Source organism: Methanoculleus sp. (assembly GCF_020696975.1).
Taxonomy (GTDB): domain Archaea; phylum Halobacteriota; class Methanomicrobia; order Methanomicrobiales; family Methanoculleaceae; genus Methanoculleus.
Map to the genome: position 1 here is coordinate 1 of NZ_JAJGBK010000027.1, position 56,909 is coordinate 56,909.

The following is a 56,909-nucleotide window of genomic DNA, read 5'->3' on the forward strand; positions in this document are numbered from 1 at the left end:
GGCTCCGATAACCTCTACCCCTGGCAGCGGAGCCTCATCACCGAGGCATTCGGGTGCCGGGTCTTCTCCTGGTACGGCAACTCCGAACAGACCGTCCTCGCCGGGGAATGCGAGGAGAGCACCCATTACCACATCTTCCCCGAGTACGGCATCGTCGAACTGATCGGGAGAGACGGCCGGCCTGTCCGGGGACCGGGGGCAATGGGCGAGGTGATCGCAACAAGCCTCACGAACTACATCTGCCCTCTCATCCGGTACCGGACGATGGACCTTGCAACGGAGGCCGAGGGCCCCTGCACCTGCGGCCGCCCCTACCCGCTGCTCAAGCGCGTGGAGGGGAGGGTCCAGGACTTCATCGTGACCAGCAGGGGCGAGCTCCTATCGGGGGTTACAATGAACATCGACACCGATGCGTTCGATAATGTTAAACAGTTCCAGTTCTACCAGGAGAAGGTCGGGGAAGTCGTCCTGAACATCGTGAGGAGATCAGGGTTCAGCAGCCAGGACGCGGAGTATCTCTACCGGGAGGTGAGCCGGAGCTGCGGTGACGACATCACCATCACCATAAGGTATGTCGAGAGCATCCCGCCCACCGCCCGGGGCAAACACCGCTACTTCGTCCAGAACCTCCCGGTACGGTTCGGTGAACAGGAGATGGTAAAGGTTGAGCACGCATCCACCAATCTGCCCGTCTGAAGTCGGAGGTGTCCAGATGAAGGCTGGGTTCATAGCAACCAGATCACGAGCAAACCCGCTCACCATGAAAGCCCTCAGCCTGGTGCCTTCCTATCGTGCATACCGCGAGATCTATACGCTCCTTCAGCGGTCCCAGTGGTGGAGCAAGGAGGAACTCGCGGCCTACCAGACGCAGGCGCTCTCCCGCCTGCTTGAGCACGCCTATGAACACGTTCCCTACTACCGTCGAGTCTTTCGCGAGCGGGGGCTTGTCCCCGCCGATATCGCAACCCCGGCAGACCTGGTCCATCTCCCGTTCCTGACCAAGGAGATCGTCCAGGCCAACCTCCCCGACCTGAAGGCCAGGAACTACCCGGAGTCGGCCTTCGAGTATGTCCGCACATCCGGTTCGACCGGCACCCCTATGGGATTCTACTACGAGAAAGGGGTCTCGCGGGCCCGGGAGTGGGCGTTCATGAAGACCCAGTGGGACCGCGTCGGCTACCGGTTCACCGACCGGTGCGTCGTCCTCCGGGGCCATGTGGTCGACGCGGCGTCGAGCGGCACCTACTGGAAGAAGGCGCTCTTCGGCCGGTGGCTGATCATGTCCTCCCACCAGATGACCGAGGAGGCGCTGCCGGCCTACATCGACCGGATCCGGAGGTTCAAACCCCGGTTCATCCACGCCTACCCCTCCACGGCCGTGATCCTCGCCCGCTACATGAGAGAGCATGATATCGAACCGTTCCCGACCGTGAAAGCCGTCCTCTGCGGCTCCGAGAACCTCTACCCCTGGCAGCGGAGCCTGCTCACCGAGGTCTTCGGGTGCCGGGTCTTCTCCTGGTACGGGAACTCCGAGCAGACGGTCCTTGCCGGGGAGTGCGAGGAGAGCACCCATTACCACATCTTTCCCGAGTACGGGATCGTCGAACTGATCGGGAAAGACTGCCGGCCCGTCCGGGGACCGGGCGCGATGGGCGAGGTGGTCGCAACGAATCTCACGAACTACGTCTGCCCTCTCATCCGCTACCGGACGATGGACGTTGCCGTTGCGACCGAGAAGCAATGCTCGTGCGGAAGGGGGTATCCGCTGCTTGAGAAGGTGGAAGGGAGGCTCCAGGAGTTCATCGTGACCCGGGGCGGGCACCTGATCTCCGTCACCCCCATCAACTACGAGTCAGGAGCCTTTGAGAACATCAGGCAGTTCCAGATGTACCAGGAAGAGATCGGCGAACTGATCATGAAGGTCGTCAGGAAACCGGCCTACACCGAGAAGGACACCCGGCAGCTGACCCGGGAACTCCGGTGGCAACTCGGCGACGAAGTGAACGTCCATGTCCGGTTCGTCGATGAGATCCCCCGCACCGAAGGCGGGAAGTTCCGCTACCTCATTCAGAAACTCCCGATAACCCTCGGGGATCTCTAGAGGCCCGGTATCGGCCGCTACAGCCTATCGGTTGCCATCATCAGTCTCTTGACGAAGGAGAGGTATGCCCACTCGGAGAATGCGCCGAGGGTATCCTTCTTCTCGATCTCAAAGTACATGGTGAGGTCCGGATTGAACCTCGATTTGAAGAAGGCCAGGTCCGGGTTGTTCGCACCCATGTTCTCGAAGGTCCGGTAGCCTTCGGCCTGCGCACGCTGGATCAGGAGCCACTGGAGGTACTCGTTTCCGGCGTGAGAAGTCTCGATCTTCGGCGTCCCTATCCAGAGCAAGAACCGCCTGTACTCCTGGGCCGCCACCACGGCCGTGACCTCGTCCTCTGCGTCATAGAGGCAGTATATCCCGATCCTGTCCGGATAGGCACGGACGAGGTCTTCGAGGTAGTCCCGCTTTATGGGCGGGATGTCGACCGAGGGGTTTTTGTAACGATCGGATATGAGCCGATAAAGCGTCGAGACGTCACCGTTCCTCTCCAGCCGGAGACCGGCCCCGGCCTCTTTCTTCAGTTTATTCCGGAGTTTGTAGTGGAGGTTGTTCCAGAGATCCTCAAGCGATCGCTCGAGGTTGATGGTGTAGGTATACCGGACCTTTGCGTCGCACCGATCCCAGAGATAATGGCGCACGTCGTTGAACTCCGGGACGAAGGTTATCGAGAGGTAGTTCGGGGAGAGGTTGCGGAGCTCTTCCTGGATCTCTCCTGCAACCATCCCGAGGAGGGACTCCTTCTTGCTCTGTCTGAGCCCCGCAAACTGCCTGTTCATCACGCAGCCGAGGTGGGGTATCACCGTGAGCGGGGGCGGGGAGAAGATTGCGTTAACGCCGTGTATCCGTTTGCAGAAGAGCGGGAATACCGAGACCAGTTCATCCCCCTTATAGACCCCGTAAGGAAGGAGCGTGCTCTCCGTATGCTTCGCCGTCAGGTGGAGATAGTCCCACCTGTGAAAGAGGAGCCCGGAGGGACTATCGTCAATGAAGGCGTCCCAGGTATCTTTATCCTCAACTCTCTCAACTGTCATTCCGTCACCACCTTCCTGTTCGACGTTCGGCGACCTCTAATCACCTCCGCCGTCTATATACCTTTCTCCAGGCCCGCCGGATCCGGCAGGGAATCGTCAGGCGGGTGGCAAACATTATATACAGCAACATGTGAGGTAGGGGTATGGTCGCACTCCGGCTTCTTGCCCTGGACGACGTCTCGTTCCGGTCGTGGGAGGGCAACAGTTCCAGTGCTTGCAACGATGTCTGGGTAGTTTTTTCCGAAAAAGGCCTTTTTCCGGAATTCCTTAAACACTTTTCCCGTGCATCGGGCCGGGATATGATAACCATCCCGTATTCTAAGGACTTCTTCTGAAACAGGCTCAATTATGCTCCAGAAACGTCGGTTTTCTCTACAGAGATGCTGATGTTACCATCTGTACATGAGCAAAACGTTTAATGCCGAGTATCGACATGAGCAGTGTCGATGGGTGTGCGAATGAACTATCGGGGTTTGAAGGATCTCCTGCCCGAGAGTTCTGTGACGATGAGGGCACTTCATATCCTCCCGGCATACTCAGCGTACAGAACGACGTATACTCTTCTCCGGCGGTCCCGGCGGTGGAGCCGGGAAGAGCTCGCGGCCTATCAGGCGCAGGCACTCTCCCGCCTGCTCGAGCATGCCTACGAACACGTCCCCTACTACCGCCGGGTCTTTCGCGAACGGGGGCTTGTCCCCGCCGATATCGCGACCCCGGCAGACCTGGCCCTCCTTCCGTTCCTGACAAAGGAGATCATCCAGGCCAACCTCCCCGATCTGAAGGCCAGGAACTACCCGGAGTCGGCGTTCGAGTACGTCACGACCGGAGGTTCGACCGGCATCCCGGTCGGGTTCTACTACGAGAAAGGGGTCTCGCGGGCCCGGGAATGGGCGTTCATGAAGACCCAGTGGGACCGCGTCGGCTACCGGTTTACCGACCGGTGCGTCGTCCTCCGCGGCTACGTCGTCGGTTCGGCAAAGGAGAACGTCTACTGGAAGAAGACCCTTCTCGGACGATGGCTGCTGATGTCCTCCCACCACATGACCGACGAGACCCTCCCGGCCTACATCGACCGGATCCGGAAGTTCAGGCCCCGGTTCATCCAGGCCTATCCCTCGATGGCCGTGATCCTCGCCCGCTACATGGTGGAGCACGATATCAAGCCGTTCCCGACGGTGAAAGCCGTCCTCTGCGGCTCCGAGAACCTCTACCCCTGGCAGCGGAGCCTCATCACCGAGGCATTCGGGTGCCGGGTCTTCTCCTGGTACGGCAACTCCGAACAGACCGTCCTCGCCGGGGAATGCGAGGAGAGCACCCACTACCACATCTTCCCCGAGTACGGGATCGTCGAACTGATCGGGAGAGACGGCCGGCCGGTGACGACGCCGGGAGAGACAGGGGAGGTGGTCACAACGGGCCTCATCAACCCCATCTTTCCCTTCATCCGCTACCGGACGATGGATGCCGCGATCCTCGGAGACGGACCGTGTTCCTGCGGCCGTCCCTACCCGCTCCTCGATACGGTGGAGGGGAGGCTCCAGGAGTACATCGTGACGAAGGATAACCGGTTCATATCGATGACGGCGGTCAACATGCACTCCGGGGTCTTTGACAACGTTGCACAGTTCCAGTTCTACCAGCAGCAGGAAGGGGAGGTCCTGATGCGGATCGTGAAGAGGCCGGGGTATACCGAAGAGGACACGGAGCAGATCCTCCGGGAACTCGGAAAAAAATTCGAAGGCGGCGTAGATGTGACCATCCGCTTCGTCGGAGAGATTCCCCGCACCCGGCGCGGCAAGTATCAGTTCCTGATACAGGACCTGCCGCTGGACCGCTGGGGTTTGTCAGAGTGTGAAGAAGAATGCAGAACAGAGTCAGGTTAATAGCAGCCGGGGACATCTGGTTGCGGACAGAAGGCGGCCGGCACCCGTTCAGGGAGGTCCAGCACGTTCTCGATGAGAAGGATATCCTCTTTGGGAATCTGGAGACGACCCTCTCGGATACGGGAGATCCGGCGGAGAAGCACCATGTGATCTCCGAATCCCCGGAGGCGGCCCGGCACCTGGTGGATGCGGGGTTCGATGTTCTCAGCGTTGCAAACAACCACTCCGGCGACCTCGGCATCGAGGGCTTCAGGAACACCCTGAACGCGCTCGAGAGCCGGGGCATCCTCCCGATCGGGGGATCGGCGACGGAGAACCGGCAGGAACCGGTCATCATCGAGCGAAACGGTCTCTTGATCGGGTTTGCCGGCTACACGATCGGGAAACTCGCCCTGTCAAACGAAGTCTCGGTCAACCGGCTGGTTGAAGAGGATATCTTCAAGGACATCGCCTCGCTTAAGGGCAGGTGCGACCATATCGCCCTGTCGCTGCACTGGGGCGCCGAGATGGCTTACTACCCCTCGCCGGCGCAGATCGATCTTGCCCACCGGCTCATCGATGCAGGCGCCACCCTGATCCTCGGCCACCACCCTCACACCATGCAGGCGATCGAGCGCTACCACGGGGGGCTGATCGCCTACTCGCTCGGCATGCTCCAGTTTGAACCCCGCTGGCCCCACAACCTCTCGCGGGAGGCAGTCGTCCTCTCGGTCGACCTGGAGAAGGACGGGGTCGTGGGGGAGTACGGGGTGACCCCGCTCCTCGTCGACGACAATTTCGTGCCCCATGTGGCGGAGGGGGCTGAAGGGGAGAATATCCGGACGTTCCTTGCCGGGATCTCGCGAGAGGTCGCTGAAGGCGAGATCACCGAAGCCCGATGGTTTGAGGAGATCGCGCCGGTCTACATGCGGATGAACTTTGAGAGTTACCGGTACCGGATACGCAACAACGGTCCCCTTCCCGTTCTCGAGATGATGATCTGGTTCGTCACCCCCTTCTGCCTGAAATGCTACGCCGGCCTGCTTCGTCGGGCGCTTCGCCCGGCGCCGTGGCGGGAGAGGCGCATGCCCGGAAGCGGGGCCAGGAACTGAACAGGATACGGGGCGCCGGAGGACCCCGGCCGGGCTCCGGCCCCGGCACGTTTTTGCCATACACCCGATTCGGGCACGTTTTAACCCCCCATTCCCGCGGAAGCCCGCCGGATGCTCAGACTCAGAACCGCAAAACTCTCATTACAATTGATGACAGATATAGATGAGAGGAGTGTAACCAATTTGTCAGTGATTCCAAAGGAGGAGTATCTCTATAAATGCACGTCTGCCTGTGCGGGGTGCAGCTCTTCCCTGTGTCTGCGCTACGTGCTCAAAGCGGCCGGTCCGGACTCCGTCCTGGTCGTGCCCGCCTGCTGCACCAGCGTCCTCCAGGGGATCTACCCCGGCACGGCGATGAGCGTGCCGGTATACAATATAGCATTTGCCGCAGCCGCTGCCTGTGCCTCCGGCCTGAGCAACGCGCTCGCGGCCCAGGGGAAAGAGACCAACGTCATCGTCTATGCGGGCGACGGAGGGACTGTCGATATCGGTATCCAGGCGCTCTCCGGGGCATTTGAACGGGGGACCAACTTCCTCTACATCTGCTACGACAACGAGGCATACGGCAACACCGGGATGCAGCGGTCGGGCGCAACCCCGCTCGGGGCGCGCACCACGACGACCCCCGGCGGCAAGCCCACGGCGAAGAAGGACCTCGACCGGATCGTCGAGGCGCATAACCCGCCCTACATGGCGACCGCCTGCAGCGCCTACCCTCTTGACCTCTATAAGAAGGTGAAGAAGGCGCTCTCGATTGAGGGGCCGAAGTTCATCCATATCCTCGCACCCTGCCCGCCGGGGTGGCGCTACCCGACGGAGAAGACGGTCGAGATGGGCAAGATGGCCGTGAAGACCGGGACGTGGATCCTGTATGAGCGCGAGTTCGGGAAACTCTCGATCAGCGGCCCGTCGAAGGCAGCGATGAGGAAGCCCGCGCCGCTCGAGGACTACATCAAGGGCCAGGGCCGGTTCAAGAACGTGAGCCCGGAGATCTTCGACCTGATGCGCCAGCAGGTGCAACAGAACATCGATCGTCTTTCCCGCGAGGAGGCCGGCGCATGCTGACGATCGCAACCGGCAACAAGGCGGTGGCGGCCGCGGTGAAGGCCGCGAATCCGGGCGTCATCGCCGCGTACCCGATCACCCCCCAGACGGAGATCGTGGAGCAGATCGCCGATTACGTCACCGCCGGCGACCTTGCGAGCAAGTACATACCGGTGGAGAGCGAGCACTCGGCGATGGCCGCCTGCATCGGGGCGAGCGCCGGGGGGGTGCGGACGTTCACGGCGACGAGTTCCCACGGCCTCCTCTACATGCACGAGATGGTCCACTGGGCGGCGGGCGCGCGCCTCCCCATCGTCATGGCGAACGTCAACCGCGCCCTCGGACCCGGCTGGAACACCTGGGCGGAGCACACCGACGCCTTCTCCCAGCGCGACACGGGCTGGCTGCAGGTCTTCGTGGGCACGGTCCAGGAGGCCTACGACGCCACATTGATGGCTTTCCGGATCGCCGAGGACGAGCGGGTCCTCCTTCCGGTGATGGTCAACCTGGACGGGTTCGCGCTGAGCCACATCACGCAGGCGCTCGAGACCGTCGATCCCGGCGACTTCATCCCGCCCTACCACCTCCCGCACGCCATCGATACAAAGAACCCCTGCGTCTACGGCCCCATGACCGGACCGAACGACTACTACAAGTTCCGCTGGGACATCGAGCGGTCGATGCGCGATGCCCGGGGCGTGATCGCCGAGGTCGAGCGCGAGTTTGCCGAGCAGTTCGGCCGGTCCTACGGCCCCACCGAGGACTACCGGTGCGATGACGCCGACGTCGTCGTCATCGCGATGGGGACGCTCGGGAAAGAGGCCGAGGTGGCGGTCGACCGCCTCCGCGACGAGGGGATAAAGGCCGGGTCGATGCGCCTGCGCTGGTTCCGGCCCTTCCCGGACCTCGATCTGGCCGGCCGGGAGGTCGTGGTGATCGACCGCGACTACTCGTTCGGCTTCGGGGGCGTGGTGGCGCACTCCGTCCGGTCGAAGACCGGTGTTACGCCCTACAGCGTCATCGCCGGGCTCGGCGGCCAGGAGGTCACCTACAACGATATCGCGGACTTCGTCAGGAACCGGCATCCCGGTGAGGAGATGTGGTTTGGGGTGAGCGAGCATGTATGAGATACGGATCCACTCCCGGGGCGGGCAGGGCGGCGTCACGGCCGCAAAGCTCCTCGCCCTTGCGGCGTTCAGGGACGGCAAATACGCAACGGCCTGCCCGTTCTACGGGGCGGAACGGCGCGGTGCCCCGGTCGTCTCGTTCGTCCGGATCGACGATGAGCCGATCAAGATCTACAGCCAGATCCACGAGCCCGACCTCGTGATCGTCCTTGATACGAGCATCATGGACGTGGTGGACGTCCTGGAGGGGTTGAAGCCCGGCGGGACGGTCCTCCTGAACAGCGCCCACCCCATCGCCGGGTGCAACGGGACCTGCCGTTACGTCGACCTGACCGGGATCGCGCTCGCGAAGAACCTGGTGGTCGCGGGAAGCCCCATCCTGAACACCCCGGTCCTCGGGGCGCTCGCGAAGATGGGTATCGTCACGCTCCCATCGGCACGGACGGCGATCCAGGAGATGTTTGCCGACGAGCGGAACGTGAAGGCTGCTGAGGCGGCGTATGAGGAGTTGAAGGCATGAGAGAGAGACTTGCACTCAGCAGGCCGACGGAGGCCTCTTCAGGGAAGACAGGGTCCTGGCGGACGTTCCGGCCCGTGGTGGATAAGGAGACGTGCAACGCCTGCGGGCTCTGCGCCCAGTACTGCCCGGACGGGGTCATCGACGAAGAACTCAACATCGACCTCGTCTACTGCAAGGGATGCGGCATCTGCTCAAACGAGTGCCCGAAAAGGGCCATCGCTATGGTCCGCGAGGAACGCTGACGTCGTCGATGGGGCAGGTTGCCATATACTCAAGATTGAACCGGTAAAAATGCGTATAGCCGCAGTTGCGGCACCGGGTCGTGAAGTGGCTGCACTCGATCGCGAGGTCGTGCGAGCCCGCGACCCCACACTTTTTGCACCGGCCGTCGGCCTCAATTGTCCAGACGTCGTAGCACCCGATCGGGGTGCAGGCTCCGGGTATCCGGCTGTTCTCAAACCGCGGGAGAAAGATCCGGGCGGCCCCGCAGGCGGATCAGACCACCTGCGCCTGCGCCGATACCGCTTTTATGACCTGATCGACCTCCTCACCGCAGTGATAGCAGCGGGTCCGGTGCACGAAGGTTCGGTAGAACCTGAGTGTGAGCACCGCAAGGTGCGATTCCGGGTGAAGATGAACCGCTCGCTCATGTATGGGACCTCAACCCCACCAGATAAAACCTCTGCGGAGAGGGCTGGCCGTAATCAGCCAGGTGCCGAGCCCGGGGGTAAACGTTATATAGCACACCCGCACTCCTGTTGCCGTCACGGAGGTAATGAGATGGCAGCATTGAGAGTCGCACCCTATGTCTGTGCTTACTCAGACGAGAACGAGGAGAACCTTCACATCGAGATCGAACTCCCGGGCGTCGATAAGAAGGATATCACATTCAAGATGCAGGAAACGAGTTTCTCGGTCGACGCGTCCCGCGGCGACGTCCGCTACGTCGGGACCTACGCGATCGGCTGCCCCGTCGATCCCAACGCAGCGAAGGCGACGTTCAGAAACGGTCTTTTAGCCGTGGACGTCCCCTATGTCCAGCCGGTCGCAGAGGAGACAAAGGAGATCCCCATCGCGGAGTGAGGAGGCCTGCGGCCGAGATCTCCTCTTTTTGTCCGGCAGGACGCACGCAGTTCCAGAACCCGGGGGAACGGGGTCGCGTGGGCCCCCGCCCCCCGGCACGCACTTCCCCGGCGATGAGGGCGGGCGATCCCGTGCAAAGCGCCATTTCCACCGGGATGGGTCATCTTTATTAGCCTGCATCCGCACGTCAGGGTATGAACCCGGCACGCGGACATGACCCGGAGACGCCAGAGGCACCGGTGCGGGAGGAAACACCGCCGAACCGGTTGATCCACGAAAAGAGTCCATACCTGCTCCAGCACGCCCATAACCCCGTCGACTGGTATCCCTGGGGTGAAGAGGCCTTCTCGCGGGCTCGGGAGGAGGGAAGACCGATCTTCCTCTCGATCGGCTACTCGGCCTGCCACTGGTGCCATGTCATGGAAGAGGAGTCGTTTGCAGACCCGCAGGTCGCGAAACTCTTAAACGACGTCTTCGTCTGCATCAAGGTGGACCGCGAGGAACGGCCGGATATCGACCAGATCTACATGGCAGCCGCCCACGTGCTGACCGGGGCAGGGGGGTGGCCGCTCACCATCTTCATGACCCCCGACAAAAAGCCGTTCTTTGCGGCGAGTTATATACCGAAAGAGAGCCGGTACGGGATGACCGGCCTTCTCGACCTCATCCCGCGGATCAGCAAGGTCTGGCAGAGCCAGCGCCGGGACCTCGATGCCGCCGGCGACCAGGTGCTGAATGCGCTGCGAAACGCGGCCCAGACCCCTGCGGCGGAGAGCGACCTCACCGAGGCAACCCTTGATGAGGCCTACGAGACCTTCTTTCGGGCCTTCGACGGTGAGAACGGCGGGTTCGGGGACGCCCCAAAGTTCCCGACCCCGCACAACCTGGTATTCCTCCTCCGCTACGGTTACCGGACCGGGAAGCCGCCGGCATACCGGATGGTCGAGAAGACGCTGCATTCGATGCGGCGGGGCGGGATCTTCGACCATATCGGCTACGGGTTCCACCGCTACTCGACGGACGCGGAGTGGTTCGTCCCGCACTTTGAGAAGATGCTCTACGACCAGGCGCTCCTTGTTATGGCGTATTCGGAGGCCTATCTTGCGACCGGGAGGGAGGAGTTTGCCCGGACCGCCCGGGAGACGATCGCCTATGTCCTGCGGGAGATGACCGATCCCGCCGGCGGCTTCTACTCGGCGGAGGACGCGGACAGCGAGGGGGAGGAGGGGAAGTTCTACCTCTGGACGAAGGACGAGATCCTCAAGGTCCTCGGGGAGGGGGACGGGGAGCGGTTCTCGCGGATCTTCGGCGTCACCGAGCCGGGCAACTACCGCGAACAGCCCGGTGGGATGAAGACCGGCAAGAACATCCTCCGTCTGCGCCGCCCGCTGGTCTCCTGGGCCCACGAGTTCTCGACGACCGAAGAGGACCTCGCGTGGTTCGTGGAGGGCGCCCGGCAGAGGCTCTTTGCGGCCCGGGAGAGGCGGGTCCGCCCGGCAAAGGACGACAAGATCCTGACCGACTGGAACGCCCTCATGATCGCCGCCCTCGCGAAGGCGGCCCGGGCCTTCGATGACCCGGGTTACCTGGCGGCGGCAGAGAAGGCGACCGCGTTCGTCCTCAAAAACCTCCGCGGCCCCGACGGGCGGCTCCTCCACCGCTACCGGAACGGGGAGGCCGGGCTCGCCGCGACCCTGGACGACTACGCGTTCATGCTCTGGGCGCTCATCGAGGTCTACCAGGCGTCCTTCTCCCCCGGCCACCTTGCGACCGCCACCGAACTCTCCCGCGATCTTATCGCCCACTACCAGGACCACGAGCGGGGAGGGTTCTACTTCACCCCGGACGACGCCGACGCTCCTGTCCGGCAGAAACCCATCTACGACGGGGCGATCCCCTCCGGCAACAGCGTGGCGATGCAGAGCCTCTTTGCCCTCGGCCGGGTGACGGCGAACCTCGAGTTCGAGGAGATAGCCGACCGGATGAAGTTCACCTTCGCCGACACCGTCCGCAAGGCCCCGACGGCCCACGCCCAGTTCCTCGCCGGCTTTGAGTTCATGCTGGGGCCGAACTTCGAGGTGATCGTCACCGGACCCACGGACGGAGAGGATACGACCGCGATGGTCCGCGCCATCCGGTCGCACTACAACCCCGATGTCCTCGTCATCTTCCGCCCCTCCGAGGAGGAGAGCCCGGAGATCACGGAGATCTCCAGGTTTACCCGGGATATCGTGATGATCGAGGAGAAGGCGACGGCATACGTCTGCACCAACTACGCCTGCGACATCCCGACGACCGATATCGATGAGATGCTGCGGCTCATGGGGTCGAGGGAGCGGTCGCCGGAACCGATCGTCTGAGGGCGGGGGGGACCCACGCATGATGAAGAACGGTGTCGATATGGAGAGGGTGAACGCCCTCGTCAGGGGGATGCGGGAGGAGCCGGCGGTGGGCGAAAGAACCCTCTCCGCTCTCACGAGCTGGAACGGGGGTGCGCACACCACGACGATCGTCCGGAACTTCGCCGTCCCGGCGGATGAGCCGGCCGCCCTCGGCGGGACCGACCGGGGTCCGAGCCCGACGGAACTGATGCTGACGGGGCTTTCGGCCTGCATCGCGGTCGGTATCGCCTACAGCGCCGCCGAGGACGGGATCGAGGTCAACCTGATCGAGATCGATGTTGCGGGCGACCTCGATCTCGGCGGGTTCTTTGAAACCGGCGACACCCGGCCGGGCCTCGACGAGATCCGCCTGACCGTCCGGGTGGATGCCGACGCACCGCGGGAGAAGATCGAGGAACTCGTGGACCACGGTTACCGGCGCTCGCCGGTCGCGGCCTCGCTTGCAGAGAGGATCCCGATCCGGATCTGTATCGGGTGGGAGGAGGCGGGGGGAGCCCGGGACACGCCGTGAGATGGTGAAGCGGCATCGGCGAATTCGCCCGGGGCGACCGGTCGCCGGCAGGAGTTTCACTTTCACTGCATCCCATGTTATCGATGACACGATGGAGGCGGGTCCGGTTCGGCTGCAGGAACCGGAAATGTAACCAGCGTGTGGAGGTATCTGACGTTTGATAATCCGGGCGATCTCTGTCCTGCTTTCATCCCCACATTCAGAAAGGGTTATCTTTGAGTACCTGTAACATGGACGCATAAAGACTTGTTTTCCGGTATAGCGGTAGTTTCAGGGTCGAGGTGAGGAGATGCGCAAGCAGAAGTTGATCAATGCGTTGCTGTATGCGGTAGAGCACGGCGACCGCATTGGCCGGACGAAACTCCTGAAGTTCATCTTCTTTGTGGATCTCATCTACTACAACCAGCGGGGAACGACACTCTGCGGGACGACCTACATTCGCATGCCGAAGGGGCCTGCCGAGGCTGCGGCGTTCCAGTTGACGTCCGAATCGAACGCATACTTCGACGTGAAGGCGCCGACAGCAGATGCGCGTACGGGCAGGAGAGCGCCGGGCGGTTCGTTCCGAAGGAGCACCTACGAGTCGTACGAATACAGGCCCAGGAGCAAGGCAGACCTCACGATCTTTACGCCCTACGAGCGAGTCCTCCTCTGGTCGGTGCTCCAGTGGATGAAGTTCAAGAAAGTGGATCAGATCAGTGACATCTCCCACTACTTCCGCCTCTGGAAGGAGTTTTCAGATGGAGAAGATATCCCTCTCGAATACTTCCGGTTGAACCGCCGCGAGAGAATGTATCTGGAACAGTCCGGCCTGCATGCTGACGGCTTCGAGCGCGCGTTCTGCACGGAAATCCTCCCTCTCTCCACGGAGGTTGCCGGTGCGCTCCATCCTCTGAATCCAGAGCGGATTGCCGCCGTCGAGGAGGTTCTGGATAGGTTCATTGCGGCATACCCGTTGCCCGACCTTGAGATCTTCTACGACGCATACCTGGCGTGGGACGACGCCTACCGCTCGATGCTCCGCCACAACCCATCACGCGCCCCCGGACTTGCAGCCGAAGGCTGCGATGCCCTCTGTCTCGTCTCGCATGTCGTCGCGACGCATATGGTCCCGGCCGTGTACCGAGAGGAGCAACTGCAGGAGTTCTGCGACACTGCGGAGCGGCGCTTCAACGCCGAGCGGGACGCGATCACCCGCGATAGCCCCCCACCGGATTGCGACGGCGAGGTCCTGGCTCTTGTCGATATGGCAATGCGTATCTCTCGTGATCTCGCGTGCAGCGAGTCTCCGGCAGGGAGGAGGTAACCTGCCCTATTTCCTCGACAGTAACGTCCTTATCGGGTATTATTTTCATGTTGCCGATACCTGGGGCACCGAGGCCGCAGACGTCTTCGACGACCCGGAGCCGAACCATTCCAGCACAGGGGTCTGGGCCGAGTGTTTCGGGGACGGGACGGGAGGACGGTGCCACACCGTCCAGCAGAATCTCGTCCGCGAGTTCCGGCGGGCGGTTGCACACCTGAAGCGAGACGGGTCGGCGGAGAGCCTCCTCGCCGAGGCCGGAGCCCGGGAATGGAAGATCATCCCGCTTCTCCTGGATGTTGCCGGACTCTGCCGCGAGCAGCCGGGAGCGGCTCTCAAGACACTTATTTCGGTGAAAGAGCAATACGAAGAACTCTGCCGCCGGCGGCGTTCCGTCCTCGAGGACCGGAAGATGCTGGCACTCCACGCACGAACGGAACCCTACCGCGAGATCTGGGAGCGGTTCAGCGCGGCCATCGATGACTACGCCGACTGCGAGGTGCTCCTCGACGCCCACCATGTCGCCATAGCGATCGACGGCATGGTGCTCTACACCGGGGACTACCGCCACATTGTCGCCAACCGGGATCTCATTCTTTCGGAGACCAGCCTCCACGATGTCCGGTACCTGGGTGACCGGACGGGCGGGGGGTCGGCGGTGTGAATGAGCCTCTCGATCCGATTGCAGGCCTATCATCACTATTTTACGAAAGCCTGTAATGCCCCGGAGTGACTCGCATGCACATCGACCGGTTCGGCCGTATTTGCATACGCTTATGGGTCCGTCACCGCCATAGTCACCTATGGCGCACTGGACGGTAACCCTGAAACGTGAGGGGGCCGCGATCATCGTCCGGGGCGAGGGCGACGACCCCCACGCTCCCGACAGGATCGACTACGAGGTTCGCGGCAGCCCCGGCGGGGTCTACCGGGCGTTGCTGGACCGGGTCGCGCTCGGGCCGTGGTCGTTTCTAGCCGACCGGATGAAGGATGAGTGCGACCTCTACTGGATCGCCGACTGTGCCTATACGGAGGCATTGCTGCACCCCGGCTGGTCGGTGGAGACCGATCTTCCCCCGCTGCCGGAGCCGGAGGAACTCCCGGAGGATGCGGTCCCGTGAGGGAATGAGATCGGGGCAGCCGACCCCCGGCTGACAGCAGAATCCACATCCCGCTCCGGTGGAATAGAGGAATAAATGAAAAGACTTTTCGCGGGCTTCTTTCCATATTCCATTGATCGTCATGCCCGCACCACCCGAAATCATCGATCTGGTCAAGCGGTTCGACCAGTACTATACGAAATACACGTCTCCGTCCTACAACGAGTTCCAGGTCCGAAAGGAGTTCATCGACCCCTTCTTCGACGCCCTCGGCTGGGACGTGAACAACCGCTCAGGGCTTGATGAACGCTACAAGGACGTCATCCACGAGGATACCGTCAGGGTGGAGGCGTCCACCAAAGCGCCGGACTACTCGTTTCGGATCGGCGGCATGCGCAAGTTCTTCGTCGAGGCGAAGAAGCCCGCCGTGAACCTCAAGGAGAACCCGGAGCCTGCCTACCAGGTGCGGCGGTATGCCTGGAGTGCAAAACTGCCGGTCAGCCTGCTCACGGACTTCGAGGAGTTCATCATCTACGACTGCACGGCGAAACCATCGCCGACGGAGAAGGCGTCGGCAAAAAGGATCGGCTACTACCGGTACACCGATTACATCGAGAAATGGGACGAGATCGCGGCGATCTTCTCCAAGCATGGCATCCTGACCGGCGGGTATGACGACTACGTCGAGAGCCTGAAACTGAAGAAGGGCGGGAAGGGCACCGCCAGCATCGACGATGCGTTCCTCGCGGAGATCGAAGGGTGGCGGGACCTCCTCGCAAAGAACATCGCGCTCCGGAACAGGGACCTCTCGGTCCGGGAACTGAACGCGGCGGTCCAGAAGACGATCGACCGGATCATCTTCCTGCGGATCTGCGAGGACCGCGGGATCGAGGAGTACGGGCAACTGAAGCGGATCGCCGCTGGGAAGGATATCTACGAGCAGTTGAAGGGACTTTTCCGGTATGCCGACGATCGGTACAACTCCGGGCTGTTCCATTTCTCCGCGGAGACCGGCCGGGAAGACCCGGACAACCTGACGCTTTCGCTTTCCATCGACGACAAGGTGCTCAAGCAGATCATCGGCCACCTCTACTACCCGGACTCGCCGTATGAGTTCTCGGTCTTCCCGGCGGATATTCTCGGGCAGGTCTACGAGCAGTTCCTGGGGAAGGTCATCCGCCTGACGGCCGGGCACCAGGCGAAGGTCGAGGAGAAGCCGGAGGTGAAGAAGGCTGGCGGAGTCTTCTACACGCCGACCTACATCGTGGAGTACATCGTGAAGCAGACGGTCGGGAACCTGGTCGAGGGGAAGGACCCGAAGGCGGTCGCCGGCCTCCGCGTCCTCGACCCGGCCTGCGGTTCGGGGTCGTTCCTCCTCGGCGCCTACCAGTACCTCCTCGACTGGCATCTTGCGTGGTACATGGACAACCTGGTGCCGCTGCTTGCGGGCGGGAAGAAGATGACCGACCCGGCGGTGCTGGCACTCCTCCCGGTAAAGCCTGCGCCGGCAAAGAGCGGCCGGGGGAAGAAGAGGCGGGGGGACGAGTACATCCTCCCGGTCTACCAGGTGACCGATACCGACTGGCGGCTGACGACGGAGGAGAAGAAGCGGATCCTCTTAAACAACATCTACGGCGTGGACATCGACCCGCAGGCGGTGGAGGTGACGAAACTCTCGCTGCTCCTCAAGGTGCTCGAGGGCGAGAAGTCCGAGCGGATCGGAAAGCAGCTCACGATCACTGGCGAGCGGGTGCTCCCCTCGCTCCACGAGAACATCAAGTGCGGGAACTCGCTCGTCGGCCCCGACATCTACAACGACGTGCAGGTGACCCTCGACGACGACGAGGAGACGATCTTCCGGATCAACGCCTTCGACTGGGACCGGGCGTTCCCGGCCATCATGCAGGCGGGCGGGTTCGACGCGGTGATCGGGAACCCGCCGTATGTGCGTCAGGAGATCCTCGGCCGGGAGTTCAAGGACTACGCGAAGGAGCACTACGCGGTCTACCACGGGGTCGCCGACCTCTACACCTACTTCATCGAGAAGGGAGTCTCGCTCCTCCGGCCGGGCGGGCAGTTCGCCTACATCGTGGCGAACAAGTGGATGCGGGCGAACTACGGGAAGCCGCTCCGGGCGTGGCTGAAGGAGAAGCGGATCGAGGAGATCGTGGACTTCGGGGATCTGCCGGTGTTTCAGAACGCGACGACGTATCCGTGCATCGTGCGGGTGTTAACGGGTGAGCCACGTTCAAGTTTCCAAGCGGCAAATGTCGATTCGCTTGATTTCAGCGATCTCATGCAGTATGTAAGTGAGAAGCGTTTCCCAGTGATCCTGCGTACATTGGAAGATTCAGGCTGGTCACTCATCGACGCAAAATCTCGCGACATAATAAATAAACTTCAAGCGGTCGGGGTTTCACTTGCAGATTACATTCACGGGAAAATCTACTGGGGAGTGAAAACTGGCCTCAACAAAGCATTTGTCATCGATGGAAGTACAAAACAGCGCTTGATTGGTGAAGATCCAGGAAGCGCTCTGTTCATCAAGCCGTATCTCGCTGGAAAAGAAATTAAGCGCTATAGTCCACTCAAAAATTCGCAGTTCTTGATTTTATTCGAAAAAGGCTGGACGAATCTTAATTCCGAGGGATACCGGAATAAATGGCTCTGGTTAAAAGAAAATGTGCCCGCGATCGCCAACTACCTGGAGCCTTATGCAAAGGAGGCAGAGAAGCGCTATGACAAAGGTGACTACTGGTGGGAACTCCGCGCTTGTGAGTATTATGACGTATTCGAAAAGCCAAAGATACTCTATCCCGAAATTTGCCAGAAACCGGAATTTACTGTAGATGTCGGATGTCTCTATCCAAACAACAAGTGTTTCGCAATTCCTGGTGATGATAAGTACTTGTTAGGTATACTCAACAGCAAGCTCACCGCATTCCTTTTCGAAGTTTTACTTCCTAAACTACGAGGGGGGTTCTTTATGCCGGCGGCAGTCGTCGTTCAGACCTTCCCCATCCGCACCATCGACTTCTCCGACCCCGCCGACGCCGCCCGCCACGATCGCATGGTCGCCCTCGTCGAGAAGATGCTCGACCTGAATAAACGTCTCGCGGCGGCGAAGGTCTCGCACGAGAAAGAGGTGCTCGCCGGGATGCTCGACGCGACCGACCGGCAGATCGATAGGCTGGTGTATGAGTTGTACGGGCTCACGGAGGAGGAGATCGCGGTTGTGGAGGGGGTTGTGTGAGATATTATGATGATCCGGTTGAGATAAGCGCCGAAGTATGGGCTGAATTGCTCAGAGATAGCGAAGTCACCCGGAAAAATGACCTGGAGGTTTTAAAGCTCATTTATGAGAGCAGAAATCGGGAGATGCATGCAAAAGAGATTGCGTTAAAACTCAACCTCCCCCATCACGCGACACTGAACTCACAAATTCCTCGATTCAGCAAACGTGTGATTGCCAGAACAGGAGTCCAGCCCCCTACAAGAGAAGATGGATCGATCCGGTGGTGGCATGTCCCCTTTTTGGGCTACGATAAAGATAACAAAACGTGTTCCTGGATCATGCGGCCTGAACTTGCGGAGGCGTATAAGCGAGTTTTTGGCCAGGAAGACTCTGAAATCGTTTATCCTGGAGAGTTGACCGTTCAGGATAGCGTCATTCTCTTTGAAGGTGCCGTGAGTAAAATCGTTGTAAACAGTTACGAGCGGGACAAGAAGGCACGAGCCGAATGTATCGGTCATTATGGGTGTCGATGCGCCGTCTGTGGTTTTGATTTTGAGAAGGTGTACGGGCCGATAGGGCAGAATAAAATCCACGTGCATCACCTCGTGCCTCTATCTACAATACGAAAGGAGTACGAGATCAACCCTGTACGGGATCTACGCCCCGTATGCCCGAATTGCCATCTCATAATCCATAGTAAGAAAGAACCCTTCACTATCGATGAGGTCAGAGAGCAAATGCGGTCCAGCAGCGGCCGCACCGGATACCCGCACACGGGAGCGAAGAACCTTTAATTTTCCCGGCGGCAATAGTGATCCATGGAGTGGGGGCAATGCCGGTAGAAGTCGACGGAAGACTGATCGACGACACGACAATCCAGCTCGACCGACCCCCGAAACCCGGGGAAGAACGAGTGGCAGTCAGGTTGAGGAAACACCCTAAAATGACAAAACTCCCTGCTCCTGAAGAATACATCCTGAAACTGGCCGAGAAAGACCTCGAAGAATTGTACTTAGCCGACCTGGAAGAGGGAACGGTGTTTCTTGAACCCGGGATCTTCCGGACGATACGCTCCTGATCTCGCAACGGTATGGACTGCTCTTCTCTGATGCTCTGCATGTTGCGTCTGCACGCAATCACCACATCGACTATTTCGCCACGAATGACCGGGATTTCGACCGGGTAGATTTTCTCACTCTGGCGCGCCCTTCCGCCGAACCGGTATCCTGACCGCCCGCGCCGGTCGCATCCGTCTCGCAAAAAAAGAGGCCCATCTCCGGCAAGAGGGAACGGCCGAGGAGGAACGCGTTCTTCACCCTCCGCCGACCACCTCCATCAGCGCCGCTCTCCGGGGGAGACGTTGCGGGAGACAGGAGAAGGCATCGCCGGGATCCGGGCCAGCCACCCCGTCCGTTATGGAGGTTCAAACCCGGACCCCACCACGAGCCCCTGAACTTCATGCCGAATGGCACCTCACCCGGCATTTCCGGGTTCCGATTGTCATGTGTCACCGGGCACTTGCACAAAATGCGTATGGGTCATCCCTGACCCACAACCACTCCCTGGGAGCATGGCCCCCTACATCGCCGGAGCGGCGTAAAGAGGCTCCTCCTCGTCCTTGATCAACGGATAATTCGCCGCCTTCCACCCGATCGTCCCCCCGAGAAGGTTGATCACATGCGAAAAGCCGTGTTTCTGGAGGATGCTTGCCCCGATGCTCCCCTTGAACCCGGCGTCGCAGTGGACGACGATCCGCTTATCCCTCGGAACCTCCGCGAGGTGCTCTTCGAGGTGCCCGACGTAGATGTGGTGGGAGCCCTCGATGTAGCCTTCCTCCTCCCGGTGGCCGATCTTGCGGACGTCGAGGATGTAGATCGACGGGTCGTCCAGGTGCTCCGCAAGGTCGGCCGGAGACCAGGTGCCGGTCCTCGCGATCTCCTCGCCCTCCTTGAACCAGGCCGAGAATCCCCCGGCGAGGTATCCTGTGATGTTGTCGTAGCCGAGCCGCACGAAGTGGCGGATCACATGGTCCAGGTCCAGGTTGAAGTCGTCGACGAGGATGATCGGGTCCTCGTAGTTTAAGTAGTAGCCCATGTAGATGGGAAGGCCGTTTCGCCAGATGTTGAGCGTTCCCGGGATGTGCCCGCCGGCGAAGCTCGTCGGGGACCGGATATCGACGATCTGGGCCTTCCCGTTGAGGAGGGGGTGGAGGTCCTCGGCCGGATAGGCCGTAAGATGCGGCAGGTTGTAGAGCAGGGGCGGGCCTTCCCGGTTGAGCCTTCGCATCATCTCGAAGTACGGCGGCTCGTAGATCTTCTCGTTCACCTTGTATTCGACGAACTCCTCCTCGCTCATCGAAAGGAGCCGGTTGGTCGCCTTCTCAAACCCGATCGTCGTGTACTCCCGGTCGCTGATATTCCCGCCGCAGACGGAGCCCGCGCCGTGGGCGGGGCAGACGATCACCCCGTCCGGGAGCGGGAGGATCTTCTCGTGCAGGCTTGCATAGAGCAGCTCCGACATCTCCCGGCGCTTGCTCTCGCCGGCAAGATCGGTTCTCCCGACATCGCCCGCAAAGAGCGCGTCGCCAGTAAAGATCATCAGGGGGTCGTCGGAGACGCCCCGGTCACGGAACAGAAGCGATATGCTCTCCACCGTGTGGCCGGGGGTCTCCAGGACCTCGAGTTCAAGGGGCCCAATCCGGAAAGTCTCCCCTTCCCGGACATCGGTGCCGAACCCGAAATCCTCCCGCGCCCCGTGCAGGATCTCGGCCCCCGTCGGGCGGGCAAGGTCCCGGGAGCCGATGACATAATCCTCGTTCTTGTGCGTCTCAAAGATCTTCGTGATCCTCATGCCCTTGCTCTCGGCGATGTTCGTGTAGACCTGGCAGTCCCGTCTCGGATCGATGACCACCGCCTCCCCGCCCGCACCGATCATGTAGGAGTTGTGGGCAAGGACCTCGGACTTAATCTTCTCAAACAGCATGCTATGCACCTCCCCGGAGAACAGGTTCCAAAACCCGTCCCGATATGCCGGAATGCGGAAGAGGGGTATAAAAGGTTTCCGGAAATCCGGCGAACGGGACGGACGTCACCCTTCCCAGCCCGGACACCGTTCGTCGCCGGGCAGACGGGACCGCTCACCCGCCCGTGCGGTCCGGACGGCAAGGATGCTCCCCACCGCCTTGAACGCGTCCTCAAGCTCCTCGAAGTTCGGGATCCGGCAGCCGCGAAGGATATGCAGGCCGCTCCGCATGCTGTCGCCGCCGAGCATGCAGCCCACCACCATCTTCTCGGTGTTCCGGGAGAACCGGACGATCTCGTTTGCGACGTGCGCCGGGTCGACGAGCGTCGTCGGCACGGCGATCACGAACGCAATGTCCCATAACTCCTGGTGCCGGATCAGGACATCAAAGAGTGCAGCGAACCGGGCGGCGTCGGCGTCCCCGATGATATCCATGGGGTTTGCGTGGTTCCAGAACGGCGGGAGGAACGCGTTCAATTCCCGCAGCACGTTATCGGGCAGATCGACCATATCGACCCCGTAGGCCTCGGCATAGTCGGAGGCGAGGACGGCGAACCCTCCCGCACTGGTGACGGCGATCGCCCGCTTCCCCTGCGGGTAACCCTCGGAGGCCAGGAGTTCTGCAAGGTTGAAGGCGTCCCGCAGGCTCCGGGCCGGTATCACCCCGGCCTGGCGGAAGGCCGCAACGTAAACGTCGTAACTCCCGGCAAGCGAGCCGGTATGGGACGACGCCGCGGCCCTGCCCTTCTGCGACGACCCGGACTTGACCGCGACGACCGGCTTATTCCTCGCGACGTCGCCGACGATCTGCATAAACCCCCGTCCGTCCTGGATTTCCTCGACGTAGAGGGTGATCGACCGGGTCATCTCGTCCTGCTCGGCGAACCGGAGGTAGTGCTCAAACCCGAGATCCGCCTGGTTGCCGACGCTGATGACGGTCGAGAACCCGAACTCCTCAGGCAGGCTCCAGTCGACGACGGTGGTGATGATCGCCCCGCTCTGGGAGATGAAGGCGACGTCCCCCGCTCTCGGCGAGACCGGGTCGAACGTGGCGTTGATCCCCATATGAGGCATCATGATCCCGAGGCAGTTCGGGCCGATGATCCGGATGGCGCGCCTTTGTGCGATCGTCGTGACCTCCTCTTCGAGGGCAGCGCCTTCCTCCCCGGTCTCGCGGAACCCGGCGGTGACGATGATGGCGAGCCGGACGCCTTTCTCCCCGCACTCCTCCATCACCCCCGGGACGAGGCGGGCCGGGACGGCGATGACCGCCCAGTCGACCGGGCCCGGGATATCCACGACCGAGGGGTAGGCCTTCCGCCCGAAGAGTTCCGACCTGCTCGGGTTGACCGGGTAGAGGTCCCCGGGAAAGGAGAGAAGGTTTCGCAGGACCGAGTAGCCCACCTTCGCCGGGCTTGCCGACGCCCCGATCACCGCGATGGACTCCGGGTAGAAGAGGTCCGGGGGTGCCGGGACACTGAGACGGGTCTTTTCAGGGCCGGCGGCATCCCCGACGATGATCCGCGCATCGACGACGCTTGCCCCCTGTTCGTAGACGATGACCGGGTTCAGGTCGAACTCCCGGATCCCGGGGTTCTCAACGAACCGGCGGGCCATCAGCCCGATGACCCGGACAAGCGCCTCCTCGTCCTTCGGCGGCTCTCCCCGGTAGCCCCGGATGAGCCGGTAACCCTCGATCTCGCGGACCATCTCCCGGATCTCGTCGTCGCTTACGGGCAGCACCCGGATGGAGACGTCTTGTAGGAGTTCGACGAGTTTCCCGCCGAGGCCGAACGTGATGACCTTCCCAAACGACGGGTCGGTCTTCCCGCCGACGAGGACCTCAAGCCCAGGCGGCATCTCCCGCTCGACGATGATCCCGGTGACCGCCGCCCCCGGGGCGTGGGCCGCAGCGTTCGCCATGATGGTCCGGAAGGCTTCTTCGGCCTCGTCCGGCCCCTCGATCCCGGTGATCACCCCGCCGACATCGCTTTTGTGGACGATATCGGGCGAGATGACCTTCATGACGACGGGGTAGCCTATCCTCCCGGCGGCCGCCCGGGCATCGGCGGCGCTGGTGGCGAGATGATGGGGCGGCACGGGTATCCCGTACGAGTCCAGCAGACGGTAGCCCTCGGATTCGGTTAACATCCTCTCCGGCATGCGCATCCCTCATGGTATGCCGGTCGCCCGGGGTTGCACGGCCGGCTCTTCTGTTTTCGGATTGGCGAGCCCGCTCATAATGGTTCTCCGGCCCTCGCCGGACGGCCCGGCAGGGGCGACTTTTCGAGGATCAGGCCCCGGTTCCGGACCGGCCGGTTGCGAGTATTACGATTCTGAATTAAGTCACATCGGATAGGCAACAATACGATAACTATAATAAACAGTGTTACTACTATTGGTATTTGTATGTCATCGCCCCGTTACCCCGGAACTCTCGCGGCTGTTCTGCTTCTGGCCGCTGCTCTGCTTATCTTCACCGCCGGGTGCACCGGAACCGGGGCCGTCCAGGGCGGCACCGATGAGAGAACCGCGGTCACCGACGGGTTCGGCCGGACCGTCACCGTCCCCTCGCCCCCGGAGAGCGTCGTCTGCTCGGGCCCCGGGTGCCTGCGCTACCTCGTCTACCTGCAGGGCCAGGACCTGGTTGTCGGCGTCGACGATATGGAGAAGAGGGATCAGGCCATGGAAGGCCGACCCTACGCCCTCGCCTACGGTGGACAACTCAAAAGCCTCCCCCTGATCGGCGAGTTCCGGGGCAAGGACGACCCGGAGAAGATCCTCGGGATAGGGCCTGCGGTCATCTTCAAATCCAGCGTAGCCGGGGCGGCTTACGGCACCAGTGCCGCCGAGGCCGACAGGCTCGAGGCAAAGACCGGGATCCCGGTCGTGGCGTTCCCCTCCGGCTCGCTTGCAGACGACGCCGGGAAGGCCGAGATGTATGCCGGGCTCCGCGTGATGGGAGAAGTCATCGGGAAGGAGGACCGGGCGGAGGAGGTGATCGCCTACATCGAGGCGACGATCGCCGACCTTGAGAACCGGACCGGCGACATCCCCGAGGCGGAACGAAAGACGGTCTACGTCGGCGGCGTCTCCTCGGCGGGCGCCCACGGGATCATATCCACCGAGCCCGCCTACCCGCCGTTTGCCTGGGTGCATGCGAAGAACGCCGCGGCAGCCCTCGGCACTGCCCACGCCGACGTCGCAAAAGAGGCGCTTGTCGACGCCGACCCCGAGTACATCTTCATCGACGTCGGCACGACCCAGATGGACGGCGGCGGGGCGATCGGGGAACTGAAGAACGATCCCGCGCTGCAGGGGCTGACCGCCGCAAAGGAAGGGCGGATCTACGGCGTCCTCCCGTACAACTTCTACAGCACAAACTACGAGACCGTGCTCGCCGACGCCTACTTCATCGGCAAGACCCTCTACCCCGACCGGTTCGAGGATATCGACCCCGGGGAGAAAGCAGACGAGATCTACACCTTCTTCGTCGGAGAGCCGGTCTTTGACGAGCACAACAACCAATACCGGAACCTCGGGTTTACGGGGATCCCGCTCTAACCCGGAGCCAGGAGGATACGAGAAGATGCACTTTGCAGACGGGGCCATTCCGGCGGAGTATCTCGGCTACGTGCGGCGCAAAAACCTCTGGATGCTCGGGGGGGTGGTCCTCCTCTTCCTCCTCCTGATCGTATCCATATCGGTCGGTGCGGTCGGCATCCCTCCCTACGAGGTCTTCCTCTCGATCGTGAACGGCATCGCCGACCGGGTCACCGTGCTCCTCCACCCGGAGACCGTCTTTGATATCTCCAGCACTGATCGGATCGTCTGGAACATCCGTCTCCCGCAGGCGCTTGCCGCGATCGTCGCCGGGATCGGACTCTCGGTGGCCGGGGTTGCCATGCAGTCGATCCTCCGTAACCCGATCGGCTCGCCGTTCACCCTCGGCATATCGAACGCCGGCGCGTTCGGCGCGGCCGTCGCGGTCATCCTCCTTGGTGCGGGGGAGATGCAGTCGACGGTCGCCGATGCCGTCACCATACACAACCCCTATCTCACGACGGTCGTGGCGTTCCTCTTCTGCCTCCTCGCCACGATGATCATCCTCCTCATCTCCCGGCTGCGCGGGGCATCCCCGGAGGTGATGGTGCTCGCCGGCGTCGCCCTCTCCTCCCTCTTTACCGCCGGAACGATGGTTCTGCAGTACTTTGCCGACGACACCCAGCTCGCCGCCGTCGTCTTCTGGACGTTCGGTGACGTCGGCCGGGCGGGCTGGCAGGAACTCGGGATCATGGTCCTCGTCGTCCTGGCGGCCACCCTCTACTTCACCGCGAACCGCTGGAACTACAACGCCATCGACGCCGGCGACGAGACGGCAAAAGGGCTCGGTGTCAGCGTCGAGCGGGTCAGGGATGTCGGGATGGTTGTTGCGGCGCTTGTCACCGCCGTCATCGTCTCGTTCCTCGGGGTGATCGGGTTTGTGGGCCTGGTCTGCCCGCACATGACCCGGCGGATCATCGGCGACGACCAGCGCTACCTCATTCCCGGCTCCTGCGTCATGGGCGGGATCCTCCTCCTCGCCTCGGATACCGTCGCCCGGATCGTCATCGCGCCCTACGTCCTCCCGGTCGCCGTGCTGACGGCGTTTCTGGGCGCACCGGTCTTCATCTACCTGCTCTTACGGGGGTACCGGCGATGATCCTCGACGTCGACGGGGTGGCGTTCACCTATCGGAGCGCTCCGGTCATCCACGATGTCACGTTCAGCCTCGCACCCCACCAGGTCCTCGCGATCCTGGGCCCGAACGGCGTCGGGAAGACGACGCTCTTGAAGTGCATGAACACCATCCTGCGCCCGAATGCCGGGTCGGTCCTTGTCGAGGGGACCGACCTTCTTGCGGCCGACCGGATGGAGGTCGCGCGGAAGGTGGGCTACGTCCCGCAACGGTGCGAGGCGGGCCGGATGACGGTCTTTGACGCCGTCCTCCTCGGCCGGCGGCCACATATCGGGTGGGACGTGACGGATAAGGATATCCGGATCGTCGAGGCGGCGCTCCGGATGCTTCACCTCGAAGACCTGACGCTGCGCTACATCGACGAGATGAGCGGGGGGGAACTCCAGAAGGTGAGCATCGCACGAGCCCTCGTGCAGGAGCCGCGGGTGCTCCTCCTCGACGAACCCACAAGCAGCCTCGACCTCAAGAACCAGCTCGAGATCCTCGGGGTCGTCCGGCGCGTTGCGGCGGACCACGACGTCGCCGCGGTGATGACGATGCACGATCTGAACATGGCGCTCCGCTACGCCGACCGGTTCATCCTCTTAAAAGACGGGGTTATCCACGCCGCGGGGGGTCCGGAGGTCGTGACCCCGGAGAGCGTCGCGGCGGTCTACGGCGTCTCGGTTGCGGTCGAGCGCTACAACGGATTCCGGATCGTCGTCCCCCTGGCGCCGGAGAGCCCGGATAACATATAAATCTACTCTCACCGATATGCGCGCCGGGTATGGTGCTTGAGGGGTTCATCGAGAACGTCGAGATCATCCTCGGGACATTCGGAGCGCTCTTCATCGTCTACGGGGCGGTGATCGCGATCGTCGAGCTCCTGGTGCGGGAGACCCGGATCCGGAAGCGGAGTTACCGGGACATCCGGTGGGTGTTCACCACCCGCATCCTGATCGGCCTCGAGTTCTTCGTTGCTGCCGATGTCTTAAAGACGATCCTCGAGCCGACGCTCCAGGACCTGATCATCCTCGGGGCGCTCGTCACCATCAGGACGGTCGTGAGTTACTTCCTCGGGATGGAGGTGCGCGACCTCCCGGAGGATAGGGAACTGTAAAGGGGGATTATGTCTGGACCAACGGACGATTTCCAGCGCACCATGAGAAATGCCAATAGAGCGCCCTGGGAGTCAAAATTCCCCTTTTAAAGGCAGTGAAATCCCCGATGAACACCTACTGTTCGTTAAAGATTTCAATATGGGTCCTGAGGAGTTCGAGAAGCAGTTCCCCGGGAATACGTAACCTGTTTCTTCGAGTTCTTCTCTTGATCTCAGCGCCTGTTCTTCGTGATATCTGTCACAACCTTGAATCTCCTGAAAGATGCGGTACGACCAGTATTCGCAGGATTACCCGTACGAAGAAGAACAATATCAAGAGCGCATACAGGGTTTAACCCCTGAATTGACAAAAGCATTAAATTCCAAGGGCTCGGCATACAATAGTCGCGAGTACACCTCCAATTATACCCCCGACCAATAACCCAATCCCGTGCATTTTAAGAAGATTCTTAATGTGATAGAGATCAAAAGCCTGTACTTTATCCGGATCGCACTTACCTAAAAGATCTAATCCCAATTCGCAGGCTTCCCGATATTTCCTGATGACATTGATGTCATCTTTACCAATCTGCTGCATCTCAAGTCTTCTTGCTTCTATCGCAGATTCTTTAAATCGGTGATGTTTCTCTATAAATTCATACTCAGGCATGTTTGTAGTGAGTTTCCTTTTTAAATCATCCTTGTATATCTGATCAATATTCTTATTAATTAACGCCCAAAGAATCTTGCGGCAATCCAAAACCAGCCTGATCAGGTGGATATATGCCCGATCTAAATTTTGTTGGGCAACAATACCCTCACCACCAGCTTTAGCTGTGAAAGATGCCATTATGTGGCTAAAGATGGCCTCGATCTGTTCCGGCACCTTGTCAGGCTTATCAGCAAGGTATCCCACGAGATCCGAGTATGCCGGTAGAAACTCCTCCGTATACAGACCTAGAAACTCGTCAAAAGAGGCCATTAAAACCAGCAGCCCTCAGCGCAATTCTCTATTTAGGTAATCTTCAACATCATATTCTCTTAATTCGAATACGCAGCCACTATGACAAATAATGGGGCTTTCGCACCGCGTAATTTTCAATTTCCTCCCTAAATTTTTCTCAATTACCTGATCAATTTCGATTGTTGACTTGAAATCCTTGATGTTTACTCCATACTTCTTCTCAAAGTACACGGTTCTCATCTTATTCACCAGTTACAACGGGATTTAACTGCACCCTCGCCCCCATCAGTTACAAGGACTGTTGGCAAACATATGGCCTTCAGATACGCGCACACAGCATGGAGATCTTCACTGCGCGCGTACATTCTATACTATTCATTCATGATATATACAGTAACGGAAAATTATAAATGTGGGTTAGCCCTCACAAATTCCTTGAGACCATCAAGAAAAACCACGTTATCCAAGCGTATCCAAAAGTTCGGTTAATGAGGGCAAGTCTGCTTTGATGAAGATCTCGGAGCCTTTTCTTATCCCAGCAAATTCATCTAATACGGCATCTTCGCCGTTCGGTGTGAGGACGCGCTGACTCGGATCGTCACGCTTGACAATAGACCTGCTATCATCAACTTTCTTGCCATAGCAAGACGATATCTCCGACTTTAAATTTGCATCGAAAGTGATAATCCCTTCTTAAAGGCTCCGTGACATCTTCTCTACTAATTCCTATTGGAAATCTTGACCCGAATAAATCTTTCTTGATGTCTCTCCGGTAAGAACCGGGGTCACCCGCTTTCGCCGCCCTGCAGCGTCTTCAGGTGCTCGTGGGCCCCATTGACGATCCGTTTCGAGTTCCCGAAGGTGATCGCCTGCAGCGCCTCGTCGTGCGGGAGCCATTGATAAGCGATATGCTCGTCCGAGATCGTCACCCTCTCCTCAGGGGTCTCGATCAGGTAGTAGACGACCTCCTTGTAGACCGTGTGCCCCCGGCGCTGGAAGAAGTAGTGGATCTCCTCCCGGAACCCGGGGATGAACGTGGCCCGGGTGATCCCGGTCTCTTCCTCCAGTTCACGGAGCACGGTCTCCTCCTCACTCTCGCCGCGTTTGCCGTGCCCTTTCACGAGATCCCAGTGTCCTGCCCCGTACTGCAGGAGGAGATACTGGAGATCCGTATCCCGCCGGAAGACAACCGCCCCGTATGATCGCTCTTTTGCCATGTCCCTTCAGTCCTGTGTCGCAGATTCTCCGGCCGCCGCGAGTTCGCGCCCGATAACCCGGAAGTCCTCTTCCAGGGCCTCCCGGTACCCAGGGTTGTAGAGCGCGGCAGCGGGGTGGAGGGTGGGGATGAGCCGGACCGGGCGGCCGAAGAGGACCGCGGGGTAGACGGTCCCCCGGATCTCGGTGATCCGGTCGAACTCAACCGGCAGGAGGGAGAGGATGTGCCTGCTCGAGTGCCGGCCCAGCATCACGATCACATTCGGCCCGATGACCCGGATCTGCTCCTCGAGGTAGGGAGTGCAGGCCCGGATCTCCTCGTCCCGGGGGTCGCGGTTCCCGGGCGGCCGGTGCTTCACGATGTTCGCGATGAAGACATCGTCCCGTGAGAGGCCGATACCGGAAAGGAGCCCTTCAAGGAGTTTCCCTGCCCGGCCGACGAACGGCCTCCCGGTGAGGTCTTCCTGCTTGCCCGGCGCTTCGCCGATGAGCATGAGGTCGGCCCGGGGCGACCCGTCCCCGGGGACTGCATGATGGGTGTTCTCCCAGAGGGGGCACTTCCGGCACTCGTTGATGACGGCAGCTAGTCTCTCTATTGCTACCTCTCTCTCCGTCTCCTGCACCATGCCCACACTATTGACGATAAATCGTATAACCTTCTTATGCATTGCGTTTTGCCGCCGGCACCTCTCGCGTGCACCCCGCCGTCCGCATATGCGGGGACGCGGGGGGCCGCTGTCTGACGGCGTATCGCTGATGGGTTCTCAAACTCCCTCGCACCTACCGGTGCTCGAACTCCAGATTCGAAACCCTTTGGGTTTCTCAAGCTCCGGTTCTAACGAACCGTCGCACCCTGCGGCCTGTCGCCAGTCGAAAACGCTTCGTGTTTTCTCGTGCTCCGCTCCTACGGAGTTACCCTCGCACCTGGCGGTGCTCGTGCTCCGCTCCTACGGAAGCTACGCTCCTCAAACATTAAGAGCCCCGGGAGGAAACCATATATAGGATTTATCTGTGAGCGTGCAGCCCGGCCTCCCCGGAGTGGCCGCAAACCCCGGTTCTGGAGATTGCGGGGCTGCAGGACGAATGGAGCGGTTTACACTATGAGCGATATGGATCAACTCTGTTTTGATACGACGAAGATCGATAAACTGCAGGAACTGCGCGAGCGCGGGGTGACGGTCTACCCCTATACGTTTGCGCGGAAGGATACCGTTTCGGAGATCAAGGAGCGGTTCGCCGATATCGGGCACGAGAAGAGCGAGGAAGAGGTCAGCACCGCAGGCCGCATCTACATCGTCCGCCAGCACGGCAAGACGATATTCGCCGATATGGGGGACTCGGGCGGCAGGATACAGTTGTATCTGCGGAAAAACGATCTCGGCGAGGAGCAGTTCGACCTCTTCAAGCAGTACGTCGATGCGGGCGACATCATCGGCGTCGTCGGCCACGTCTTCCGGACGAAGATGGGGGAGATCACGATCTGGGTCGACCGGTTCGAGTTCCTCACGAAATCGGTCTGCCCGCTTCCCGAGAAGTTCCACGGGCTCAAGAACGTCGAGACCCGCTACCGGCAGCGCTACCTCGACCTGATCATGAACGAGGAGAGCCGCGAGACCTTCCGGACGCGGAGCAGGATGATATCGCTTCTCCGGCAGTTCCTCTTTACGCGGGACTACCTGGAGTTCGAGACGCCCACCCTGCAGCCGATCTACGGCGGCGCTAACGCCCGGCCGTTCACCACCCACCACAACGCCCTCGACCAGAAACTCTACCTCCGGATCGCGCCGGAACTCTACCTCAAGCGCCTCGTCGTCGGCGGGTTCGATAAGGTCTTTGAGATCGCGAAGAACTTCAGGAACGAGGACATCGACACCAACCACAACCCCGAATTCTCGATGGTGGAGATCTACGAGGCCTACCGCGACTACAACGACATGATGGACCTGACCGAGGAACTCTTCTCCTACCTCGCACAGGAGGTGCACGGGAAGACCACCTGCTCGTTTGCCGGGCACGATCTCGACTTCTCCCGGCCCTGGCGCCGCCTCACGATGGAGGAGGCGGTCCGTGAGTACGCCGGGGTCGATGTCATGACGATGAGCCTTGAGGAACTCCGCGCGTTCGGTCTTACCCACTGCGTCGAGGGCTGCGAGAGCGCCACGACCCGGGGCGAGTACCTGGCGCTCTTCTTCGAGCACTTCGGCGAGAAGCACCTCATCCAGCCGACGTTCGTCTACGACTTCCCGATCGAGAACTCGCCGCTCGCTAAGAAGCACCGGACAAAGGAAGGCTTTACGGAGCGGTTCGAACTCTTCATCGCCGGGATGGAGATGGCAAACGGCTTCTCGGAGTTAAACGACCCCCTCGACCAGAGAGCCCGGCTCGAACTGCAGGACGCGAAGCGTCGGAAGGGCGACCTTGAGGCGCAGATGATCGATTACGACTTCATCAACGCGCTCGGGTACGGGATGCCGCCGACGGGCGGCGTCGGTATCGGGATCGACCGGCTGGTGATGCTCCTCACCGGCAAGGACTCGATCAAGGAAGTCCTCCTCTTCCCGCAGATGAAGACCGCCGTCCCGGGCCCGAACGGGTCGGAGCCGGAAGAGAAGAGCGGCGAGGAATGACCCCCACTTTTTTGCCATGAACGGACAGCAGAGAGCCGCCATCCGTCCCGGGATGACGGTGGATATCGTGCTCAAACGCGACCAGAAGACCGGCAAGCGCACCCGGGGCGTCGTTGCCGAGATCCTGACAAACTCGTCCTTCCACCCCCACGGGATCAAGGTCCGGCTCCGCGACGGCCAGGTCGGGCGGGTGCAGGAGATCGTCGAGTAACGTCAGGCAGCCCTTTTGAGGGTGAACCGGATGGCGGCCCCCTCCTCCGGCCGGCCGCTGACCCGGTCATCCGCCCGGATCCTCCCGCCGTAACGCTCGATGAGCATCCGGCAGATGTAGAGCCCGAGGCCCCGGCCGCTCTTTGCGCCGTCACCGCCGCTGAAGCGGGCAAAGAGGTGCGGTTTCTGCTCGTCGGGGATCCCCGGACCGTTGTCCTCGACCGAGACCTCGACCTCGTCCCCGTGCTCCTCGACCCGGACGGTGATCCGCCCTCCAGGATCGCTGAACTTCTCCGCGTTCCCGATGAGGTTCGTGAAGACCTCCGGCAGGAGGTCGTCGGCAAGGACACTCGCCGTGGTGCCGGCGTAGGCTATCGGCACGTCCGGGTAATGCTCGATCTCCGCCCGGATGACGGGATCGAGCGCGACCGGCCGAAGGACAGTGGCCTCTTCCTGGATCTGGCGGATGGTGTTGACGTTCCGGATGATCTCGACGCTCTTTCCGAGGCTTTTCTGCACCTTCTCGGTGTAACTCCGCGGCTCCCCCTCAAGTTCCCCCATCAGGAGGTCCGCATACAGGCTCGCGGTGTTGGTGGCGTTCTTGATATCGTGCGTCATGATGTCCAGGTAGAGGTTCGCCCTCCCGGTCGACTCCTGCAGTTCGGCCGTGCGCGCCTCGACCTGCTCTTCCAGGTGCTCGCTGTACTCGCGGATCGTCTCCTCCGACTCCCGGAGCCGGCTTATGGCGGCTTTGAGGCTCGCGACCATCGTGTTGATGCTCCGCTCAAGCCGCATCACCTCGCGGCTTGCCGCGACCCGGATCGTATGGTCGAGATCCCCTCGGGCAATCACGTCGACGTCGTCGATGATCTCCTCAATCGGGCGCGTGAGGCGGCGGGCTACAAGGAAGATGACCGCGCTCGAGAGGACGATCGCGAGGAGTCCAACGGCGGCACGATAGGCAAGCATCTGGTCGAGCTGGCTCTGTATGAGCGCCGTATTGTAGGTTAATTCGACGACGACGCTTGGGTCGGAGGGATAATCCGGGTCTTTGAGGTCGATGAAGAGGTACCGGATCTGCTTTCCGTGCTCCTGCACCTCGTAATCGGTTCGGTCGGGAATGATCGTCCCGGTGATAAGCGCTCGGGTCGCCGGGTCGGGCGGCTCGTCGGTCTCGTTGACGGGGTTTCCAAAGATATCGTAGACGGCGATCGAGTCGAGGTAGGGGTTTAACGTGACGAACTCCTGCGTGCTCTCCTGTGCTCGCAGCCGGTTCCGTTCCTCCACAAGGGCATCCGGCACGAGCCCGAGTTCAAAGAGGTAGCGGTGGTCCGGGGTGGGCATATAGGCGTACTTCCGGACCTGCCCGGTCTCGGGCTCGTACACCACCCGGTCGGGAGAGAACGCATCCCCAAGGCGCATCCGGGTGATCTCGTCGTAGAAGTCCGGGATCTCCTTAAAGTCAAGGCCGAGGTCGGGAGAGTAGGTCGTGTATACGATCACACCGGTCTCGTTGATGACGTAAAGATCCATATCCCCGCCGAGTTCTGTTTTGAGCGCAGCAAGATCCATCTCTGACGGATCCCTGCCTGACCGTTCATACTCCTCAAGAAAGAGCGAAAACCCTCTCTGGAGCCGCAGGTTGAGGGAATCGTCAAAGAGCTTCAGGCCGGTATCCACATCCACGATCGACTCCCGGATGCTCTTCTCGGTGACGCTCTGCAGGGTGTTGAGGTCGGAGGTCATCCGCTCTTCCGCCTGCAGGTAGTCGTAGGCCGAGAGGAGGCCGATGGTCGAGATGACGATGAGGAGGATGGCTACGATGAGGGTATACGCAAAGGGCCACTCTTGCGGAAGAGGCATGCGGTCGCTCGTCATTGGTCACGGAGGTCCAGGAGGGTGGGGCGCGCGGCCGGCCGAACCGTCTCTGCCGCTCGGCCTGGCTACCTGCCCCGGATCGTCTTCACCCCGGGGAACGGGAGGTGCATCTCAACGGCTCTTAGTGGATCTCCTCCCACCTAAACCTTCGCAAAGCCGGGATCCGGGGGAGGGTTGGAGAAAGAAGGAGAGAGAAGGGCAGCGGGCGACCGCTACTCCTCCGGGGCCCTGGGAAGCGAGAAGTGGATGGCAACCCCTTCCTCCGGCCGGCCTTCGACCCGGTCATCCACGCGGATGCTTCCGCCGTAGCGCTCAATGAGCATCCGGCAGATGTAGAGCCCGAGCCCCGCGCCGGCAAGTGACCCTTCTCCCTTCCCGAACCGGCGGAAAGCCCCGTTCTTGTCGGGGATGCCCGGCCCGGTATCCTCGACCGAGACCACGACCTCCTCGCCGCGCTCCTCGACCCGGATGGTGATCTCGACATCCGGTCCGCCGAACTTCACGGCGTTCCCGATGAGGTTCGCGAAGACCTCCGGGAGGAGGTCGTCCGCGAGGACGGTGACCGGCCGGCCCTCGTACCGGATCCGGACCGCAGGATGGTCGGCCACCTCCGCCCGGATCACCCGATCGAGGTCCACCCGGACCGGTGCCGCCCGGGTCTCCCGGGCCCTGCGGAGGGCCGCGACGCGGTTGATTATCTCGGAACTCCGTTCGAGCCGGGAGAGCATCCTTCGTGCCGTCTCCCGCCGCTCGCCCTCGAGCATCTCGACCAGGACCTGGGTGTATCCTATGGCGATGGTGTTTGCGTTGTTGATGTCGTGGACCATGATGTCGAGGTAGAGCGTTGCCGTCTGGTTGGACGCCTCCAGCGCGGCCGTCCGTTCCCGGACCAGGTCCTCAAGATGGGTGCCGTACTGCCGTGACGTCGCCTCCGAGGCGCGGAGGCGCTCGATGTTCTCTTTGAGGGAGTCGACCATCGTCCCGATGCTCTCCGAGAGGCGGGTCAGCTCGGTCTCGGGGGATACCCGGATCCGGTGGTCGAGGTCACCGCGGGCGATGATCTCGACGTCCTCGACGATCTTTCGTATCGGGCGGGTGACCTGCCGTGAGACCGGGACCGCGATGCAGCAGGCGGCAAGACTCGCAAAGACCGCGAGGATGATGTGGCTGAACCGGATGCCGGAGAGCCGGGCATCGAGAGGGGCGGTGCTGTAGGTCAGCTCGACGACACGGCTCGTGTCCGAAGGGGTGTCGGGGGCGGAGAGGTCGACGAGGATGTAGCGGGTGAACCGCCCGGCAGCCGCGTCGGTCAGCGTCCGGTCCTGCTTCTCCTCAAAGACCGCCCGGGCTACGGGGTTGATAGCGGCAGGATCGGCCGGGCTCTCCGACTCGGTCATGTTGACGACCCTCCCGTAACCGTCATAGACCCGGATCCCTTCGAGCGCCGGGTTCAGCCGCATCAGGTCCTCCTTGAGGGTCTGGTACTTCGGGTCGAACCGGTCAACCTCAGCCGCACTGCAGACGAGCCCGAGTTCCAGGACGTAGCGGTGGTCGGGGGAGGGCATGTAGGCGTATTTGCGCAACACTCCGCATGCCGGCTCCGCGACGATCCGGTCTGCCACGAAGGCGTCACCGAGCCGGATCTCCGTTAACCGGCCGTAGAAGTACGGAATCCCCCGAAAGTCCAGACCGAGATCGGGCGGGTAGGTGGTCGCCTCGATGACGCCTGATGCGTTGATGATGTAGATGTCCATCTTCCCGCCGAGTTCCTCCCTGACCCGCGAGAGGTCCATCTTCCCGGGGTCTCTTTTTGCCCGCTCGTACTCCGCAAGGACCGGGCCGAACCCCTCCTCCATCCGGTGATCGAGCGTCTCATCAAAGAGGTTCAGGCCGGCGTCCACAAGGGTTATCGTCTCAACGACGCTCTTCTCCATCTGTTCCCGGAGCAGGGCCTCCTCGGCAATCAGCCTCTGCTCGACCTCCTGGTAGTCCAGGAACGAGATCAGCCCGATCACCGGGAGCGTGATCAGGATCATGACGAGCATGAGGTGTGTGCCAAAGCGGCGGAGTCTCCTGCCGCTGCCTGCCGCCGCCGTCATGGGCTGCCTCCGGATCCAGCCTTTCGGAGCGTGAACCGGATGGCCGCGCCGGACTCTGGAGAGCCCGGTATGCGGTCGTCCGCCCGGATCCTCCCGCCGTAGCGTTCGACGAGCACCCGGCAGATGTAGAGCCCGAGCCCCGTCCCCGCCGCCCGGTGAGGGCCCCGGGTCAGCCGCTCGAAGAGGTGCGGCTTTACCGCATCGGGGATACCGGGGCCGGTATCCTCGATCGAGACCTCCACCTCATCCCCGCGATCCTCGACCCGGACGGTGATCTCGACCGCCGGTCCGCCGAACTTCTTCGCGTTCCCGATGAGGTTCGCAAAGACCTCCGGGAGAAGGTTGTCGGCGAGGACCGTGGCCGTGGTGCCGGCGTAGGTGATCCGGGAATCGGGGGAGTGCTCGATCTCGCGCCGGATGGCCCCGTCAAGGTCGATCGCGAGAAGCGGCTGGACGCATCCCTGGATATGCTGGATGGTGTTGACGTTCCGGACGATCTCAATGCTCTTTGCAAGCCCGATCTTCGCCTTCTGGAGGTACTCGGCCTCAGGCTCCCCTTCAAGGTCGGCAAGAAGCAGTTCCGCGTAGAGGTTTGCCGCGTTGTTTGCGTTGCTGATATCATGCCCCATGATGTCGAGAAAGAGGGTTGTCATCCGGTTCGACTCCTCAAGGTCGGCCGTCCGTTCCCGGACCTGCTCTTCAAGGGTATGGCTGTGCCGGATGATCTCCTTCTCCGATTCCCGGAGCCTCTGCATCGTCTCTTTGAGGGACCCGACCATCGACGATATGCTCTCGCCGAGCTGGACGAACTCCTCGTCCCCGCCGACACGGATCGGGCGGTCCAGGTCGCCGCGGGCGACGGCATCGACGTCCTCGACGAGGGTGCGTATCGGCCGCGTCAGGGAGTGGGCGGCGAGAACCGAGAGGGAACCGATGCAGAGGATCGCGATAAGGAGGACGTTCATGTGCTGGCCGAGCATCCCGGCCAGTTTCGTTTCCGCAACCGTTGTGCTGTAGGTCAACTCGACGACCAGGCTCATATCCGAGGGGGAACTGCTGTCCGCCATATCGACGAAGATGTACCGGACGAGTTCGTCTGCGGTAGCGTTCTCCACCTCAAGCGTCGTCTTCTCCCGGTAGGCTTGCCGGACCATCTCCAGCCGGCGGTCGTCGTCGGGACGCGCCTCGCCGGAGATCCGGGTGCCCAGGCAGTCGAAGATCCGGATCTCCCGGATCGCCGGGTCCAGGTTCACCAGTTTCCGGACCGCATCCCCGTACTTCAGCGCCGTGCGGTCCTCCTGGAACCCGGACTCCGCAAGACCGAGCTCGAAGACGTAACGGTGGTCGGGGGAGGGCATGTAGGCGTACTTCCGGAGTTTTCCGGTGGAGATCTCCGTGACAACCCGGTCCGCCACGAAGGCATCGCCGAGCCGGATCTCCGTTAACCGGTCGTAGAAGTACGGAATCCCCCGGAAATCCAGACCGAGATCGGGCGGGTAGGTGGTCTCCTCGATGACGCCTGATGCGTTGATGATGTAGATCTCCATCTCCCCGCCGAGTTCCTCCCTGACCCGGGAGAGGTCCATCTTCCCGGGATCTCTTCTGGCCCGCTCATACTCCGCAAGGACCGGGCCGAACCCCCCCTCCATCCGGCGGTCGAGGGTGTTATCGAAGAGGTTCAGGCCCGTATCCACCAGGGTCATCGAGAGGACGATCCCCGTTTCGGTCTGGTCCTGGAACTCGTCCGCGTTCTCTTCAAGTTCCCGGGCGGTCCCCACATAATCGACGACCGAGATCAGGCAGACGACGGGAGCCGTCGCGAGGAGGATTGCGAGCAGCAGATAGACGCTGAGCGGGAGCGCCGGCCACCTCACCCCCTCTCCCGCCATCAGATCCTCCCTCCGCTCCTCATTGTCCGATCGCCTGAACCAGAATAGTCTGAACAGAGAAGTACACCTTCAGGTATTTAGCATAACCGATTTTTTCTACAAATGGGCATTTTTTATGGACTTATTTCGCCATAGAATCTCTCTTAGGTGAGATACTAGGATATCAGGCGGAATGGCGTCGAGAAAGAATGAACAAACCGGGCAAAAAAGAGAGGACCCCGGGGCCGGATCCCGGCCGGGGCGATATCGTGCGGGATGGTAGGGTAGGTTACATCGGGGGCATGCCCATGCCGCCCATGCCGCCACCCATGCCGCCGCCCATGGCCGCCATCTCCTCAGGGGAGGGGCCGGCGGACTTGGATGCGGCGATGACGTCGTCGATCCGGAGGATCATGACAGCGGCCTCGGCGGCGCTGGAGACAGCCTGGGTCTTGACCCGGAGGGGTTCGACGACGCCGGTCTTGAGCATGTCGCCGGAGACGGCGTTGAAGACGTCAAGTCCCATGTACTTCGCGTTCGCGCCACCCTTCTCGTGGGATGCGCGGAGCGCAACGAGCATGTCGATGGGGTCGAGACCCGCGTTCTCGGCAAGCGTCCTCGGGATGATCTCAAGCGCGTTTGCGAACGCCTCGATGGCGAGCTGGGCGCGGCCGCCGACACTTGCGGCGTACTCGCGGAGCCGGAGCGAGAGTTCGATCTCGGGTGCACCGCCGCCGGCGACGAACTTCTTGTCCTCAACGGCAACGCTGACGACCCGGAGCGCGTCCTCGATGGCACGGTCGAGTTCGTCGACGACGTGCTCGGTGCCGCCGCGGATGATGATCGAGACGGCCTTCGGGTTCTCGCACTCGGTGACGAAGGTCATCTCCTCGCCGGAGACCTTCTTCTCCTCGACGGTGCCGGCCTTGCCGAGCTCCTCGGGGGAAATGGCGTCGATGGAGCTGACGATTGCCGCACCGGTGGCGCGGGCGAGTTTCTCCATGTCGCTCTTCTTGACACGGCGGATGGCAAAGATCCCGGCCTTCGCAAGGTAGTGCTGGGCGATGTCGTCGATACCCTTCTGGCAGAAGAGGACGTTTGCGCCGGAGGCGATGATCTTGTCGACGATGCCCTTGATCATCCGCTCCTCTTCGTCGAGGAACATCTGGAGCTGGTCGGGGCTCGTTATGCTGATCTCGGCGTCGACCTCGGTCTTCTTGAACTCGACGGCGGCGTTCAGGAGCAGGATCTTGGCGTCCTTGACGATGCGGGGCATCGCGGGGTGGACACGCTCCTTGTCGATGATCATACCCTCGACGATCTCGGACTCCTCGATGGACCCGCCGACCTTCTTCTCGACCTTCACGAACTCGGTGTCGACGGTTCCGTCGGCGTCAGCGACCATCGTGATTGCCTTGACGACGAGCTCGGTGAGTTTCTCCTTTGCAGCCTCGGCGCCCTTGCCGGTCATGGCGGTGTCGGCAAGTTTCTGGAGCATCACCATGTCGTCGGGCTTGACGTCGATGGCGATCTCGTCAAGGATATCCTGGGCCCTGTCGGCGGCCATGCGGTAGCCGTGGGCGATGACCGTGGGGTGTACGTCCTGGTCGAGGAGGTCCTCGGCACGCTTCAGGAGCTCGCCTGCGATCACCACAGCGGACGTGGTGCCGTCGCCGACCTCGTCATCCTGGGTCTTGGCGATCTCGACCATCATCTTCGCGGCGGGGTGCTCGATATCCATCTCTTTTAAGATGGTCACACCGTCGTTCGTGATGACGACGTCACCGATGGTGTCGACGAGCATCTTGTCCATGCCCTTGGGGCCGAGTGTCGTCCGTACAGCGCTTGCGACGGCCTTTGCGGCAGCGATGTTGCCGGACTGGGCGTCACGGCCGCGGGTACGCTGGCTACCCTCTTTCAGAATAAGGATTGGTTGTCCTCCAAGACTTGACATAGGTATCACCGTTGTTAAGCGATAGAAAGGTAGGTTTATAGTTCTATATAAACGTTGTTACTCGCCAATCATATCTATGAGTTCTGAACCATCTTCGAGGGTATGGAGATGCTCTTCACCGATAAGGAGGGTTTTGCCGATTTTTTTCTGTTTTTTGTAATCCGTGACGACGCACATCGCGAACGTCTTCGTGATCTGCGATATGTTCCCGATGAAGGAAGCGCGCTTCACGATCTTCTGGGAGGTCCCGTAGGCCGTCAGGATCGTGTGCTCATCAAAGATCGCCAGCGCCTGGAACGGAGCCTGCCGCATCGCGTGGATCTCCATACCCATCCGTTCGAGGTCGATGAGGACGTCGCCTGTCGTGGAGCCCGGGGCCTTCTCGGGCTCCGGGGAGCGGTAGCCGACAATATCGATCGTCTCGACGAGCGTGGCGTTGAAGAGTTCCTCGAGCCGTATGGCGACATCGAGGGTGGTCCCCATCCCGCTCTCGTACTTGCTGATCGTCCGGCGGGAGACCCCGAGGTGGGAGGCGAGGTCGCCAAGCGACATCCGGGAGCGTTCCCGCACCTCCCGGAGAAGGTCGCCTTTGATCTTGACGTAGAGGCCGCCGGGGGACGCGTAGACCATCGGCGAGAGCCCTTCCGCGAAGTAGTCGTAGAGCGTGGCGGGGCTGAGGGCAAAGAGCCCGTAACGGACGTAGACGACGCCCCGCTCCAGTTCCGCGTCGCGCGCCCGCTCCCCGACGATGAGCGGGGTCGCTTCGAGGTGCCGGGCGATGACGTTGAGGTCCCAGGCGATATCGGCGCTCACACTGTCGATATGAGAGATGACCTTGATGATGACGAGGGTGTCGCCTTTCTTTGCGATAAGGTCGAAGCTCCGCGGACGGATGTTGCACCGCTCCGAGACATCGAAGCCTGCAAGGAGCATGATGCTGATGACCATGTGAGGAAGGCGATCCTGCGACATAACCCGTAAGAATCGATATAGCGAGAGAACGATATAAATTGTAGGGTTATGTGGATCGGGATCGACGACACGGATTCCCCCACCGGGATGTGCACCACCTACATCGGGGCGGTCCTGGTGCGGCGGCTCGATGAGAGAGGGATGCGCGTCCGTGATGCCCGGCTGATCCGGTTAAACCCGAACGTCATCCACAAAACCCGGGGGAACGCGGCGATCGCCATCGAGGCCGAGGGGGACCCCGAGACGGCGTTCGCCCTCACCTGCGCCTGCGTCGAAGCCCTTGCGGAGTTCGACGACCCGCGGACCAACCCGGGGGTGGTGGTCGCCCGCGTCCGGCCGCCGCCGGACTTCTACTACGCGGCCCTCCGCGAGTTCTGCACCGTCGAGGAGGCGGTCGGGGTGCTTGAGTCGGTCGGCGCCCTCTACCGGGGCTACAAGAACCGGCGCGGGCTCATCGGCGCGACCGCGGCGGTTGCAAGCGAACTTCCCGATCTGACCTACGAACTCCTCGCCTACCGGAGACGGGAGGTCTGGGGGAGACCCCGGGAGGTCGACCGGGAGAGCCTCTTTTACGCCGAGGAGACGACCGGCCCCCACACCTGGGACACGGTCGACCAGGAGAACGCCGTGGTGGTCGGGGTGCCCCATACCCCCGACCCGGTCCTCTTCGGGATCCGGGGGGAGAGCCCGGCATGGGTCCGGGAAGCCCGGTCGTTCGTCCGGTCCGAGGAGCAGGCCTGCGAACAGGTCTACGCCACCAACCAGGGGACGGACGCCCACCTGGTCGCAGGAGTCATCGGGGCCCTCCGGGAGGGACGGTCCTACCTGGTCCGGGGGACGGTCGCCAGCGAGCCTGCTACCGGAGTCGGCGGCCACGTCTCGCTCCTCCTCGCGGACGAGGGCGGCGAGGTCCGCTGCATGGCCTACGAGCCGACCAAAGGGTTCCGGGATGTCGTGCGGGCGCTCGTCCCGGGCGACGTGGTCGTCGCGGCCGGGAGTTACAAGGGCGGGAGCCTCAACCTCGAGAAACTCGGGATCGCCTGCCTTGCCGACGCCGTCCGGGTCCGCCCGCCGGTCTGCCCGGCCTGCGAAAGACGGATGACAAGCGCCGGGACGGGGAAGGGCTACAAGTGCCGGGTCTGCGGCGAGCGGAGCAGAGAGCCCGAGGTCGAGCACCTCGAGCGCCCCCTCCGGCCCGGGTGGTACGAGGTTCCCTCCACCGCCCGCCGGCACCTTGCCCGGCCGCTGGTGCGTGGCGTCCCCGCATGGGAGGATGAACTCCTGTCGTCCGGTCAGGGATGCGATCGAGTCAACAAAACGAACTTTACAAAAGAAGATTTATAATGTATGTGCGTTAACTTATCCCTGGTGATCCCGTGCCGATTACCAGCGGCGAAACGTACGCGTCTGCTTCCGGTCCGCCCGCCCAGAACGGTGCCACCCGGGGCAAACAGGGCCCGGCGGCAGACCGTATTGACTCGCGGCCGGGTATGCACGGAACGAAGACGAAGGTAGTCCTCCGGACCTCTTCCGTCTCCGGCCCGACAGTCCGCTCAAGATGGTCCGTGGAATCCGGACTCCCGACACGGCGGGACGAGTGGGATCATCCCGTGTCGCATAACCAGTCATCCCCTGTCTGGCAGCGGGGGCCCGACCCCCGGGCTCCCGCAATGATTCAATTTTGACGGATCCCTCCTCCGGCCGGGGAACCTCTCGGGGCTTTCCGTGACGCCCTCGCGTAAAGACGATCTATTATTGTGCATGACCGCCAACAGTCTCGTAAGAAACTGGTGTAATACGACCATGACCTTCAAGTATGGGGATGCAGTACAACAGGCGCGGGTCCGCCCCGGCATGACGGTCGGGGAACTCGTCGACGAACTCGGGAAAGCCGGAGCCTACAACGGGGGGTCCCTGTGGCAGGCGGTCAACATCTATGAGCGGATGCTGCGCGATGACGAAGCGCTGAAGTTCTTCGGCCTCTCGGGCGCCATGGTCCCCGGGGGAATGGGGGGGATCGTCGCCGACCTCATCAGGCGGGGGCATATCGACATCCTGGTCTCGACGGGGGCAAACCTCACCCACGACACCATTGAGGCGATCGGCTGCCACCACTACCACGGGACCGCTCAGGTCTCCGATACCGAACTCTGCGAGGAGGGGGTTAACCGGATCTACGACATCTTCCTCCCGAACGAGGCGTTCATCCGGTTCGAGGAGTTCCTGCAGGACGTCTACTCCTCCATCCCGGAGGGCTCGACGGTCTCGATCTCCGACCTCCTCAACCGGATCGGGAGCCGGCTTGACTCCGGTATCCTCGCCGAGGCGGCAAAGGCCGGGGTGCCGGTCTACTGCCCGGCGATCCAGGACTCGATGATCGGGCTGCAGTACTGGCTTTTCTCCCAGACGCACAAGGTCACGGTCAGCGCGTTCGCCGATATGCCCGGGCTGCTTGACCGGTGCTTTGAGGCAAAGCGGGCGGGAACGCTCCTCGTCGGCGGCGGGGTCCCGAAGAACTACATCCTGCAGAGCAAACTGATGACCGAGAGCGGGTTTGACTACGCGGTCCAGCTCACCGGCGACCGGCCGGACCTCGGCGGCCTCTCGGGCGCGACGCTCGAAGAAGCCCGGTCGTGGGGCAAACTCACCGGGGAGGCGACCGCGATGACGGTCTACGGCGACGCGACGATCAACCTGCCGCTCCTCGTGGCCGCAACCCTCGAGAGGCTGGAAGGATGACCGAACTCATCCTCTCCCTCGACGTCCTCGACCGGCAGCGGGCGTGCGCGATCGCCGAGTCCTGTGCGCCTTTCATCGACGCGGTCAAGGTCGGCTACCCGCTCGTCCTCTCGGCCGGCCTCTCGATCGTCAAAGACCTCGCCGGGCTCGGCCTCCCGCTCATCGCCGACTTCAAGGTCGCGGATATCCCGAACACCAACCGCCTCATCTGCGAAGCGGTCTTTGCCGCCGGGTTTGACGCCGTCATCGCTCACGGGTTCGTGGGGGCCGATGCCGCACGGACATGCGTCGAGGTGGCCCACAACCAGGGCGGAGCCGCCTACATCGTCGCCGAGATGAGCCATCCGGGGGCGACCGAGTTCTTCCATGACGGGGTGGCCGAACGGATTGCGGCGCTTGCCGTCTCCTGCCGGGCCGACGGGATCATCGCTCCCGCCACCCGGCCCGAGCGGATCAGCCGGCTCCGCGAGATCGTCGGCAATAAGACCATCTACTCCCCGGGCGTGGGGGCCCAGGGCGGCGACCCCGACGCGGTGGCCCGGCTGGTCGACGGGATCATCGTGGGGAGGAGCATCTACGCGGCAGAGGACCCCGCAGCCGAGGCCGAACGGCTCTCCCGCATCCGCCGGTGATGAGTTCTCCGTTCTGATCCCTTTCCCGGGGAGATGACGAACCCTATGAGTGGTCTGAGGCGGATGCGGCGTACCCCGCATCTAAAGGGATATATATTCTCCTGCAGATACTGGTATCATGAACTGGAGCCCCGAACAACTCAAACTGGCCGAAAAATACCAGAGTCTCGCTGAAATTCCGGAGAGCGAGCGGCGATACAAGTGCCACACCTGCCACTTCGTCGTCGACGAGAGCCCCTGCCCGCACTGCGGCGAGACGTCGCTTGAGGTCATGTGCCCGCTCGACCACTGCGACTGCCACCACTCGATCGTCGAGAGCATTGAGTACTGCCCGCTCTGCGGCCACGCCGTCTGTCCGGAGTGCGGGAGCCACGACGTCGTCCAGATCAGCAGGGTCACCGGGTACCTCCAGGACGTTGCAGGCTGGAACGCCGGCAAACAGCAGGAATTAAAAGACCGGGTCCGCTACTCCGTCGTATGAGATACTTTCTCGGGGACGACACTCTTTTTCTCCGCGGCCGGTTCCGGGCGGCGAGCACCGGGGTCAACGGCGGCCTTGCCGACGTCACGACGATCTTAAACCACACGGTGCCGCACGACTTCACGGGCGACCCGGCACACCACCTCGATCTCCTTGCCGCCCGGCACGGCATCTTTCGCGACTATTTCGGCCTGATGACCGCCGTCGATATGCGCCACCTCTGCGTCCTCCAGTACGACTTCGTCACGGTCTTCATCACCGCCGGGGTGACGAACCCGACGGGGGCCGGGACCCCGCAGACCATCAACATCATCGTCTACAGCCGGGAGGGGATGGCCGATTCGGCGCTCCTTGAAACGATCGTCACCGCGACCGGGGCGAAGGCCCAGGCGCTCCACGATCTCGGCTACGATTTTCCCGGGACCACGACGGACGCCGTCGCCGTCGCCTGCGAACAGGGTACAGAACCTTCGCATACCTATGCCGGGACCCTGACCGGGGTCGGCCGGCGGGTCCATGCGGCAGTCCTCCACGGTCTTCCCGAGGCTCTCGCGCGGCACCAGGGGAAGGTCCGGCGGAGCGGACCGTCATTCTTCATCTACAGCCGCTACGGCGGGGAACACTGGGTGGAATGGCAGAAGGAGGGCTGCCCCTACTACCCCTGCCATTTCCCGGGCCAGCGGTGCGACTACTGCTACTGTCCGTGCTACCCCTGCGGGGACGAGGAACTCGGGGAGTGGGTCGCGAGTTCAAGCGGCGGCAGGGTCTGGGGGTGCGCCGGGTGTACGCTCCTGCATATCCCCGGGATCGCAGACTACGTGAAAAGAAATCCCGAGGCCACTCTCGCCGAGCTCAAGCGCCTCAGGGAACAATTATAATCGGGTCTCACGCCTCGGGGATACCGAGAGCGGAGAGCATCTCTTCGAGAGGGACGCCGTGCGCCTGGGCGGCTTCCCGGACGGTCTCGTTATTTGCGATGGCGCAGCCAAGGCAACCCATTCCGAACCGGAAGAGTACCTGTGCTGACTCGGGCTTCTCTCTGAGGAGGTCCGCGATTGTACTGTCCGCATTTAATGCCATGCAGCTGATGTTGTCCCTGCCCCTATTTATACATTCAAGGAGCAGGTTTGGAGAACCCTCAATCCAACCCCGGACTGCAGAACGGCGCACCCGGCTGCCCTTGCCGGGCATCGAAGTCCGTAGATAGCCGAAAATGGTCGTCCGTCCGGCGGCGATCCGGCTCCGGGCCATCGGCCGGCACGCATCACGGGATACCGGATACCCGCCGTCGTCGCCGCGCTCTCTTCCGGTCGGGCGCACCTCGCGGCCCCGGCGGCAGGGGGCCGGGTTCATTTTCACACCGCACGCCGAGGCTTAATACTCTGACGAGGCAAAGTACAGACTGGAGATGTAAAACATGAACCTTTCCGAGGTAACAGAGAGAATCTCCCAGAAACTTGAAGCAAAAGGCGCACAGCCCGATCGGCAGAAGATCGAATCACGCCTCCACCGTCTCATCGAGGAGTTCGGCGTCAACGCCGCCGAGGCAGAGCGGACGGTGACGGCCGATCTCGCCCGTGAGCACAACGTCACGGGTGTCGGGAACACCTCCACCGAGCTTCGCCCGATAAGCGAGATCGTTCCCGGCGAGTGGGTGACGATCGAGGGAAAGATCGTTGCTCTGACCCCGCCCGTCTCACCCTCGATCGCCCAGACCGGGATCATCGCCGACTCGAGCGGCGCCATGCGTTTCGTCACCTGGACCCGGGCAAACGCCCCCGCGATGGAGTACGGCCACTGGTACCGGATTGAGTCCGCGGTCGTCGACGAGTATAAAGGCGCACCGAACCTGAAGATCCACTCGGGCACCACGATCTCCCAGATGGAGAGGGACGCGCCGCTCCTCCCCTCGATCACACCGATAGCGGAGCTGAAGCCGGGTGTCGGGAGCGTGCGGGCCAAGGTCATCCAGGACTGGGAAGTCACCCATGACCGGATGCTCCAGACAGGGCTCCTCGGCGACGAGACCGGCACCATCAAGTTCGTCATCTGGAAGGAAGAGAACAAAGATAAGTTAGACCTCGACGCCGTCTACAACATCTTCTACGCCACCGTCGACGAGTACAACGGCAGGCTCTCCCTCGCCCTGAACACCGCGATGTACATCACCGACGAGGGGGACATCGAGGTCGGACGGAGCGAGACCGAGGCACGGGGGGCTCTCGTCCACGTCGCTCCCGGCTCGGGCCTGATCAAGCGCTGCCCGGTCGAGGGATGCAACCGGACCCTCTCCCGGCAGAACTACTGCCCGGTCCACGAGATCCAGCCCGAGTTCCGCTACGACCTTCGCATCAAAGCGGTCCTCGACGACGGCGTCCGCGCCCGGAACGTCCTGATGCAGCGCGATATCGTCGAAACGCTCGCAGGGATCACCCTGGAAGAGGCCATTCAGATCGCGGAGACGAACCCGCTCGGCATGGACGAGATCTTCTACCGGATCAGGAACGCGGTCCTCGGGCGCTACTACACCTGCAGCGGGAACGAGTTCGGCGGCAGGCTGCTCGTCAACTCCTGCACTCCGGTGACGTTTGAGCCCGCAGAACTGGCTGCACTCTTGAACCGCGCCGGAGGTGAGGCAGCATGAAGCCCCAGAGCGCATTCGAGCGCGAACCGGCACGAAGGGTCTTCGCATCCGAGCTCCGCGAGACCCGCTACCAGTTCAAGGACGGCGAGGACGAGAAGAGCCCGACCTACGTCATCCTCCCGAGCGGGATCCGGAGCAACCGGATCTTCATCGTCGGCACCCTGACGGAGAAGCAGCGGCAGGGCGACCAGAACATATACTACCGCGGGCGGGTGGTCGACCCGACAGGCACCTTCTTCATCATGGCCGGGTCCTACCAGCCCGAGGCGATGCAGCAGCTCGCCCGGATCGAGCCGCCGGCGTTCGTCGCCGTCGTCGGCAAGCCGAGCCTTTACACGACCCCGGACGGGGCCTGTCTCGTCTCGGTCCGCGTGGAGTCGATCTCGGTCGTGGACCGCGAGACCCGCGACCTCTGGGTGCTCGACACCGCCCGCGAGACCCTGGACCGGCTCGACGCCTTCGGCACCACCGAGGACTCAAAGAAGGCCCAGGAGGAGTACGGGACGCGGCCGGAACTGTATCGGAAGATCGTCTACGACGCTCTTTCCCAGGTGCAGCTGTAGAGGCTCTACCTCCGAAACCAAACTCTAAAAATCTTTTTTTTGGGACTCATCGGTGACTCCTCCCGGACAGACGTCCCTGGACGCTGCTGTTCTTCACCTCGTGCAACCGCTCTTCCCAACCCATGAGCTCCGGTCTTTCGCGCAAAACTGATATGAGGGTCCTGACGTGTAGAGGGATGTGACAGAAAAGGTATATAGCAAAACGTCGCAGCGTTAGCATGGCGATGCCAAAACAGCATTGCCGGAGGTCTGTCTGCTCATTCTCCGTGGTCGGGCGGGCCCCCCTGTGTCCGGAGGCGATGCCGGAGTGACGATGCTCTCATAGTCATCTCGCCGCAGGCCTCCGAGTAACATGTAGTAACAAGGATGGTGAGATGATGGAAAAACGAAAGATTGAGAGATCGATACTCCTGGCAGGTATTGTCATGGGGATGATCCTCGCTCCGCCAGCCTGTGCAGGAACAGGCGACGATAACGACGCTTCGTACCCGGAATTTGGCGTGGAGTACAAATGTAATTATCTTGCGGGAAATAATCAGCCGAGCAGCCCCACGAGTGCTGAGGGGTTTCGTGAGGCGCTTTCAAGCGCGGGGTGGACTGAAAGTTTCTTCATAGGAGATGAGGATAGGAACGTCAATCGCTGGACATACTCCGGCCTGGATCAGTCCTATGTTGACGGAACTGATATCGTTTACTTTGCCGGCCATGGCTGGAATCAAGGGATTCTACTCAACAGCGCACCAGGCAGCTGGGTCTATTTCCGCAATTGCGAGTGGGGGGATTATGACCTGGAATGGATGCTCCTGGACAGCTGCCATACAGTTCAACTCCCAAGCGAACTCAAGTACTACCCACACCATGCAATGAACGGTGTATCTCGTATGCGGATTTGATAGTGTGGGCTACGATCTCCCGGATGACGGCGCAAATGTAGCCAATAAGCTCGTAGATGGGTACAAAGTGCGACTTGCGTGGTTTATCGGCATCGACGAAAACCATGGAAGCGAGATCAGGGTAGGCATCATCGGTGAGAATGCTGACTGCGGACACGACAATGCCTGGAAGGAGGGATCGATTATTGCCGATCCTCCCGTCGACGGTGAGATCTATCGATGGCTATACAATTGCAACTGACCTGGAGGAGAAAAATGAATGTTAAATTAGGTGTATTTGCCTGCATTGCACTTGCAATCGCGGTCGGATGTTTGTATGTCATGGATTCGGATTCGATCTCCGCGAGTCTCCCCAGGATGACAAGTGCTGATGATGCCACATACTCGCTTGCCGCCGAACTGCCGCAGATAAAGGAGTCTTACCCGGTATACCGGGTAAGACCCATCAAGATCACGGAAGATCAGGTCAAGGAGATAGCAAGCAGGTTCAACCTTTCGGGAACCCCAAGGGTTTCCAACAAGGACACAGGTGAGGTGCTCGTCGTGGACACGTCCAAGCAGCCGGAAGAGCAGATCTCGGTGTACACACATTCCGGCGCGATGATCTACCACATCCTCGACAAAGAGTTCCCGAACGAAGTAACAGAACAGCCGGAGCTGCCGTCAGATGCGGAATCAGAGAAGATCGCCCTTGAATTCCTCAAGAAGACGCAGATGGAGTCCCCGGATGCACAGATCGTGAGCGTCGGGGTAAATCAGAAGCAGGAGGTCTGGGAGGCAGGTGCCACTGAGCCGAAAGTATCGTACGATGTGACGAAAGCAGTCCGCTTTGGCCGAACACTCGACGGACTCCCGGTATACGGGGATGAATTTGCAGTGATCTTAGCTGACGGCGGTGAAGCCGTCGGGCTTGTGAAGACGTGGAGAGAGGTTGTGCCAAACGGAAGCGTCAGCATCAAATCGCCGGAGCAGGCATACGCAGATCTCCTCGCAGCAAAGACGGTTCGTCCATCTGTGGCCGCTGAGTTTGATCGCATCGTGATCGAAGAAGTCTCGCTCGGATACTGGATGGAGCCGAGGGGTGTAATACAGGAGACAGTCTGGCCGATCTATGTCTTTTCCGGAACAGCAACTCATAACAACATCGAGGAGCCGTACATAGCCTATGTCTTCGCGAACGAGTCGGCGGAGCGTTAGCCGCCATGCAAATTCCTCTCTTTTTTCAGCGAACCGGCGGCTACAAGATTACAATGCTCGCAGAAGTTAAAAAGGTCTATGATGAAGGGCTACGATGAAGAGCATTCTAACGTTACCGATCCTCGTATGTGTGATCGTTCTGGCATCAGGCTGCATATTCACGCTGTTCGGCACGGTTGTCGTCAGGGATGCGTACTGCGATCTTGACAACAACTTTACGTTCACCCTGGAGAACACTGGCGGCAGCAACCGGACCATCGCGTACACGTGGACGTTAAACGATCCCATGGCCGATATGCCGCTCTACCGGGGAGAAGGATCGATTGTCCTTAAACCGCACGAGTCGCGAACACTTACATTCAATCCTGATGTACCCTTTCACAGAAATTCCTTAATGGGTTGTGTGATATGCATCACCCTGTATACCGATGGAAAAGAGATCTACAGATTCAAGGAGCAGAAGTCGTCCCTCGACTGGGACTACTCCGTAGAACCCCCGGTCAGGTATCTTATCAAACCGGAAACGATGTCATTCCTCTTCTCGACGGTCATCGAACGCAATTCTGACGGTGACTATATTGTTACAGTAGCAAACAGTTCCTACGCCCCCAAGCGCACTGCGCCGGGAGTTCCCCGCAGCACCGCTCCGGGGCCGAAGATATCTCAGATTTACCTGGGGATCGGAGAAACCGGCTGGTGGACGTCACGCATCGCATCGCCGCTCCAGAACGGTTCCGCACCGGCATTCGTGGACCGGGACGGCAACTCGTGCATCACCCAAGGTGATTATTACATTTTGCCGGGAACTTTCGCAGGGGAGACCGTGCGATTCCGCTCTGCGAGCGGGTATATCCTTCTCACGCATACCCGCTACGCACCGGAGAGCGAACGCCCTATTTACAGTGTGTGCCAGCTGCCTCCTGATGACGACCAGATCAGACGCTCAGGCGAATGAGGCAGAAGAGGTGCCAAACCGGCGTTGCCGGAGGTCCGCCTGCTCATTTCCGTGGTCGGGCGGACCCCCCTGTGCCCGAAGGCATTACGTTGGTTGCCACTCATCAGACTTAATGGTGTGCCTCACCAATTCTGAGAAGACAGTAATCGCCCGGTTTGCCAGACTTTGTAATGCCGGATACGCCCCGCAACTTAATACCCACCGCTTTCCCAGTTGTATTACCACGAAAACCTGCCATCCGGCAGATCGGAGTCATCCATGCCCCATCCATACGCAACTCTCGACGACTGGATTGCACGCGAAGCAATTCCATTCTCCCTTGATTCGCCGGCGGCCTTCAACGCCGCCGTCGATGCGATGATTGCCGCGCTCGGCGATTCGGTGGACCTCCTCGGGTTCTCCGAAGCCCTCCACGGCGGCGAGGAACTCCTCGTCCTCCGCAACCGGCTGTTCGAGCGCCTTGTTACGGCGCACGGGTATACTGCCATCGCCATCGAGAGCAGTTTCCCAAGGGGGCGGCTGGTGGACGAATACGTGGCAGGCCAGGGCCCGGCGTCCTACGAGGACGTGCAGGAGACCGGGTACAGTCACGGTTTCGGCCGGCTCGACGCGAACCGGGAACTCGTGGAGTGGATGCGGGCATACAACACCGACCCGTCCCACCGCGTCAAACTCCGGTTCTACGGCTTCGATGCGCCGACCGAGTTCGGCAGCAGCGATAGTCCGCGCCGGCTCCTCTCCTTTGTCCTCGATTACCTCGCCGCGATCGATAGTACTGCGGGCACGGCGTACCGCGAGCAGATCGAACCGCTCATCGGCGCGGATGCCGACTGGGAGGACCCCGCGACGGTCTTCGACCCGACAAAGTCGATAGGCCGATCGCCGGCCGCAGCCGCGCTGCGGCTCAAGACCGAGGACCTCATCGCGGAACTGCACGCCCGCCGCCCCGAACTGATCGCGAAGGGCGGGAAGGACCGCTACCAGGAAGCCGTGCAGTATGCGACGGCCGCACGGGGGCTGCTGAACTACCACGCCGGGCTCGCGCAGGCGTCGGGCGACCGGGTCTCCCGGCTCCTTGCAATGCGCGACGCGATGATGGCGGACAACCTCGCGTACATGGTCTCCCGCGAATGCGGCCGGGGAGGAAGGGTGCTCGCCTTCGCCCACAACGAGCATCTCCGGCGCGGGAAAGCGGAGTGGCAGTTCGGTGCCGACCTCTACGCGTGGTGGCCGGCGGGAGCGCACCTTGCCGGGATCCTCGGCCCACGCTACGCCGTCATCGGCTCCGCGGTAGGCATCTCGGACGCAAACGGCGTCGGCCGGCCGGAAGCCGGCACCCTCGAGGCACACCTCATCGCCGCTCCGGGGCCGGGAAGGTTCATCCCGACGCACCGGGGGGAGGGGCTTCCCGCCGGGGCTATTCCCACCCGCTCGGGGAGCAAGAAGAACCCGGGCTACTTCCCGCTCACCCCGCAGAGCCTCGCCGAGTTCGATTGGCTCGCGGTCCTTGACTCCACAGGATACACCCGCGGCGGGCCCCCGCTGCCGGAATGAGATCCGGGTATCCGATGCCGGTCAGAAAAATAGAGGGCTTGAAACACAAAAAAGGATCAGCGGGCCCGCGCGTCACTCCGCCGGCTCCTGCCGGGCCCCCTTCCACTCCCCCTTCAGTTCGGGGTAGTCCGCGAGGATCTTGCTGACCGTGCTCCGGCTGACATCGAACATCCGGCAGATCTGGCTGATGCTCGTCCCGGCCTGCCGTATCGTGAGGAGAGCCTCGACCTGCCCCTCGTTGAGCGCCCTCGGCCTCCCGATCGGCCGCCCGTCCCCTTTCTTCGCCTTCTTCGAGGCGACAGGAGCGGCTTTCCGGGCACTCTCCCGGTACTGGTCCATATACGCAATGAAGTTCGCGATGGCCTCCCGCCGGAGTTCCGGCTCGTCCCGGAACCCGAAGAAGTCGTTGTTCACGCAGTAGACGGTATATTGGTCGTTTAATCTCTTGAGTGTCGCAAGCCCGGTGTCCATATCCCGGGCAAGGCCCGCAAGATCGTAGATGATGATATCGGGGCAATTATTGGCGGCGCAGTAGTCCAGCATATCAGCGAAGCCTTTTCGCTTCTCTGGCGGTGTTGCATTTGCACGGTGGTCATTGAAGAATTCGACAATCTGAAACCGGTATTTACAATAGTTCTCGACATCGGCTTTCTGTGCAGCGAAATCTCCCTTTTTTCTCGTATTCAAGTATGCCACGGCATCTTTTTTCATCCGTTTAAAATGCCGTACAATTGTATATATTGTTTTTGAAAAAACATGAGGAACGCTATTTTGCGGCGGAGTTGGGAAACCCGCATAGGTTTCCGCTCTCCGCCGGGGATGTGTAAAAAGGCCCTCCTGATACATGGGAGAGGGCGGGCCCGAGATGAAGCGGTGGGGGTTACGCCCCCGACGTTCGCGACTCCCACCGGTCGAGGACGTCCTGCCCCTCGACGAAGACGAGCCCGTGCTTTCGGGCGTAGGCCATCGCGTCCTCTTTTGAGAGGGCGAACCCCGTCTCGTCGTCCAGCATCTCGCAGATCGTGACCGCCGGGGTGATGTTGGCCATCCCGGCAAGCGCGATCGAGAGCTCGGTCTGGCCGCGCCGCTCATCGAGCAGCCGGTCCGCGGCCCGGAGAAGCGCCATGTGCCCCGGTGTCCGGAAATGCGCGGCAAAGTCGTGCCCGCCGCCGTTGAGCGACTTTTTAACCTCGTCCGCGATGGCCGTGACCGTCAATGCGCGGTCCCTATCCGTGATCCCGGTGTAGGTCTCCCGGTGGTTCACCCAGAGCGAGAAGGACGAGTGGTTTTTCGGGTCGTAGGGGACCTCGCCGTCCTTCTCGACGAGGCTGCAGGCCCGCAGAACATCGTGGGCGAACGGGAGGCCGAGCCTCTTTGCGGCCTCGGGATGGACCGCCGTGCAGATCAGCCCGCCGCCATCTTTGCGCATCTGCCGGATGTGGGCGGGGGTGACCGCATCCGACCGGATCGCGAAATCGGTCTCGCGTTCGCGGTTGTCAAAGTCGTAGAGCAGGACGAATTCGCCCCTTGCGAGGGCCTGTATGGCTGCATCAATCATGGGTTATCTCCACCTCGATCGTATCGTTATCGGTCAGGTTCAGGACTTTGCGGAGTTCGCACCCGGCGATCACCTCGATGATGTCCTCCGGGTAGTGGGTGCGGGAGGGCTCGACGATCGCGCACGCCTGCCCCTGTATCCGGCAGGGGAGCATCCGCGCACCGCCGAACGTCCGCTCATCGGCGGTGAATCCCGGGACGTCGATCCACCCGGCATGGTCGAGCTGCTTGCGGACCTGGATGCTCGCCGCATCGAGTTTGATGTTCAGGGTTCCGGGGAAGGGTTCAAATCCTAGATACTCGCCGAAATGCTCCTTATAGTGGGGGAGGCTCATGTAGTAGCGGCCTTCCCCGAGTCCGCTGATCACCGTCCCGGCGAGGACGTACTGCCTTCGTTCCGGATTGAATATCCTCACGTAATCCGCATACTCCCGCCGCAGCGCCTGTTCGCCCTCCCGGGTGACGGCCACATACTGGCCGTCGGGCTTCATCGACCGGATGACGAACTGCTGCCGTTCAAGCGCGATCAGCCGCCGCGAGGCGGTCTGGGGGCTGATACCCAGCTCGCTTCCAAGCGACTGCGACGAGAGCCAGATGGGCCCCCGGCACCCGCCAAGCAGGGCGATCGTCTTCAAGGACTGCAGATCTTCCGCTTCAACCATTATATCAGAATTGAGATGCATACTATATACGGGTTGCGCAAGGATCCCTGCCGGGCATTCTTCGTGAAATGTCGAAATGGGATACGCTAATTTTTTAAGTCAGAGCGGTAACAGTACCTGCATGAAATCCGGAGTGCGGCATCAACTCGCCGAAAAAATGGCAGGAGAGATCACACTCTCGGACTCACCGGGTCAGGCCTTAAAGAAGTGGCGGCAGAGTTTCAACATTCCTCCGGGAGTGCTCGCCGAACGCCTTGAGGTCTCTCCCTCAGTTATCAGTGATTACGAAAGCGGACGACGAAAGAGTCCGGGAACCGCCATCGTCGGCAAGATTGTCGATACGATCCTCTCGATCGATGAGGACAACGGTGGCCGGTACATCAACAAATTTGCAAAAATTCTGTACAGTGAGTTCGACGAAGACGTCATCTACGACATCCACGAGTATGCATCCCCGGTGAGCCTCTCGGAGTTTGCCGAAGTCATCGGCGCCGTCACACTCTGCGGCTCGATGGACCAGGCGATCTACGGGTACACGGTGATAAACAGCCTCAATGCGATCCTCCAGCTCTCTTCGAGTGAGTTCAACCGCATCTACGGCTGGAGCACGGAGCGTGCCCTCATCTTCACCGAGGTCTCGACCGGGAAGTCCCCCATGGTGGCGATCCGGGTCACGCCCTTCAAACCCCGGTGCGTGGTGCTGCAGGGCATCAGCCCGGGAGAGGTTCACCCGCTCATCCCGGGGCTTGCGGAGCGTGACCGCATAACGGTGCTCTGCACCGAGGTGGATGTCGAGACGATCATCAGTTCACTGCGAGGAACGTTATGGTAGGCATTTACTCATACGGCGTCTACATCCCGCGATACCGGATAAAAGTCCCGGAGATCGCGCGGGTCTGGGGCGGCAATGCAAACGACGTCATGAGAGGTCTTGGGGTCTTTGAGAAGTCTGTCCCCGATCTCGATGAAGACACAGCAACGATCGCCGTCGAGGCGGCACGGGCCGCGCTCCGGCGAAGAGCCGTCGACACCGACGCGATCGGCGCCATCTACGTGGGGAGCGAGTCGCACCCCTACGCGGTCAAGCCCACGGCCTGCACGGTCGGCGAGGCGATCGGGGCGACCCCGAACATGACCGCCGCCGACTACGAGTTCGCGTGCAAGGCGGGGACCGCCGGTATCCAGACCTGCATGGGTATGGTCAAGAGCAAGATGATCCCGTTCGGGATCGCCATCGGTGCGGACGTGGCCCAGGGGGCTCCCGGGGACGCGCTCGAGTACACGGCGGCGGCCGGCGGGGCGGCGTTTGTCATCGGCGAAGGGGAGACCATCGCCGATATCAACCGGACCTGCTCGTTCACCACCGACACTCCCGACTTCTGGCGGCGGGAAGGGCAGAACTACCCCCGCCACGGCGGACGGTTCACTGGCGACCCCGGCTACTTCAAGCACGTCCAGGGCGCCGCCCGGCTGATGTTTGAACAGGCGGGGACGAACCCGAAGGACTACGACTACGCCGTCTTCCACCAGCCCAACGCCAAGTTCCCGCAGCGGGTGGCGAAGATGCTCGGGTTTACGGACGACCAGATCAAGCCCGGCCTCGTCGTCCCGAGGCTCGGGAACACCTACTCGGGGGCATCGATGATCGGGCTTGCGGCGACGCTCGATGTGGCGAAACCGGGCGACCGGATCTTTGTGACCTCGTTCGGGTCCGGAGCCGGGAGCGACGCGTTCGATATCACGGTCACCGACGCCATCGAGTCCGGGGAGTTCAACCGGGCGGCGGCGCCGAGCGTGGAGAAACTGCTCGCGAACCCGATATACCTGGACTATGCACTGTATGCCAAACACAAGGGAAAGATCGTGATGCAGAAATGAGAGACGTAGCAGTAATCGGCATCGGGTGCACGGAGTTCGGGGAGCACTGGAGCACCTCGTTCCGGGACCTCTTTGTGAAGGCCGGAGCGCTGGCGC

Annotated in this window: 55 protein-coding genes and 1 pseudogene (1 of these 56 running past the window's edge); 40 read left to right on the plus strand and 16 right to left on the minus strand. The window is 61.5% G+C overall.

Features of this window, described 5'->3' with window-relative positions; translation table 11 throughout:
* A pseudogene (locus QZ650_RS08025) lies at positions 1–696 on the plus strand (phenylacetate--CoA ligase family protein); the annotation flags it as partial.
* A 16-nt stretch (positions 697–712) separates the two neighbouring features.
* The gene (locus QZ650_RS08030) at positions 713–2,101 is read left to right on the plus strand and encodes an AMP-binding protein (protein WP_292522484.1); all 1,389 of its coding nucleotides are present in this window, start codon (positions 713–715) and stop codon (positions 2,099–2,101) included.
* A 17-nt stretch (positions 2,102–2,118) separates the two neighbouring features.
* Here QZ650_RS08030 and QZ650_RS08035 read toward each other — a convergent pair whose 3' ends face one another.
* Positions 2,119–3,135: a GNAT family N-acetyltransferase gene (locus QZ650_RS08035; protein WP_292522485.1), complete on the minus strand. Its 1,017-nt coding sequence runs from the start codon at positions 3,133–3,135 to the stop codon at positions 2,119–2,121.
* Between the two features lie 143 nt (positions 3,136–3,278).
* On the opposite strand from QZ650_RS08035, the gene QZ650_RS08040 reads away from it, so the two are divergent.
* The 17 genes from QZ650_RS08040 (at position 3,279) to QZ650_RS08120 (ending at position 19,664) form a co-directional block, all read left to right on the plus strand.
* The gene (locus QZ650_RS08040) at positions 3,279–3,470 is read left to right on the plus strand and encodes a hypothetical protein (RefSeq protein ID WP_292522486.1); all 192 of its coding nucleotides are present in this window, start codon (positions 3,279–3,281) and stop codon (positions 3,468–3,470) included.
* Between the two features lie 111 nt (positions 3,471–3,581).
* Positions 3,582–5,018, plus strand: coding sequence for a phenylacetate--CoA ligase family protein (locus QZ650_RS08045; RefSeq protein ID WP_292522487.1), 1,437 nt, complete (start codon positions 3,582–3,584; stop codon positions 5,016–5,018).
* Positions 4,997–6,109, plus strand: coding sequence for a CapA family protein (locus tag QZ650_RS08050; protein WP_292521679.1), 1,113 nt, complete (start codon positions 4,997–4,999; stop codon positions 6,107–6,109). Before QZ650_RS08045 ends, QZ650_RS08050 begins: the two co-directional genes overlap by 22 nt.
* 150 nt (positions 6,110–6,259) lie before the next feature.
* The gene (locus tag QZ650_RS08055; protein ID WP_292521680.1) at positions 6,260–7,174 is read left to right on the plus strand and encodes a thiamine pyrophosphate-dependent enzyme; all 915 of its coding nucleotides are present in this window, start codon (positions 6,260–6,262) and stop codon (positions 7,172–7,174) included.
* Positions 7,168–8,280, plus strand: a complete 1,113-nt coding sequence (locus tag QZ650_RS08060; protein ID WP_292521682.1) for a transketolase C-terminal domain-containing protein — start codon at positions 7,168–7,170, stop codon at positions 8,278–8,280. The genes QZ650_RS08055 and QZ650_RS08060 overlap by 7 nt, the downstream gene beginning before the upstream one ends.
* A complete protein-coding gene (locus QZ650_RS08065; RefSeq protein WP_292521684.1) occupies positions 8,273–8,800 on the plus strand; it encodes a 2-oxoacid:acceptor oxidoreductase family protein in 528 nt (175 codons plus the stop codon). The genes QZ650_RS08060 and QZ650_RS08065 overlap by 8 nt, the downstream gene beginning before the upstream one ends.
* Positions 8,797–9,042, plus strand: a complete 246-nt coding sequence (locus QZ650_RS08070; protein WP_292521687.1) for a 4Fe-4S binding protein — start codon at positions 8,797–8,799, stop codon at positions 9,040–9,042. Before QZ650_RS08065 ends, QZ650_RS08070 begins: the two co-directional genes overlap by 4 nt.
* Positions 9,043–9,580: 538 nt before the next feature.
* The gene (locus tag QZ650_RS08075; RefSeq protein WP_292521689.1) at positions 9,581–9,883 is read left to right on the plus strand and encodes an Hsp20/alpha crystallin family protein; all 303 of its coding nucleotides are present in this window, start codon (positions 9,581–9,583) and stop codon (positions 9,881–9,883) included.
* Positions 9,884–10,077: 194 nt separating this feature from the next.
* Positions 10,078–12,243 carry a thioredoxin domain-containing protein gene (locus tag QZ650_RS08080; protein ID WP_292521691.1) on the plus strand — a complete coding sequence of 722 codons (2,166 nt, stop codon included), beginning with the start codon at positions 10,078–10,080 and terminating at the stop codon, positions 12,241–12,243.
* 19 nt (positions 12,244–12,262) lie between these two features.
* Positions 12,263–12,796, plus strand: coding sequence for an OsmC family protein (locus QZ650_RS08085; RefSeq protein ID WP_292521693.1), 534 nt, complete (start codon positions 12,263–12,265; stop codon positions 12,794–12,796).
* Positions 12,797–13,085: 289 nt separating this feature from the next.
* The gene (locus tag QZ650_RS08090) at positions 13,086–14,102 is read left to right on the plus strand and encodes a type II toxin-antitoxin system antitoxin SocA domain-containing protein (protein ID WP_292521695.1); all 1,017 of its coding nucleotides are present in this window, start codon (positions 13,086–13,088) and stop codon (positions 14,100–14,102) included.
* Positions 14,062–14,763, plus strand: coding sequence for a hypothetical protein (locus tag QZ650_RS08095; protein WP_292521697.1), 702 nt, complete (start codon positions 14,062–14,064; stop codon positions 14,761–14,763). Before QZ650_RS08090 ends, QZ650_RS08095 begins: the two co-directional genes overlap by 41 nt.
* Positions 14,764–14,902: 139 nt before the next feature.
* Entirely contained in the window at positions 14,903–15,220 is a 318-nt protein-coding gene (locus QZ650_RS08100; protein ID WP_292521698.1) for a hypothetical protein, read from the plus strand.
* A gap of 121 nt (positions 15,221–15,341) precedes the next feature.
* A complete protein-coding gene (locus tag QZ650_RS08105; RefSeq protein ID WP_292521701.1) occupies positions 15,342–18,452 on the plus strand; it encodes an N-6 DNA methylase in 3,111 nt (1,036 codons plus the stop codon).
* The gene (locus tag QZ650_RS08110; RefSeq protein WP_292521702.1) at positions 18,449–19,228 is read left to right on the plus strand and encodes an HNH endonuclease; all 780 of its coding nucleotides are present in this window, start codon (positions 18,449–18,451) and stop codon (positions 19,226–19,228) included. Before QZ650_RS08105 ends, QZ650_RS08110 begins: the two co-directional genes overlap by 4 nt.
* Positions 19,229–19,266: 38 nt before the next feature.
* Positions 19,267–19,512 (plus strand): hypothetical protein, encoded by a 246-nt coding sequence (locus QZ650_RS08115; RefSeq protein ID WP_048113753.1) that lies wholly within the window; start codon positions 19,267–19,269, stop codon positions 19,510–19,512.
* Positions 19,513–19,547: 35 nt separating this feature from the next.
* Entirely contained in the window at positions 19,548–19,664 is a 117-nt protein-coding gene (locus QZ650_RS08120) for a hypothetical protein (protein WP_231476632.1), read from the plus strand.
* A gap of 348 nt (positions 19,665–20,012) precedes the next feature.
* On the opposite strand, the gene QZ650_RS08125 is transcribed toward QZ650_RS08120, so the two are convergent.
* Both QZ650_RS08125 and QZ650_RS08130 read right to left on the minus strand, forming a co-directional pair.
* Positions 20,013–21,416 (minus strand): MBL fold metallo-hydrolase, encoded by a 1,404-nt coding sequence (locus tag QZ650_RS08125; protein ID WP_292521705.1) that lies wholly within the window; start codon positions 21,414–21,416, stop codon positions 20,013–20,015.
* A gap of 105 nt (positions 21,417–21,521) precedes the next feature.
* On the minus strand, positions 21,522–23,618 hold the full coding sequence (locus tag QZ650_RS08130) for an acetate--CoA ligase family protein (RefSeq protein ID WP_292521707.1): 2,097 nt from the start codon (positions 23,616–23,618) through the stop codon (positions 21,522–21,524).
* Positions 23,619–23,864: 246 nt separating this feature from the next.
* Between QZ650_RS08130 and QZ650_RS08135 the strand changes: the two genes are divergently transcribed.
* The 4 genes from QZ650_RS08135 to QZ650_RS08150 are packed head-to-tail and all read left to right on the plus strand — an operon-like array spanning position 23,865 to position 27,292.
* The gene (locus QZ650_RS08135) at positions 23,865–25,019 is read left to right on the plus strand and encodes an iron ABC transporter substrate-binding protein (protein WP_292521708.1); all 1,155 of its coding nucleotides are present in this window, start codon (positions 23,865–23,867) and stop codon (positions 25,017–25,019) included.
* A 25-nt stretch (positions 25,020–25,044) separates the two neighbouring features.
* On the plus strand, positions 25,045–26,157 hold the full coding sequence (locus QZ650_RS08140) for an iron ABC transporter permease (RefSeq protein WP_292521711.1): 1,113 nt from the start codon (positions 25,045–25,047) through the stop codon (positions 26,155–26,157).
* A complete protein-coding gene (locus tag QZ650_RS08145; RefSeq protein ID WP_292521713.1) occupies positions 26,154–26,930 on the plus strand; it encodes an ABC transporter ATP-binding protein in 777 nt (258 codons plus the stop codon). The genes QZ650_RS08140 and QZ650_RS08145 overlap by 4 nt, the downstream gene beginning before the upstream one ends.
* 29 nt (positions 26,931–26,959) lie before the next feature.
* Positions 26,960–27,292: a DUF1622 domain-containing protein gene (locus tag QZ650_RS08150; RefSeq protein WP_292521715.1), complete on the plus strand. Its 333-nt coding sequence runs from the start codon at positions 26,960–26,962 to the stop codon at positions 27,290–27,292.
* Positions 27,293–27,647: 355 nt separating this feature from the next.
* Here the strand turns inward: QZ650_RS08150 and QZ650_RS08155 are convergent, their stop codons facing one another.
* From QZ650_RS08155 to udg, 4 genes are all read right to left on the minus strand, one after another.
* Positions 27,648–28,253, minus strand: a complete 606-nt coding sequence (locus tag QZ650_RS08155; protein WP_292521717.1) for a hypothetical protein — start codon at positions 28,251–28,253, stop codon at positions 27,648–27,650.
* 15 nt (positions 28,254–28,268) lie between these two features.
* Positions 28,269–28,466 (minus strand): hypothetical protein, encoded by a 198-nt coding sequence (locus tag QZ650_RS08160; RefSeq protein WP_292521719.1) that lies wholly within the window; start codon positions 28,464–28,466, stop codon positions 28,269–28,271.
* Positions 28,467–29,020: 554 nt separating this feature from the next.
* Entirely contained in the window at positions 29,021–29,452 is a 432-nt protein-coding gene (locus tag QZ650_RS08165; protein WP_292521721.1) for an NUDIX domain-containing protein, read from the minus strand.
* Positions 29,453–29,458: 6 nt separating this feature from the next.
* Positions 29,459–30,076 carry a type-4 uracil-DNA glycosylase gene (gene udg / locus QZ650_RS08170; protein ID WP_292521723.1) on the minus strand — a complete coding sequence of 206 codons (618 nt, stop codon included), beginning with the start codon at positions 30,074–30,076 and terminating at the stop codon, positions 29,459–29,461.
* Between the two features lie 474 nt (positions 30,077–30,550).
* Between udg and lysS the strand changes: the two genes are divergently transcribed.
* A complete protein-coding gene (lysS, locus tag QZ650_RS08175; RefSeq protein WP_292521725.1) occupies positions 30,551–32,077 on the plus strand; it encodes a lysine--tRNA ligase in 1,527 nt (508 codons plus the stop codon).
* A gap of 16 nt (positions 32,078–32,093) precedes the next feature.
* Positions 32,094–32,288: a YwbE family protein gene (locus QZ650_RS08180; protein ID WP_292521728.1), complete on the plus strand. Its 195-nt coding sequence runs from the start codon at positions 32,094–32,096 to the stop codon at positions 32,286–32,288.
* A 2-nt stretch (positions 32,289–32,290) separates the two neighbouring features.
* On the opposite strand, the gene QZ650_RS08185 is transcribed toward QZ650_RS08180, so the two are convergent.
* The 5 genes from QZ650_RS08185 to QZ650_RS08205 all read right to left on the minus strand — a co-directional run bounded on the left by QZ650_RS08185 (position 32,291) and on the right by QZ650_RS08205 (position 41,058).
* A complete protein-coding gene (locus QZ650_RS08185) occupies positions 32,291–34,150 on the minus strand; it encodes a HAMP domain-containing sensor histidine kinase (protein WP_292521730.1) in 1,860 nt (619 codons plus the stop codon).
* A 227-nt stretch (positions 34,151–34,377) separates the two neighbouring features.
* On the minus strand, positions 34,378–36,264 hold the full coding sequence (locus tag QZ650_RS08190; protein ID WP_292521732.1) for an ATP-binding protein: 1,887 nt from the start codon (positions 36,262–36,264) through the stop codon (positions 34,378–34,380).
* The gene (locus QZ650_RS08195) at positions 36,261–38,153 is read right to left on the minus strand and encodes a HAMP domain-containing sensor histidine kinase (RefSeq protein WP_292521734.1); all 1,893 of its coding nucleotides are present in this window, start codon (positions 38,151–38,153) and stop codon (positions 36,261–36,263) included. Before QZ650_RS08195 ends, QZ650_RS08190 begins: the two co-directional genes overlap by 4 nt.
* 268 nt (positions 38,154–38,421) lie before the next feature.
* Positions 38,422–40,086, minus strand: a complete 1,665-nt coding sequence (gene thsA, locus QZ650_RS08200) for a thermosome subunit alpha (protein WP_292521736.1) — start codon at positions 40,084–40,086, stop codon at positions 38,422–38,424.
* Positions 40,087–40,143: 57 nt separating this feature from the next.
* Complete coding sequence (locus QZ650_RS08205; RefSeq protein ID WP_292521738.1) at positions 40,144–41,058, minus strand: transcriptional regulator; 915 nt, start codon at positions 41,056–41,058, stop codon at positions 40,144–40,146.
* Between the two features lie 48 nt (positions 41,059–41,106).
* Between QZ650_RS08205 and QZ650_RS08210 the strand changes: the two genes are divergently transcribed.
* From QZ650_RS08210 to QZ650_RS08230, 5 genes are all read left to right on the plus strand, one after another.
* Positions 41,107–42,402 carry a tRNA(Ile)(2)-agmatinylcytidine synthase gene (locus QZ650_RS08210; protein WP_292521740.1) on the plus strand — a complete coding sequence of 432 codons (1,296 nt, stop codon included), beginning with the start codon at positions 41,107–41,109 and terminating at the stop codon, positions 42,400–42,402.
* 459 nt (positions 42,403–42,861) lie between these two features.
* On the plus strand, positions 42,862–43,797 hold the full coding sequence (locus QZ650_RS08215; protein WP_292521742.1) for a deoxyhypusine synthase: 936 nt from the start codon (positions 42,862–42,864) through the stop codon (positions 43,795–43,797).
* A complete protein-coding gene (gene pyrF, locus QZ650_RS08220) occupies positions 43,794–44,429 on the plus strand; it encodes an orotidine-5'-phosphate decarboxylase (protein WP_292521744.1) in 636 nt (211 codons plus the stop codon). Before QZ650_RS08215 ends, pyrF begins: the two co-directional genes overlap by 4 nt.
* A gap of 118 nt (positions 44,430–44,547) precedes the next feature.
* Positions 44,548–44,910, plus strand: coding sequence for an anaerobic ribonucleoside-triphosphate reductase (nrdD, locus tag QZ650_RS08225; protein WP_292521745.1), 363 nt, complete (start codon positions 44,548–44,550; stop codon positions 44,908–44,910).
* Positions 44,907–45,788: an adenosylcobinamide amidohydrolase gene (locus QZ650_RS08230; protein ID WP_292521747.1), complete on the plus strand. Its 882-nt coding sequence runs from the start codon at positions 44,907–44,909 to the stop codon at positions 45,786–45,788. The genes nrdD and QZ650_RS08230 overlap by 4 nt, the downstream gene beginning before the upstream one ends.
* A gap of 7 nt (positions 45,789–45,795) precedes the next feature.
* Here the strand turns inward: QZ650_RS08230 and QZ650_RS08235 are convergent, their stop codons facing one another.
* Positions 45,796–45,990, minus strand: a complete 195-nt coding sequence (locus QZ650_RS08235; protein WP_292522228.1) for a DUF1858 domain-containing protein — start codon at positions 45,988–45,990, stop codon at positions 45,796–45,798.
* A gap of 337 nt (positions 45,991–46,327) precedes the next feature.
* On the opposite strand from QZ650_RS08235, the gene QZ650_RS08240 reads away from it, so the two are divergent.
* The 7 genes from QZ650_RS08240 (at position 46,328) to QZ650_RS08270 (ending at position 52,716) form a co-directional block, all read left to right on the plus strand.
* Positions 46,328–47,554 (plus strand): nucleotide-binding protein, encoded by a 1,227-nt coding sequence (locus QZ650_RS08240; protein WP_292521749.1) that lies wholly within the window; start codon positions 46,328–46,330, stop codon positions 47,552–47,554.
* Entirely contained in the window at positions 47,551–48,117 is a 567-nt protein-coding gene (locus QZ650_RS08245) for a nucleic acid-binding protein (RefSeq protein WP_292521751.1), read from the plus strand. Before QZ650_RS08240 ends, QZ650_RS08245 begins: the two co-directional genes overlap by 4 nt.
* Before the next feature lie 374 nt (positions 48,118–48,491).
* The gene (locus QZ650_RS08250; RefSeq protein WP_292521753.1) at positions 48,492–49,010 is read left to right on the plus strand and encodes a DUF6345 domain-containing protein; all 519 of its coding nucleotides are present in this window, start codon (positions 48,492–48,494) and stop codon (positions 49,008–49,010) included.
* Between the two features lie 4 nt (positions 49,011–49,014).
* Positions 49,015–49,251 (plus strand): DUF6345 domain-containing protein, encoded by a 237-nt coding sequence (locus QZ650_RS08255; RefSeq protein WP_292521755.1) that lies wholly within the window; start codon positions 49,015–49,017, stop codon positions 49,249–49,251.
* On the plus strand, positions 49,230–50,207 hold the full coding sequence (locus QZ650_RS08260; RefSeq protein WP_292521757.1) for a calcium-dependent protein kinase: 978 nt from the start codon (positions 49,230–49,232) through the stop codon (positions 50,205–50,207). Before QZ650_RS08255 ends, QZ650_RS08260 begins: the two co-directional genes overlap by 22 nt.
* A 94-nt stretch (positions 50,208–50,301) precedes the next feature.
* Complete coding sequence (locus QZ650_RS08265) at positions 50,302–51,162, plus strand: hypothetical protein (protein ID WP_292521759.1); 861 nt, start codon at positions 50,302–50,304, stop codon at positions 51,160–51,162.
* 258 nt (positions 51,163–51,420) lie between these two features.
* Entirely contained in the window at positions 51,421–52,716 is a 1,296-nt protein-coding gene (locus tag QZ650_RS08270) for an erythromycin esterase family protein (protein WP_292521761.1), read from the plus strand.
* A gap of 72 nt (positions 52,717–52,788) precedes the next feature.
* Here QZ650_RS08270 and QZ650_RS08275 read toward each other — a convergent pair whose 3' ends face one another.
* The 3 genes from QZ650_RS08275 to QZ650_RS08285 all read right to left on the minus strand — a co-directional run bounded on the left by QZ650_RS08275 (position 52,789) and on the right by QZ650_RS08285 (position 54,935).
* Positions 52,789–53,427: a recombinase family protein gene (locus QZ650_RS08275; protein ID WP_292521763.1), complete on the minus strand. Its 639-nt coding sequence runs from the start codon at positions 53,425–53,427 to the stop codon at positions 52,789–52,791.
* A 169-nt stretch (positions 53,428–53,596) separates the two neighbouring features.
* Positions 53,597–54,274: a 3,4-dihydroxy-2-butanone-4-phosphate synthase gene (gene ribB, locus QZ650_RS08280; RefSeq protein ID WP_292521765.1), complete on the minus strand. Its 678-nt coding sequence runs from the start codon at positions 54,272–54,274 to the stop codon at positions 53,597–53,599.
* Positions 54,267–54,935: a DUF120 domain-containing protein gene (locus QZ650_RS08285; RefSeq protein WP_292521767.1), complete on the minus strand. Its 669-nt coding sequence runs from the start codon at positions 54,933–54,935 to the stop codon at positions 54,267–54,269. The genes ribB and QZ650_RS08285 overlap by 8 nt, the downstream gene beginning before the upstream one ends.
* A gap of 121 nt (positions 54,936–55,056) precedes the next feature.
* Between QZ650_RS08285 and QZ650_RS08290 the strand changes: the two genes are divergently transcribed.
* The 3 genes in view from QZ650_RS08290 to QZ650_RS08300 are tightly spaced (each overlapping or abutting the next) and all read left to right on the plus strand, a layout consistent with a single transcriptional unit that may run on beyond the window.
* Positions 55,057–55,767: a helix-turn-helix domain-containing protein gene (locus QZ650_RS08290; RefSeq protein ID WP_292521769.1), complete on the plus strand. Its 711-nt coding sequence runs from the start codon at positions 55,057–55,059 to the stop codon at positions 55,765–55,767.
* Entirely contained in the window at positions 55,761–56,813 is a 1,053-nt protein-coding gene (locus QZ650_RS08295) for a hydroxymethylglutaryl-CoA synthase (RefSeq protein WP_292521771.1), read from the plus strand. Before QZ650_RS08290 ends, QZ650_RS08295 begins: the two co-directional genes overlap by 7 nt.
* On the plus strand, positions 56,810–56,909 hold the 5' portion of the coding sequence (locus tag QZ650_RS08300) for a thiolase domain-containing protein (RefSeq protein ID WP_292521773.1). The gene runs 1,061 nt beyond the window's last position; 100 of the gene's 1,161 nt are visible here — the first part of the coding sequence; it begins with the start codon at positions 56,810–56,812; its stop codon lies off the right edge, out of view. Before QZ650_RS08295 ends, QZ650_RS08300 begins: the two co-directional genes overlap by 4 nt.

Coding starts and splice junctions, on each gene's coding strand:
- QZ650_RS08030 (WP_292522484.1), top strand. CDS start 713: ATGAAGGCTGGGTTCATAGCAACCAGATCACGAGCAAACCCGCTCACC.
- QZ650_RS08035 (WP_292522485.1), bottom strand. CDS start 3,135: ATGACAGTTGAGAGAGTTGAGGATAAAGATACCTGGGACGCCTTCATT.
- QZ650_RS08040 (WP_292522486.1), top strand. CDS start 3,279: ATGGTCGCACTCCGGCTTCTTGCCCTGGACGACGTCTCGTTCCGGTCG.
- QZ650_RS08045 (WP_292522487.1), top strand. CDS start 3,582: ATGGGTGTGCGAATGAACTATCGGGGTTTGAAGGATCTCCTGCCCGAG.
- QZ650_RS08050 (WP_292521679.1), top strand. CDS start 4,997: ATGCAGAACAGAGTCAGGTTAATAGCAGCCGGGGACATCTGGTTGCGG.
- QZ650_RS08055 (WP_292521680.1), top strand. CDS start 6,260: ATGACAGATATAGATGAGAGGAGTGTAACCAATTTGTCAGTGATTCCA.
- QZ650_RS08060 (WP_292521682.1), top strand. CDS start 7,168: ATGCTGACGATCGCAACCGGCAACAAGGCGGTGGCGGCCGCGGTGAAG.
- QZ650_RS08065 (WP_292521684.1), top strand. CDS start 8,273: ATGTATGAGATACGGATCCACTCCCGGGGCGGGCAGGGCGGCGTCACG.
- QZ650_RS08070 (WP_292521687.1), top strand. CDS start 8,797: ATGAGAGAGAGACTTGCACTCAGCAGGCCGACGGAGGCCTCTTCAGGG.
- QZ650_RS08075 (WP_292521689.1), top strand. CDS start 9,581: ATGGCAGCATTGAGAGTCGCACCCTATGTCTGTGCTTACTCAGACGAG.
- QZ650_RS08080 (WP_292521691.1), top strand. CDS start 10,078: ATGAACCCGGCACGCGGACATGACCCGGAGACGCCAGAGGCACCGGTG.
- QZ650_RS08085 (WP_292521693.1), top strand. CDS start 12,263: ATGATGAAGAACGGTGTCGATATGGAGAGGGTGAACGCCCTCGTCAGG.
- QZ650_RS08090 (WP_292521695.1), top strand. CDS start 13,086: ATGCGCAAGCAGAAGTTGATCAATGCGTTGCTGTATGCGGTAGAGCAC.
- QZ650_RS08100 (WP_292521698.1), top strand. CDS start 14,903: ATGGCGCACTGGACGGTAACCCTGAAACGTGAGGGGGCCGCGATCATC.
- QZ650_RS08105 (WP_292521701.1), top strand. CDS start 15,342: ATGCCCGCACCACCCGAAATCATCGATCTGGTCAAGCGGTTCGACCAG.
- QZ650_RS08115 (WP_048113753.1), top strand. CDS start 19,267: ATGCCGGTAGAAGTCGACGGAAGACTGATCGACGACACGACAATCCAG.
- QZ650_RS08125 (WP_292521705.1), bottom strand. CDS start 21,416: ATGCTGTTTGAGAAGATTAAGTCCGAGGTCCTTGCCCACAACTCCTAC.
- QZ650_RS08130 (WP_292521707.1), bottom strand. CDS start 23,618: ATGCCGGAGAGGATGTTAACCGAATCCGAGGGCTACCGTCTGCTGGAC.
- QZ650_RS08135 (WP_292521708.1), top strand. CDS start 23,865: ATGTCATCGCCCCGTTACCCCGGAACTCTCGCGGCTGTTCTGCTTCTG.
- QZ650_RS08140 (WP_292521711.1), top strand. CDS start 25,045: ATGCACTTTGCAGACGGGGCCATTCCGGCGGAGTATCTCGGCTACGTG.
- QZ650_RS08145 (WP_292521713.1), top strand. CDS start 26,154: ATGATCCTCGACGTCGACGGGGTGGCGTTCACCTATCGGAGCGCTCCG.
- QZ650_RS08150 (WP_292521715.1), top strand. CDS start 26,960: ATGGTGCTTGAGGGGTTCATCGAGAACGTCGAGATCATCCTCGGGACA.
- QZ650_RS08155 (WP_292521717.1), bottom strand. CDS start 28,253: ATGGCCTCTTTTGACGAGTTTCTAGGTCTGTATACGGAGGAGTTTCTA.
- QZ650_RS08165 (WP_292521721.1), bottom strand. CDS start 29,452: ATGGCAAAAGAGCGATCATACGGGGCGGTTGTCTTCCGGCGGGATACG.
- udg (WP_292521723.1), bottom strand. CDS start 30,076: ATGGTGCAGGAGACGGAGAGAGAGGTAGCAATAGAGAGACTAGCTGCC.
- lysS (WP_292521725.1), top strand. CDS start 30,551: ATGAGCGATATGGATCAACTCTGTTTTGATACGACGAAGATCGATAAA.
- QZ650_RS08180 (WP_292521728.1), top strand. CDS start 32,094: ATGAACGGACAGCAGAGAGCCGCCATCCGTCCCGGGATGACGGTGGAT.
- QZ650_RS08185 (WP_292521730.1), bottom strand. CDS start 34,150: ATGCCTCTTCCGCAAGAGTGGCCCTTTGCGTATACCCTCATCGTAGCC.
- QZ650_RS08190 (WP_292521732.1), bottom strand. CDS start 36,264: ATGACGGCGGCGGCAGGCAGCGGCAGGAGACTCCGCCGCTTTGGCACA.
- QZ650_RS08195 (WP_292521734.1), bottom strand. CDS start 38,153: ATGGCGGGAGAGGGGGTGAGGTGGCCGGCGCTCCCGCTCAGCGTCTAT.
- thsA (WP_292521736.1), bottom strand. CDS start 40,086: ATGTCAAGTCTTGGAGGACAACCAATCCTTATTCTGAAAGAGGGTAGC.
- QZ650_RS08205 (WP_292521738.1), bottom strand. CDS start 41,058: ATGTCGCAGGATCGCCTTCCTCACATGGTCATCAGCATCATGCTCCTT.
- QZ650_RS08210 (WP_292521740.1), top strand. CDS start 41,107: ATGTGGATCGGGATCGACGACACGGATTCCCCCACCGGGATGTGCACC.
- QZ650_RS08215 (WP_292521742.1), top strand. CDS start 42,862: ATGACCTTCAAGTATGGGGATGCAGTACAACAGGCGCGGGTCCGCCCC.
- pyrF (WP_292521744.1), top strand. CDS start 43,794: ATGACCGAACTCATCCTCTCCCTCGACGTCCTCGACCGGCAGCGGGCG.
- nrdD (WP_292521745.1), top strand. CDS start 44,548: ATGAACTGGAGCCCCGAACAACTCAAACTGGCCGAAAAATACCAGAGT.
- QZ650_RS08230 (WP_292521747.1), top strand. CDS start 44,907: ATGAGATACTTTCTCGGGGACGACACTCTTTTTCTCCGCGGCCGGTTC.
- QZ650_RS08235 (WP_292522228.1), bottom strand. CDS start 45,990: ATGGCATTAAATGCGGACAGTACAATCGCGGACCTCCTCAGAGAGAAG.
- QZ650_RS08240 (WP_292521749.1), top strand. CDS start 46,328: ATGAACCTTTCCGAGGTAACAGAGAGAATCTCCCAGAAACTTGAAGCA.
- QZ650_RS08245 (WP_292521751.1), top strand. CDS start 47,551: ATGAAGCCCCAGAGCGCATTCGAGCGCGAACCGGCACGAAGGGTCTTC.
- QZ650_RS08250 (WP_292521753.1), top strand. CDS start 48,492: ATGATGGAAAAACGAAAGATTGAGAGATCGATACTCCTGGCAGGTATT.
- QZ650_RS08260 (WP_292521757.1), top strand. CDS start 49,230: ATGGCTATACAATTGCAACTGACCTGGAGGAGAAAAATGAATGTTAAA.
- QZ650_RS08265 (WP_292521759.1), top strand. CDS start 50,302: ATGAAGAGCATTCTAACGTTACCGATCCTCGTATGTGTGATCGTTCTG.
- QZ650_RS08270 (WP_292521761.1), top strand. CDS start 51,421: ATGCCCCATCCATACGCAACTCTCGACGACTGGATTGCACGCGAAGCA.
- QZ650_RS08275 (WP_292521763.1), bottom strand. CDS start 53,427: ATGAAAAAAGATGCCGTGGCATACTTGAATACGAGAAAAAAGGGAGAT.
- ribB (WP_292521765.1), bottom strand. CDS start 54,274: ATGATTGATGCAGCCATACAGGCCCTCGCAAGGGGCGAATTCGTCCTG.
- QZ650_RS08285 (WP_292521767.1), bottom strand. CDS start 54,935: ATGGTTGAAGCGGAAGATCTGCAGTCCTTGAAGACGATCGCCCTGCTT.
- QZ650_RS08290 (WP_292521769.1), top strand. CDS start 55,057: ATGAAATCCGGAGTGCGGCATCAACTCGCCGAAAAAATGGCAGGAGAG.
- QZ650_RS08295 (WP_292521771.1), top strand. CDS start 55,761: ATGGTAGGCATTTACTCATACGGCGTCTACATCCCGCGATACCGGATA.